Origin of the sequence: Pseudomonas putida, from assembly GCF_003228315.1 — a bacterium.
Lineage (GTDB): Bacteria > Pseudomonadota > Gammaproteobacteria > Pseudomonadales > Pseudomonadaceae > Aquipseudomonas > Aquipseudomonas putida_S.
The window spans coordinates 4,846,990-4,904,660 of record NZ_CP029693.1; the positions used below are offsets into that span (position 1 = coordinate 4,846,990).

A 57,671-nucleotide genomic window follows, 5' to 3' on the forward strand; every position below is an offset into this window, starting at 1 on the left:
GTCGCGCCTGGCCACTACGATCTATATTTTCGCGATGCATCGCAGGCCGGCTTCGGCACGCTGCACGCGCGCAACCTTACTATTGAAGCGGTCGCGGCCTTGCTCGACGCTCGCTCACGGAGCCCCCTTGATGCTTGATTACATCCGCGATGGTCAGGAGATCTATCGCAACTCCTTCGCGATCATTCGTGCCGAGGCCAACCTCGCGCGAATTCCGGCTGATCTGGAAAAACTCGCGGTGCGGGTTATTCACGCCTGCGGCATGGTCGAGGCCATCGACGGTTTGCAGTTTTCCGATGGCGCAGGCAAGGCCGGGCGCGATGCGCTGGCGGCCGGTGCGCCAATTCTGTGCGACGCGCGGATGGTCTCCGAAGGCATTACCCGCGCACGGCTTCCGGCCAACAACCCGGTCATCTGCACCCTGCGTGATGAGAGCGTGCCGGAGCTGGCCCGCGAGTTGGGCAATACCCGCTCCGCCGCTGCGCTGGAACTGTGGCGTCCGCATCTGGAAGGCAGCGTAGTGGTGATCGGCAATGCCCCGACCGCGCTGTTTTATTTGCTGGAAATGCTCGATGCCGGCGCCCCGAAACCGGCGTTGATCCTCGGTTTCCCGGTGGGTTTCGTCGGCGCTGCCGAGTCCAAGGCAGCGCTGGCGGCGGATAGCCGTGGCGTGCCTTTTGTCATCATGCAGGGTCGCCTGGGCGGAAGCGCCATGGCGGCTGCTGCGGTCAATGCCCTCGCCACGGAGATCGAATGATGCAGCAACCTGGACGTTTGATTGGCCTGGGCGTCGGCCCCGGTGATCCGGAGCTGATTACCGTCAAGGCCTTGCGCCTGCTGCGTGAGTCGCCGGTGGTGGCGTACTTCGTCGCCAAGGGTAAAAAAGGCAATGCGTTCGGCATCATCGAGGCGCACCTGCAGGACGCGCAGTCACTGCTGCCACTGGTTTACCCGGTGACCACCGAGGCGTTGCCCGCACCGCTGTCCTATGAGCAGGTGATCAGCGACTTCTACGATACCGCCAGCGAACAACTGGCCGTGCACCTGGATGCGGGCCGCGATGTGGCGGTGATCTGCGAGGGTGATCCGTTCTTTTACGGTTCCTACATGTACCTGCACGATCGGCTCGCTGAGCGCTATCAGGCCGAAGTGGTGCCCGGCGTGTGCTCGATGCTCGGTGGTGCTTCGGTTCTCGGTGCGCCGCTGGTGTATCGCAATCAGAGCCTGTCGGTGTTGTCCGGCGTACTGCCCCATGACGAACTCAAGCGCCGCCTGGCCGATGCCAATGCCGCGGTGATCATGAAGCTGGGGCGCAACTTCCCCAAGGTTCGCCAGGTGCTGGAAGAGCTGGGCTTGGCCGAGCGTGCGCTGTACGTCGAGCGAGCGACCATGGCCAATCAGAAAATCGTCCCGCTGGATGAAGTGGAGCCGATGTCGTCGCCGTATTTCTCCTTGATCATCGTTCCCGGTGAGAGGTGGCAAGGCTGATGACCCGTTCAGTTCCGGCGATAGTCATTCTCGGCAATGGCAGCCTCGCCACTGCGCGCACTATCGCGCAGTTGTACCCCGGCGCCCTGATCCATGGCCTGGACGGCCGGGTCGACGGCGTCGATCGTGTGTATCAAGAGTTCGGCGCGACCCTGCGCGAACTTTATCAACAGGACACGCCGATCATCGCCCTGTGCGCTGCGGGCATCGTGATTCGTACCCTGGCGCCGTTGCTACTGGAAAAAGGCGCGGAGCCTCCGGTGCTGGCCGTGGCAGAAGACGGCAGTGCGGTGGTGCCACTGCTGGGTGGTCTGGGGGGCGTGAACGTGATGGCGCGAGAGATCGCCGCCGGTTTGAACGTGGCCGCCGCCATTACCACCAGCGGCGAGCTGCGTTTCGGCACTTGCCTGCTCAATCCTCCCAGCGGTTATGCCCTTGCGGATCTGGAACTGGGTAAGCGTTTCGTGTCGGATTTGCTGGCCGGTGAATCGGTGCGCATCGAAGGCCCGGCGCCTTGGCTGGCGCAGGCGCAATTGCCCGAGGATGCCCAGGCGCGACTGGCAGTGCATGTCGGCCCTGAGGAAAGAGCTCCGGCGGCGAACGAATTGCTGATTTATCCGCGCAGTGTGCTGGTGGCGGTCAGCGCCGGGATCGTGGACGTGTCGAAGGCGATTCGCCAGGCATTGCATCAGGCGCAAATCGCGGTGCAATCGGTAGCGTGTTTGCTGGCGGCAGATACGGAGATGACCAGCGTCGAACTGCGTGAAGCGGCGCTTGAACTGGGCGTGCCGTTGCGCTTCACCAGTGCTGGTCAGGCAAATGTCGAGCGGGCCCGCGATGCGGTTGCTCAGCCGGTTTCCATGCTCGGTGATGAGAAAATCGCGATTGCGGTCGCCGAACAACCGTTGGACTTATCACAGATTGGCCGTCCTCGCGGACGTCTGGCGGTGGTCGGTCTTGGCCCAGGTGCTGCCGAACTGATGGTGCCGGCCGTGAAGGCCGAACTGGCTCGAGCCAATGACGTGCTGGGTTATGAAACCTATGTGCGCATGGCCGGACCGTTCCGGGATGATCAAGTGCTGCATTGCACTGACAACCGTGAAGAAATGCAGCGGGCAAGACATGCCTTTGAACTGGCGGCTCAAGGGCGCTCGGTGGTGGTGGTTTCGTCGGGAGACCCGGGCGTTTTCGCCATGGCCGCCGCTGTGCTTGAAGCGTTGCACGAGTCCAGCGATCCCGCGTGGCACAGCGTTGACCTGGAAATGCTGCCGGGCGTCTCTGCGTCACTGGCGACGGCCGCCCAGGCCGGTGCGCCGTTGGGGCATGACTTCTGTGTGATGTCGCTGTCGGACAACCTCAAACCCTGGTCGATCATTGAGACGCGCCTTGATCTGGCGGCCCGGGCTGATCTGGCCCTGGCGTTCTACAACCCGATCTCGCGTTCGCGTCCATGGCAGTTGGGGCAGGCGCTGGAAATCGTTTCCCGACACCGCGAACCCCAAACACCGGTGGTGCTGGGGCGGGACATCGGCCGGCCGGGGCAGACCCTGCAGGTCACCACCCTCGGTGAGTTGAGTGTCGATCAGGTGGACATGCGGACCATGGTCCTCATCGGGTCTTCGACGACGCGGGTGATTCCTCGTGCCGATGGTCGTCCCTGGGTTTACACGCCGCGCAGTTATGGCGACAAACTCACGCCTATCCCGTAATCAATCACTACTTATCTTTTAGAGTTGAGCCATGTCACCTGTGTTGTCAGGTGATATGGCTACACCTGCAAGTTGGTTTTGTTGTGACTACATATGCTGTATTTGGTTGAAGTTGTTGCTGCTGGTGGGTTGGAGTAGGTTTGTCGCGTTCCGGGATGGAACGCCAGTTAATCAATAAAGGGATTTATATATGGACGCTTTTGAAAGTACGGTCAGTGTCGCGCGAAGTGTTGAATTGGTAAGGGCTCGCCTGCAGAAACGCAAAGCTCAGTTGCCCGTCGGGAGTCGCGTCAGACCGTTGATGTCGGCCGCAGTAACGAGTCCGACCAGGGAGCTGGATGCCTTGGTGCTGGGCAATAGTCTGATTGGTTACGGTGACAAGATCAGCCTTGGGAATATGGCGATCATTGAAAACCTGATCACCATGTCACGGATGGAAGCCAGCTACGAAGTGCCCGGGAATTCAGATCCAAAGGCCTGGTATCACGCGTTTACCAAGTGTATGGAGGATCTTGGCTGTTTTGTAGCGGATAAAGGTTATTCCAAGTACAGCGCCACCGCGCTCAAGGTAAAAATGGATAATGTCATGGTTGATATTATTCAGGCGGCTGTCGAGGCGGCAAAAGCTGCCGTCCCGGGTGCAGCTGTACTCAGTGCGGTCACAAACTCCACGTTGGACGCACTGAAAAAAGAGCCTGAGGCGATCAACTTATTGAATGTTGAATCGAAAAGTGCGGAAGGCGTTCGACTATCAACGATTCCCATCGAGCAAATGCCCAATGGCATTATCCTGATTGCGGTAGCAGCCATCGATCATCAGGGTGGAAGCCATGAGGGCGGGCTGTTGTTCGTTGACTGGAAAACGTCCTCGCTTGATGTTTTTCACGGTAAATCGTTTATCACCTTCAACCCCGCCCGGTATGCGGAAATAAAGACGGATATCGAAGAGTACCTGGGTGTGCATCGCAAGGAAGTTTTGGTCAAACGCTTCAGTCGGCGTAAATAACATCATTCTGCAGGAGCGAGCATGCTCGCTCCTACAGTTCGTTTTGTCAGGGGACGAGGTAACCTTTGACCCCGGTAAAAATAATCTGCGCTGCAAGGGCGCATACGAACAACCCCATCAGCCGGCTGACAATCTGCAAGCCCTGATCGCCGAGAATGCGCTCGATACGGTTGGACAGATACAACACCACGCCAACCGTAAAACTGGCCAGGGCAATGCTGACAATGGCAATGAATTTATCGTCCCAATGCGGCTGACTGATGCCCATCACCAGCAAGGCACCGATGGTACCGGGGCCGACCGTCAGCGGGATGGTGAGTGGAACGATGGTCACGTCCTGCTGCACATTGTCGGTCTGCACCGCCGACTTGCCCTGAGCCATGCCCAATGCCGAGATGAACAGTACGCTGCCGGCGCCAATGCGGAAGGCGTCCACGGTGATGCCAAAGACACTGAAAATCACCCGGCCAAACAAATACAGCAGGACACTGGAGACCAGCGTGGCGATCGCCACTTTCCAGGCCAGCCGATGTTGTTCCTTGCGCGAGTAACCGCGAGTCAGGCTGATGAAGCAGGACAACACGAAGAACGGGCTGTAGAGCACCAGCATCTTCAGGTAAACACTGAACAACACGTGAAGCATGGTGCAGGCTCACTGGCGAGGGAAGTCGAGAGGGAGTCTATCAGGCGCTGCGGGGTCTGTCGGCTCAGGACGTAGGCGACGCGGTGCGGCTCTGCAGATCGCGTTGGGCAACCCAATGCTCGATCAACTCTCGCAACTGTGACAGTTCGACCGGTTTGGCCATGTGCCCGTCCATGCCGGCCTGGCGCGCGCGCTCCTTGTGCTCGGCAAGGATGTGTGCGGTCAATGCGACCACCGGAGTGCGGGTCCGTTGGTTGCCCACTTCCCAGGCGCGCAATTGCTGGGTCGCCGAGAAGCCATCGAGGATCGGCATTTCGCAGTCCATCAGCACCAGGTCATAACGTTGCGCCTTCATGGCCTGCAAGGCTTCCTCGCCATTGCTGGCGGTATCGGGTTGCAGATTGAGCTTGCCCAGCATGCCGCGGATCACCTTGGTCGAGATGCTGTTGTCTTCGGCCACCAGAATACGGAAATCGCTTGGCACCTTGACCGGCAGTGTCGCCCCGACCGCAGGTATCTGAGTGACCGCATGCCCTTTATTACGCTGGTTCAGCTCATCGGCCAAGGTGGTTTTGAGGGTGTAGCCAGCCACCGGTTTGGCGAGGATGCGTTTGATCCCCGAGTTGCGCGCGATGATCTTGCTCGGTGCATTGCTGATGCCGGTGAGCATGATCAGCAGGATGTCGTGGTTCAGGCTTGGGTCTTCCTTGATCTTGGCCGCCAGTTGCATGCCGGTCATGCCGGGCATGTTCTGGTCCAGCAGGACCACATCGAAGTAGTCGCGCAAGTGCGCCTTGGTGCGCAGCAGGGCAAGCGCCTCCTTGCCGGAAGCCACGGCGCTGACATTCAGGCCCCAGGCACTGCATTGCTGGACCAGCACTTTGCGACAGGTATCGTTGTCATCCACCACCAGCACCCGTGCGCCCTGCAACGGGCCATCGAGGTCGGACGTCGGGTGTTCGAGGCGATCGGGATCCAGTGGCAAGGTCAGCCATAGCGTGCTGCCCTGATTGCTCCCGCTCTTGATGCCGAATTCGCCGTGCATCAGGCGAATCAGTTGACGGGCGATCACCAGCCCCAGGTTGCCGCTCAGGCGGTTGGCCGAGAGAAATTGCTTGCTGTGCAGCTCGGCCTGCATCAAGGCCTCGCGCTCATCGGCGTCCATGGGTTCGCCGCTGTCCTGCACGGCGATGCGCAGGCGCGGTTTGGCGCCGAGCTCGTCAAGCGCCACGACGATCAGGACCTCGCCCTCATCGGTTTTCTTCAGCGCGTTTTCAAGCAGGCTCAAGAGGGTCTGGCGCAAGCGCGTCGGGTCACCACTGATGACTCGCGGCACCTGCGGCTGAATGAAGCTGATCAGCTCGACGTTCTGCTGTTCGGCCTTGGCGCGGAAGATGCTCAGGCAGTCCTCGATCAGCGCGTTGAGGTCGAACTGCACATCGTCGAGTTCGATCTGCCCGGATTCGAGCTTTGAAATGTCGAGGATTTCGTTGATCAGGGTGAGCAGTTCGTTGCCGGCGCTGTGGATGGTCTGGACATAGTCGCGTTGCTTGACCGACAACGGTGTGCCCAGCAGCAATTCGGTCATGCCCAGTACGCCATTCATCGGGGTACGTATTTCGTGGCTGATCTTGGCCAGGAATTCGGCCTTGGCGTTGATCTCGGCATTGCTGGCTGCCAGATCGCGGCTGACGCTGAAGCGATCTTCGGTGATTCGGCGCTGGCGCTCACTCAGGGCGATGCTCATCAGCAGGCCGCTGATGCAGATGAACGCCAGCAGGATGCTGATCAAGCCGTGGGGCTCGGTCAGGGTCAGTCCGAGCAGGGCGGGCAGAATGATCAGGGTGCCGAGATTGAATACCACCATGGCCGCAACGAACAGCCGGGCCGGACGATAGCCTTTCTGCAAATGATGGAGGCTGACAAACAGCATGGTCAGGCCCGCGAGGGCGACGAGGCCGTAGGTGATGAGGTTCAGTGGCAATGTGTTGACGAAAAGCAGCAACAGACCACAGGTCATGATCAACAGAATTTCGCCCAGCAGCAGTCTGTTCAGCGGATGCGGGCCCAAGGGGGAATAGAAGCGATAGGCGAACATCAGGCCGCAGGGTGCGGTGAGCAACAGGGCGAGATAAGCGCCAGGCGTCTGCAGGGCTTGCCAGTCGGGCAGCAGGCCGCCCGCGAGGTTCAGTAGCAGAACCGTGCTGAGCATCAGCAGCGCTACACAGGCCGCCAGCCACAAACTGCTGCGCGAGCGGCTGTAGGCGTAACGGATGAGGTTGTACAGCATCAGCATGCCGAGGCAGCCAAGCAACAGGCCATAGACCAGCGACTGGCCCTGGCTGGCGGCGGCCATCACAGCCGGTTCCAGGGACACGTAGGGTCGCAGCTGGTGCTCGGAAACCAGTCGCACGTAAACGTCGAGGGGCTTGTTGACTTGCGGCAGTGGCAGCATGAAATCGTTGCTGGGCAGTGGCCGATCGGCCTGGGGCTGTCTGTTGCCGGTATTGGATTGCTCGATCAGCTTGTCGCCGTCCAGCACATACATGTTGAGTTGCTGCAGGTCGGGCGCGAACACTTTCAGCAGTTGTTCATGCCTGCCCGGGGCAAGACGAAAACGCAACCAGAGCGCACCGCCAGGCTCGGCGGCCGTGATGCGTTCAAGGTCCGTTGGACTGAATTGATTGGTGTAACGGGCTGAACGGACATCGCTCAGTTGCAGGTCGCCCTGGTCGTCGAACAATATCGCCAGCGCACTGCCTTGGCCGGCCTGGGCCGGAAGCATGCAGAGCAGGGTCAGCAGGGTGACGGTAAAACCTATGGCAATCCTGAGCCAGCGCACGGCGAAATCCCTTCGTAGGTTGATGCCAGAATATAACTATGCGCGGCGCCGGAATAGTCAGGCAAGGGTGCGAAGCCCTTGCCCGACCGAATGAACAGCTTATTCCTGATTTTCGCCACGCTCGCGGGCAATGGCACGGTAGCCAATGTCCTTGCGATAGAAACAGCCTTCCCAATCAATGCTGGCTGCCAACTTGTATGCCTGCTGTTGAGCGGCATCAACGCTGTCACCCATGGCGGTGGCGCAAAGTACGCGACCACCGGCCGTCACCACTTGACCGTCTTTCAGTGCAGTACCGGCGTGGAACACTTTGCCTTCCAGCGCTGCTGCTGCATCCAGACCCTTGATCGCCGCGCCCTTGGCGTAGTCACCAGGATAGCCGCCGGCAGCCAGAACGATGCCGACGCTCGAGCGTGGATCCCATTGTGCCTCGACCTTGTCCAGTGCCTGTGCCAGGGCCGCTTCAACCAGCAGCACCAGGCTCGACTGCAGACGCAGCATGACCGGTTGGGTTTCAGGGTCGCCGAAACGGCAGTTGAACTCGATGACCTTTGGATTGCCCGCCTTGTCGATCATCAGGCCGGCGTACAGGAAGCCAGTGTAGACGTTCCCTTCCTCGGCCATGCCGCGAACTGTCGGCCAGATCACCTGGTCCATGACACGTTTGTGCACTTCGCTGGTCACGACCGGAGCAGGGGAGTAGGCGCCCATGCCGCCGGTGTTCGGACCGGTGTCGCCGTCGCCGACGCGCTTGTGGTCCTGGCTGGTGGCCATCGGCAGGACATTCTTGCCGTCGACCATGACGATGAAGCTCGCTTCTTCGCCGTCCAGGAACTCTTCGATCACCACGCGCGAACCGGCATCGCCGAAGGCATTGCCTGCCAGCATGTCGCGCACGGCGTCTTCGGCTTCGGCGAGGGTCATGGCGACAATCACACCTTTACCTGCGGCCAGGCCATCGGCCTTGATCACGATCGGTGCGCCTTTTTCACGCAGATAAGCCAGGGCTGGCTCGATCTCGGTGAAGTTCTGATAGTCGGCGGTCGGGATCTTGTGGCGGGCGAGGAAGTCCTTGGTGAACGCTTTCGAGCCTTCCAGCTGGGCAGCGCCAGCGGTCGGGCCGAAGCAGTCCAGGCCTCGGGAGCGGAACAGGTCGACGACGCCGGCGACCAGTGGAACTTCAGGGCCGACGATGGTCAGGGAAACGTTCTTCTCGGCGAAATCGGCCAGTTGCTCCAGGGCCAGTACGTCGATAGCGACGTTTTCGCACTTGGCTTCAATGGCGGTACCGGCGTTCCCCGGGGCCACGAACACCTTCTGTACGCGCGGATCCTGAGCCACTTTCCAGGCCAGGGCGTGTTCACGGCCACCGCTGCCAATGATCAAAACATTCATTTCAAAAACCTCGATTGTGGGAGCAAGGCTTGCCCGCGATGACGATCTCGAGGACGCCATCGCGGGCAAGCCTTGCTCCTACAGGTCTGCGCATTGCAGGCCTGATGATATTAGTGACGGAAGTGGCGCATGCCGGTGAACACCATCGCGATGCCGGCTTCGTCTGCCGCTGCAATCACTTCATTGTCACGCATCGAGCCACCCGGCTGGATCACCGCAGTGATGCCGGCCTTGGCCGCGTTGTCGATACCGTCGCGGAACGGGAAAAATGCGTCCGATGCCATGACTGCACCCTGTACTTGCAAGCCAGCGTGCTCAGCCTTGATCGCGGCAATGCGCGCCGAGTTCACACGGCTCATCTGGCCTGCGCCGACACCGATGGTCTGACGGTTCTTGGCGTAGACGATGGCGTTGGACTTGACGTACTTGGCGACTTTCCAGGCAAAGATCAGGTCGTGGATTTCCTGTTCGGTCGGTGCGCGCTTGGTCACGACTTTCAGGTCATCGGCACCGATCATGCCGATGTCGCGGCTCTGCACCAGCAGGCCACCGTTGACGCGCTTGTAGTCCCAGGCAGCGGCACGATCGGCCGACCACTCGCCGCACGCCAGCAGGCGCACGTTGGCTTTGGCCGCGACGATGGCGCGGGCTTCTTCGCTGACGCTCGGGGCAATGATCACTTCGACGAACTGACGCTCGACGATGGCCTTGGCGGTCTCGGCGTCCAGTTCGCGGTTGAAGGCGATGATGCCGCCGAAGGCCGACTCGGTGTCGGTGGCGTAGGCCAGGTCGTAGGCCTTGCGGATGCCGCCTTCGGCATCAGGGCTGACAGCCACGCCGCACGGGTTGGCGTGCTTGACGATTACACAGGCTGGCTTGACGAAGCTCTTCACGCATTCCAGCGCGGCGTCGGTGTCGGCCACATTGTTGTACGACAGTTCCTTGCCTTGCAGTTGGGTCGCGGTGGCGATGCCGACTTCGGCAGGCTTGGCTTCCACGTAGAACGCCGCGCTCTGGTGCGGGTTCTCGCCGTAGCGCATTTCCTGGGCCTTGATGAACTGAGTGTTGAAGGTGCGCGGGAATTCGCTGCGACCTTCCGTGCTCAGGGTTTCAGCGGCCTGGTTCACGGTGCCCATGTAGTTGGCGATCATGCCGTCGTAGGCGGCGGTGTGTTCGAACGCCTTGAGCATCAGGTCGAAACGCTGGGCGTAGGTGAGGCCGCCGGCCTTGAGGTTTTCCAGGACGTTGGCGTAGTCGCTGGCATTGACCACGATGGCCACGTCTTTGTGGTTCTTGGCGGCGGAACGGACCATGGTCGGGCCACCGATGTCGATGTTCTCGATGGCGGTCGGCAGGTCGCAGCCAGGTTTGCTGATGGTGGCTTCGAACGGGTAGAGGTTCACTGCTACCAGATCGATCGGCTTGATGCCGTTCTCGTTCATGATGGCGTCGTCGATACCGCGACGACCGAGGATCCCGCCGTGGATTTTCGGGTGCAGGGTTTTCACCCGGCCGTCCATCATTTCCGCGAAGCCGGTGTAATCGGCGACTTCCACTGCGGCAACGCCGTTTTCCTGCAGCAGCTTGAACGTCCCGCCGGTGGAGAGAATCTCGACGCCCAGGGCTTCAAGCTCTTTGGCGAATTCGAGGATCCCGGTCTTGTCGGAAACACTGATCAAGGCGCGGCGGATCGGCAGGCGGGTAGTCTGGTCGGTCATCTCAATTTCCATCACAAAGCAAAGGAGTCAGCAAAAAAGGCGGCCGGTTTTACGCGGGCGCCTTTCTGGTTTGATTGAATGCTTACAGCAAATCGTACTGCTTGAGTTTCTTGCGCAGCGTGCCCCGGTTGAGTCCGAGCATCTCGCTGGCCTTGGTCTGGTTGCCCTTGACGTAGTTCATTACGCACTCGAGCAGGGGAGCCTCGACTTCGGAGAGCACCAGGTTGTACACATCCGTGACGGCAGCGCCCTCAAGGTGGGCGAAATAATTGTGCAGCGCTTTCTCGACACTCCCGCGAAGGGTCTGGCCTTCTTCGCTTGGGGTATTGAGGTGCTGTTTCAAATTCACGTTGTCGCTCACGGGTGCAGTTCCACTCACTAAAGTCTCGGTCATCATCGTCATGCGGCCACCCCTTCTCCGTCCCCTGTCAGGCTCTTGTAACGTTCGGCGAAGAAGGCCTGAACGTTGGCGCATTGTGCTTCCGTATCTTCCAAACGATTGAAGTGGGCGCGAAACTCCCTGGCGCCCGGCAGGGTTGCGAGATACCAGCCCACATGCTTTCGAGCAATGCGTACGCCCATCACGTCTCCATAGAAGGCGTGCAGCGCAGCAAGATGCTCTAGCAGAATGCGTTCCACCTCGATCAGTTCCAGCGCCGGGAGCTTCTCGCCGGTACGCAGGAAATGATCGATCTCGCGAAAAATCCACGGCCGCCCCTGGGCAGCCCGGCCAATCAACAGGCCATCGACACCGGTCGCGTCGAGCACGTACCGGGCTTTTTCCGGCGAATCGATATCGCCATTGGCAAAGACCGGTATCGACACCGCCTGCTTGATCGCGGCGATGGTGTCGTACTCGGCTTCACCGGTGTACAGGTCGGCACGGGTGCGACCATGGACCGCCAGCGCCGTGATGCCTGCCTGTTCGGCGATCTTCGCCACCGTCAGGCCGTTCTTGTTGTCCCGGTCCCAGCCGGTACGGATCTTCAGGGTAACCGGCACATCGACCGCAGCCACGACGGCCTGCAGGATCTCGGTTACCAGTGCTTCATCCTTCAGCAGTGCGGAGCCGGCGGCCTTGTTGCAGACCTTCTTTGCCGGACAGCCCATGTTGATATCAATAATCTGGGCGCCCAGCTCGACGTTGGCTCGAGCCGCATCCGCCAGCATCTGCGCGTCGCCACCGGCGATCTGTACCGAGCGTGGCTCGGGATCACCTTCGTGGATCATGCGCATCCGCGATTTGCGGGTGTTCCATAAACTCATGTCGCTGGTGACCATTTCCGAGACTACTAGCCCGGCGCCCAAACGCTTGCACAGCTGACGAAAGGGCTGGTCGGTGACGCCCGCCATGGGGGCGAGAATCAAGCTGTTGTTCAGTGTGTATGGGCCGATGCGTACCGCCGACATAGGACTTCCCTGTTGTGGGGCCGGATCATGAGAGTTCGAAAAAGGGTTGGCATGATACCCGCTCTCGATGACCGGATAAAGGCTGAATTGAACAAAATCTGAACAGTTATTTTGTTATTGCCACCGGTTTGGTCCGGCCAGTGGGCGTCAGGCAGCCGTTGTCAGGACGGCATCGGTGAATCGATTCACTCGGGTGAGTGGAAGCTCAGGCTGTAGTTCACGGCCTTGGAGCCTGGGTCGAGGATGTCCAGTGCGATGTGGATCGGTGTTTGTGGTGGCATTTCCACCATGCCTTCGAGGTCGCCATTGAGGTACTCGCCGGGCTTGAAGCGACGGCTGGCGATCAAGTGGCCGTTGAGGTCGGCAAAACGCAGTTCCAGCAGCGGGAACGGCTGGGAGAAGGGCGCTCGGTTGTAAATGATCGCATCGACCACCAGTGCGCCACTGAAATCCGGGTGGCTGCGGACCACCAGGTTGCTGCTCTTGATTTTTGCGATGTCGACCTTCGATGGCACGGTGCAACCGATTTGCGGGCACAGTTGCTGGAACCATGGGCGGTACTGGTCCTGGCGCGCCAGCTCGTCGAAGTGATAGGCGACGTACTGGCCAACCAATGCACCGGCGCCCAGCAGGATCAGGATCAGCCAGAAGAGGCGACGACCCCAGGGAGAGCGGCGTTTCTGCCAGTCCAGTTGCAGCGGGTCGTCGGTCAGGTCCTGCAAGACCTCGGCGCGAACGCCCGGCTCGTTGCGTTCGCGTCGCTTGCGCAAGGGGGCGATGGAAGTCAGGTCGTCCTCGACGGCCTCGGTGGCAGTCGCTGAAAGGCGTTCGTGATGCGCTGGGGTGTTGAGCGGATCTTGCAGGCGAAGTTGCGGTAGCGGCGGTTCGTCGTCCAGCTCTACGGGCTCCAGAGAGAGCGATGGCTCAGTGCGCGAGAGAATGCTGCCCGGTTCGCTCACCGGCTCGTCGGCGTCGAGATCTTCCAGTGTGTCGAGCTTGTCGAGGTCATCAAGGTCCTCGACCGCTTGTGCCCGGTCGGTCGCCGATTCGCTGAAGAGGCTGTCGGAGGCCCAGGGTTCTTCATCGGTTTCAGCGCTGTCGCGGCGCGCGCTCAGCGTGTCTTCGCGGTGCTTGCCGAACTCGGTGATCGGCTGGATCTCCCGTTGTTCGAGTCGGGCGAGTTCTTCATCCAGATCAAGACTGTCCAGGTCCAGCTCGGTCGCGCTCCATTGCTTTTGGCTGATGGCTCGCGGCTCGGCGGGCGCCGGCGCTTCGAAATATGCCGGGGCAACAGGAGCGACGGGCTCCTTGCCTGCCTGCTCAAGCAGTTGTTTGGCAGCGTTGAACACCTGCAGGCAGGAGCCGCAGCGAACGACGCCACGAGCCACGCTCAATTGAGCATGGCTGACGCGGAAGCTGGTTTGGCAATGCGGGCACTGGGTGACGAAGCTGTCGGTCATGCGGCGATCCGGTCTATGCAGACGTTCATTCTAGCGCCGACGGCCGGTAATGCGCACCCAGCCATCGCGATTGGCAATCGGATCCAGATCGAAGTCGTTGGCGTAGGCCGCTGCGACCTCGTCACCTTGCTCGGCGAGGATGCCCGACAGGGCCAGGCGACCACCCGGCTTGACCAGGCCAGACAGTTGCGGTGCCAGGGAAACCAGCGGGCCGGCGAGAATGTTCGCCACCAGCACGTCGGCCTGAACCTGTGGCATATCCTCTGGCAGATACAGCGGGAACAGCTCTTCGGCGATGTTGTTGCGTCCGGCGTTGTCGCGGGAGGCCTCCAGGGCCTGCACGTCGATGTCGGTGCCCACTGCGTGTTTGGCGCCGAGCAGCAGGGCGGCAATGGCGAGGATGCCCGAGCCGCAACCGAAGTCGAGGACGTTGCAGTCCTCGAGGTCCTGGCCATCGAGCCATTCCAGGCACAGGGCGGTGGTCGGGTGGGTGCCGGTGCCGAACGCCAGGCCCGGATCGAGCAGCAGGTTCACTGCATCAGGCTCGGGAGCCGCGTGCCAGCTCGGTACGATCCACAGGCGCTGGCCGAAGCGCATCGGCTGGAAACCATCCATCCAGCTGCGTTCCCAGTCCTGGTCTTCGATCACTTCGCTGTGATGCTCGGGCAGCGGGCTGCCGGTCAGCAATTCCAGATGGGCCAGTACCGGGCCGGGCTCGGTGCCGCCCTCGAACAGAGCCAGCAGGTGAGTGTGCGACCACAGTGGGGTGGTGTTGAGTTCCGGCTCGAAGATCGGCTGATCTTCGGCGTCCATGAAGGTCACCGACACGGCGCCCACTTCAAGGAAAGCGTCTTCGTAGGTTTCGGCTTGTTCTGGGCTGATGGCGAGACGGACTTGCAGCCAAGGCATGGCGGGCACCTTTGAAAAATATTGATTGCAGCCTGACGGGCTGCGAGAAGCAGGCAAGTTTACGCCAGCGCGCGTAAGAAGACGACAAGGGCGATACTTTGTGGGGGCAAAGCTTGCTCGCGATGACGGTGGCATAGCCAGCATGGATGTGACTGACAAACCGCTATCGCGAGCAAGCTTTGCTCCCACAAAAGAGCGGAGGAGGGGGCATAAACAACAAAGCCGCCCGAAGGCGGCCTTGTCATGTGCCGGTAGAAGCTTAGTGCTTCTCGCCAGCCAGCTTGTGCTCGAGGTAGTGAATGTTCACGCCCCCTTTGCAGAAGCCTTCGTCGCGGGTCAGGTCGCGGTGCAGCGGGATGTTGGTCTTGATCCCGTCGACCACGATCTCGTCCAGCGCATTGCGCATGCGCGCCATGGCTTCGTCACGGGTTGCGCCGTAGGTGATCAGCTTGCCGATCAACGAGTCGTAGTTCGGCGGAACGGCATAACCACTGTACAGGTGCGAATCGACGCGAACGCCGTTACCGCCTGGGGCGTGGAAATGCTTGACCGTGCCCGGGCTCGGCATGAAGGTTTTCGGGTCTTCGGCGTTGATCCGGCATTCCAGTGCGTGACCGCGGATGACCACGTCATCCTGGGTGAACGACAGCTTGTTGCCGGCGGCGATGCTGAGCATCTCCTTGACGATGTCGATGCCGGTGACCATTTCCGAAACCGGGTGCTCCACCTGAACACGGGTGTTCATTTCGATGAAGTAGAAGCGACCGTTCTCGTACAGGAACTCGAACGTGCCGGCGCCACGGTAGCCGATGTCGATGCACGCCTTGACGCAGCGAGCGAGGACTTCCTGGCGGGCATTCTCGTCGATGCCCGGTGCCGGCGCTTCTTCGAGAACCTTCTGGTGACGACGTTGCAGCGAGCAATCGCGGTCGCCCAGATGGATGGCGTTGCCCTGGCCGTCGGACAGTACCTGGACTTCGACGTGACGCGGGTTGGTCAGGAATTTTTCCAGATAGACCATCGGGTTGCCGAACGCTGCACCCGCTTCGGAGCGGGTCAGTTTCGCCGAGGCGATCAGGTCTTCTTCCTTGTGCACCACGCGCATGCCGCGACCACCGCCGCCGCCAGCGGCCTTGATGATCACCGGATAACCGACTTCACGACCGATGCGCAGAGCGGTTTCTTCGTCTTCCGGCAGCGGGCCGTCGGAACCTGGAACAGTCGGTACGCCAGCGGCGATCATCGCGTGCTTGGCCGAAACCTTGTCGCCCATCAGGCGGATGGTTTCGGCTTTCGGACCGATGAAGGCGAAGCCGGAGTTCTCGACCTGCTCGGCGAAGTCGGCGTTTTCCGCAAGGAAGCCGTAGCCTGGGTGAATGGCGGTGGCGCCGGTCACTTCAGCGGCGGCGATGATGGCCGGGATGTGCAGGTAGGATTGCGCGGCAGAAGCCGGGCCGATGCAGACGGACTCGTCTGCCAGACCCAGGTGCATCAGCTCTTTGTCGGCCTTGGAGTAAACGGCGACGGTCTTGATGCCCATCTCTTTGCAGGCACGCAGAATCCGCAGGGCGATCTCACCGCGGTTAGCGATCAGAACTTTTTCCAACTTCGCAGTCATCAAAGGCTCTCCGCGGTTCAAACGATGGTGAACAGCGGTTGGTCGAACTCAACCGGCTGGCCATCTTCAACGAGGATGGATTCGATCACACCGCTGGTTTCAGCTTCGATGTGGTTCATCATCTTCATGGCTTCGACGATGCACAGGGTGTCGCCTTTCTTCACGGTCTGGCCGACTTCAACGAAGGCTGGCGAGGTTGGCGAAGACTTGCGATAGAAAGTACCCACCATCGGCGAACGGGCAACGGTGCCGTTCAGTGCTGGCGCGGCGGCGGCAGCAGGGGCGGCAGCGGCAGCCGGAGCGGCGGCAGGCGCGGCAGCCGGGGCAGGCATTGGAGCCGGTGCGTAGTACTGCTGAGCCGGAGTCTTGCTGTTACGGCTGATACGTACGGACTCTTCGCCTTCCTTGATCTCGAGCTCGTCGATGCCGGACTCTTCCAGCAATTCGATCAGTTTCTTAACTTTACGGATATCCATGAATCATCAACTCCCAAGGGTCGGTCAGGGGCGGTTAACTTGTTGTTCAAGTTGTTCCAGGGCGGCCTCCAGGGCCAGTCGATAACCGCTGGCGCCAAGGCCGCAGATCACTCCCACCGCTACGTCGGAGAAGTAAGAGTGATGGCGGAAAGGTTCGCGTTTGTGCACGTTGGATAAATGCACTTCGATGAATGGGATGCTCACCGCCAGCAGCGCGTCACGTAATGCGACACTTGTATGCGTAAAAGCTGCGGGATTGATCAAAATGAAGTCCACGCCTTCGCTGCGGGCGGCATGGATGCGGTCGATCAATTCGTACTCGGCGTTGCTCTGCAGGTGCATCAGGTGATGGCCGGCTTCTCGGGCGCGGCGTTCCAGGTCCTGGTTGATCTGCGCCAGCGTCGTGGCGCCATAGGTGCCCGGTTCACGGGTGCCAAGCATGTTCAGGTTGGGTCCGTGCAGAACCAGTAGCGTCGCCATCGGTTGTTCCCATGAAAGTCGGTGAGCATTTGTCAGAACCCGGCGACTATGCCGCAAAGCCTTTGTGACTGTCCAGTTCTCTGCAATAGCCAGCACGATGTCCGATGTTTGCGCGAAATATGTGACCGCTTGATTAAATCCGGTCATTCGCTCTGGCGACACGTTCGGCGAAGTCCCGGGCGTTGATCTCTCCGATCACCCGCACATCGACCCGTTCAATCCCGTCTTTGCCGAAAAACATCAGCGCCGGAGGGCCAAACAGTTTGTAGCGATCAAGCAATGCCCGTTGCTCGGAATTACTGGCGGTGATATCGAAACGAATCAGCCGATAACCCTTCAGACGTTCGACGACGATCGCGTCATCAAGCACCTGGTGTTCGATGACTTTGCAGCTGATGCACCAGTCGGCGTACCAGTCGAGCAGCAGCGGGGTGCCGGAGGCGCGGGCTTCGGCCAGAACCCGATCAAGGTCTTGCGGGGTGCTGACGGTTTGCCATGCGCTGGCGTCGGGTGCGGAGGTCTCGACCACGGCAGGGCGGGGCTGGCCGATGGGATTGAACGGATCGCTCTGGCCGCTGAATCCGCCATACCAGCAGGCCAGGGCATAAAACACCAGGAACATGCCGAGCAACTGGCCCAGGCGTTTTCTTGGCGGTTTGTAGACGAACTCCAGCGCCCCCATGAACAAACCCACGCCTGCGGCCAGCAGGCCGATCAGCAATAGGGTGACCTGGCCGGGCAACACCCGACCGAGCAAGCCGATCGCCAGCCCCAGCAGCAATACGCCAATCGCGTTTTTCACGTAGACCAGCCAGGGCCCGCTTTTCGGCAGCCACGCCGCGCCGCCCGTGGCCACCAGCAATAGCGGGGCGCCCATGCCCAGGCCCAGCATGAACAGCTTCAAGCCGCCGCCCAGGGCATCACCACTGGCGCTGATATACAGCAACGCACCGGCCAGGGGCGCCGAGACGCAGGGCGACACCAGCAGGCTGGATACCACGCCCAAGACTGCCGCACCCCACAGGGAACCGCCTTCGGTTCGACCGGCAATGCGGTCCAGTCGACTGCTGAACGCCTGTGGCAACTTGAGTTCGAAGACACCGAACATCGCCAGGGCAAACAAGGCGAAGAACATCGCGAACGGCACCAGCACCCAGGCCGATTGCAGGCGTGCCTGCAAATTGAGCTGCGCACCGAACAGGCCCATGAGGGCGCCGAGCAGGGCAAAACAGATCGCCATCGGCAGCACATAGGCCAGCGACAGGTTGAAACCGCGCCAGCCACCAACCTGTCCGCGCAGCACCACGCCGGAAAGGATCGGCAGCATCGGCAGCACGCACGGTGTAAAGGTCAGGCCCAGGCCCGCGAGGAAAAACAGCGCCAGTTCGCGCCAACCCCAATCATGCGCAGTGGGCGCGCCGTTGCCATCAATACTCAGGCGTTCGGTCTCCGGGGGATAACACAGGCCTTTGTCCGCGCAGCCCTGATAGGTCACGGCGAGGGTGAACGGGCGTTGATCGGTGCGCGGCAGTTCGACGTCGAGAATGCCGTGGTAGACCTCGACATCGCCGAAGAACTCATCGTGTTTTTGTTCGCCCTTGGGCATCTGCGCCGGGCCGAGGCTGACATCGACCGGATCGGCGCGGAACTGGAAGCGGTGGCGATAGAGGTAATAACCCTCGGTGGCGATGAAGCGCAGCTTGATCGATTGCGGCGTGCTTTCCACCAGGCTCAGTTTGAAGGCTTCGCGCACTGGCAAGAAGTCGGCGCTGTTGCTGATCGAGCCCAGGGTCGAACTGGGGCGGCTCTCCAGCAGGCCGGTGGCGGTGGCCGGCAGGGCGAGCATTAAAAGCAGCAGGCAGAGCAAGCGGCGCATGACGGTCTCGCGTATCGGGCTTGGAGGCATGATAGTCGACAGAACATGACACCACCGCCCCCGTGTAGGAGCTGCCGAAGGCTGCGATCTTTTGATCTTGCCATTAAAAAACAAAATCAAAAGATCGCAGCCTTCGGCAGCTCCTACGGGTAGACCGCTAGACGCGGAAGGCCTGAACGGCTGTATGCAATCGACCACCCAGCACCAGCAGATTCTCCCCTTGCTCACGCCCTTCGCCGATGCGCAGCAAGTTATCCCCACCCAATTGATGGATGCGCTCACTGTGATCGCGAATCTCGCTGACCGCGCCGCTTTGCTGGGCTGTGACATCGGCAATCCGCACCGCCGTGTCGGAAATGGTCTGGATCGCCCCGACGATTTTGTCCAGCGCGCCATCAGCGGCCTGGGCCTGATTGGCGGTGGCTTCGGCGTGCTCGACCTGGGCGCGCATACCTTCGACCGATTGTCGCGCCGCGGTTTGCAGGCCGGCAATCAGGGTCTGGATTTCGGCCGTGGCACCGGCGGTGCGCAGGGCCAGTGAGCGGACTTCCTCGGCGACCACGGCAAAGCCTCGACCCATTTCCCCGGCGCGCGCCGCTTCGATGGCGGCGTTCAGCGCCAGCAGGTTGGTCTGGTCGGCAATCGAGCGGATCACCGTCAGCACGCCGCCAATGGTCGCGGACTCTTCGGCCAGATGCTCGATCATCTGCGCGTTGCCCTGGACCTCACCCACCAGTGCATGCAGGCCGGTCAGGCTCTGGCCGATGACTTTCTGCCCGTGTTCCACCGCCAGTCCCGCATGGCGGCTGGCGTCGGCTGCCTGACTGGCATCGCCGGCGACTTGTTGGATCGTTGCTTCCAGTTCGCCCAGCGAGTCGCGGATCATCGCCGTGTCACCAGCCTGATGCTCGGCACCGCTGTGCAGGTCATTGCTCAGTTCCGCCAGGGTCCGGCTGCTGCCCGCGACCTGTTCGGCGTTCAGGCGGATGGTCCCTACCAGGTCCACCAGATAGGCCCGCAGGCGATTGAGCGAGGCTTCGATGTCATGCAATTCGCGGTTAGTCTTGCCCAACTGGATATCCCGGCTGAAGTCGCCCTCGGCCCAGGTCGAGAGGGCGGGGGCGAGGTTGGTCAGGGTCCGCGCCAGCTTGCGTTGCAGGGTGTCGATGAGCAGGGCGATCAGCAGGATCAGGCCGATCATCACACCTTGCATCAGGCGCACCTCGCCCTGGATTTGCCCATGCTGGGCCCGCACCACCGGCTCCAGGCCGGCGATGGCCTGTTGGACATCGGCGATTTTCAAGTGGGTCGCGGCGCTCAGATCGGCGCGTTTCTGGATCTGGTCGCGGGTGCGCGCCAGTTCCGCGGGATAGCGGGTGAGCAAGCTGTTGAGCTCGCGCTTGAAGCCCACTCCGGCGTCTTCGGCTGCGGCTTTCTCGGTGTTTTCCAGGCCCATCATCGCGGCGAAATCATCGGTGTTCGATTCGCTGCTGGCGGCCACACCCAGCAATGGCAGGGCGTCCAGTTGGCTGGCCTGGGCGCGGATGTTGCCGACTTCGCGCTCGACATCGGCCGCCAGTTCACTGCGACCGCTGCTCACCAGCTTGTCCCGGGCCAGGGACAATTTGCCCAGATGCTGGGCGGCGGCGAGCAGGGGTGTCAGGTACGCCGCGTTGCCGTTGGCGTACTGGCTGAGTTGATCGAGGCTGGCGCCCAGTTCGCGCTCGGCTTGCAGCAACAGGGCTTGCGGATCGCCGGCGAGTTTGCCGGCGGCCAGCAAGTCAGTTTTGCTGAATTCGTTCAGGTTCGACAGGCTGGGGCGCAAGGTCTCGGCCAGCGCCGGTGGCAGTTCGCCGAGTTCCTTTTGCAGGTTGTCGATGGCCTGGCTGGCGCTGCTCAGGCGCAGGGCGTCGCCGCTGGCGAGGTAGTCCTCAACGTTGCGTGCCACGTCATTCTGAAACTGCTGGGACAGGCCCAGGTAACGCTCCATTAACAGATAGGGGCGTTCGAGGGCTCTTTGCGACCACCAGAGCGTGGCGCCAAGGGCCACGCACACGGCGACTAAAAGGAGGGTGTTGAGATTGGTCAGCAACTTCAGGCGCATCGCGGGACTACCAGCGGCGAAATGGTAAGCGCCTGAATTTATTGCGATTTTGTTACACGGTTATGACGGAAGGGGTCGATTTCGATGAAAAAGTGGCACTTTGCTTTTACGCGGGCACGGCGTGCACGCGGTTGCGCCCGGCCGCCTTGGCCCGATACAGCGCCTCATCCGCCTGGCTGGCCATCAGCAGGCTGTCGGTTTCATCGCACAGTTCAACCACCCCGGCGCTGAAGGTGCACCACAGATCCTCCGGCTGTGCGGGGTAGTGGATCTCGGCAAAACGCTGGCGGATTTCATCCAGCACGTTGTGGGCCGCCTCGATGTCGGTGTCGGGCATGACGATGGCGAACTCCTCGCCACCGTAGCGGCCGATGAAGTCGGTCTTGCGCAGCCGTTGTTTCAGGAACAATGCCAGGCTCTTGATCACCCGGTCACCCATGGGGTGGCCGTGGCTGTCGTTGACCCGCTTGAAGTGATCGATGTCGAGCATGGCAAAGCTCAGCGGCTTGTTCTCGCGACGGGCGCGGAACGAGCAGTCCTCGAGCAATTGCAGAATGTGGGTGTGGTTGTACAGGCCGGTGAGGCTGTCGCGGACCATCCGCGCCTTCAGGTTGCGCGCCCGCGCCGCACGGTTGCGCACGGTGGTGATCAGGTGCCGGGGCTTGATCGGCTTGGTCAGGAAGTCGTCGCCGCCTTCGCTCATGGCATCGAGTTGCTTGTCCAGGTCGTCCTCGGCCGACAGGTAAATGATCGGCACGCTGACATAGCGGTCATTGTGGCGGATCACTTTGGCCAGCTCGGTACCGGTGCAGGCCGGCATGTACATGTCGAGGATGATCAGGTCCGGCTGGAAGTCCGCCAGCTCGGCCATGGCCTGGATCGGCTCGATCAGGGTGCAGGTGACGATCCCGGCACTATTAAGCAGGCGCTCGGTGTGCAGGGCCTGGGCGCGGGAGTCGTCGATGATCAGGACTTTATAGGGTTCGTACTGGGCGGCGCAGGTCAGGACTTCGATTTTTTCCAGCAGGCTCGACGCTTCGAGGGTGCCGGTGAGGAACTCCTGGCCACCGGCGCGCACGGCGGCCAGGCGGGTCGGGGTGTCCGTTTCATGCAGGCTGAAAAACAGCAGCGGCAACCGTTGATCCAGGCCTTCCTGGGCTTCGGCGGCCAGCTTCAGGCCGATACCGGGGCCGCTGAAGTCCACGTCCATGACAATCGCCGCCGGCAAGCGCTCGACCATCGAGGAGCGGAATGCCGAAACGCTGTCCAGGGCCTGGGCGCTGAGGCCGAAGAATTCCAGTTGCTTGGCCAGGCGCTCGGCACGGTCGTGGTCCTGCAACATGACGTAGATCGGCTTGCGCAACGGCGGCAGAAAGGTTTGATCAAGCTGATCGCCATGCCGCAGGCCGGTGCGCGACAGGCGCTGCATCAAGCGGTTGAGATCGGTGATCAGGTCGCTGTTCAGGCGCCCGCGATTGGCGTCCACAGCCTCCAGCGACAGGCTGATCTGGCGAGCCAGCTGGATGTGTTCCGGCTGTTCGAATCGCTCGGCGAACCGCAGCAGGCGCAGGTTGGCCTCGCTCAGTTCCGACAGATCATTGGTCGACCACTCGCTGCGTTGCAGGCGCTGCCATATCTCAAGTATCTGACGTGCCTGATGAATTACCCGCTGGGCAAAGTGGTGCTTGAGGCGCTCGCGGCTGGGATCTTCTGGCTCGGTCATATCCTGACTACTAGTTAGGGGGCACGCTGAGGTCGACTGGTGGCTCTATGCTAGCATCTCTTTTCAATTGCATGAGTGTCGTACGTCAATAATCTGCGTGGCGGGCGCATTCAGTTTGTGACCGATTGGTCTGTAATTGGCTGTCTATTCTTGGTAAAGGCCTGTATTTCGGGCTTCTTATGGTTTTTCCCATGGGCGCGTGACGACTCTATCCAGCATGACGAGTTGAGATATCGGCTTGAATGTATTGAGGATTTCTTGAATGAGGGGGTATAGGGGAATCCCTTAGAGGTAAATTGCCTTTCTGTAGGAGCGAGCCTGCTCGCGATGGTCGTCAACGATGACGCGGGCTGTCTGATGCCCCGTGGTGTCGGATCGTCCATCGCGAGCAGGCTCGCTCCCACAGAGGGACAGGCTTCGCCGGCGGTTACCGAGCGTGTGGTCTATTTCCATCCATCGGGAAGCTTATTTCCGACATGATCCCAACGGCGGGTGCCGGGCCAAGGCACGTTGTTGTATGGTTGTGGTCGAACCGTTGAACCCAAGAGCTTGAAAGGAAATCGCCATGCTGGACTGGAAGAACCGCGCCGGTAGCGCGCCCGAACGTGCCGCCGAACCGAAATCGGCTACCCGCAGTCACCTGGGCGGCCTGGTGTTCAGCCGGGCGCTGGCCACGCTGGTCGGTATCTACCTGCTGGTGACCATTGCCCTGGGCTGGTACTGGAGTGAGGAGCCGGCACTGTTCCCGGTTCAGCAAAACGCCCAGATGGCCGCCGAGAAGGAAGGCAAGCAGATGGTGGTCGGCTACACCACTGTTGAAACCCTCAAGACGGTTGTCGGCACCTTGCTGAACAAGCCAGGCGGCTACATTTCCAATGACCGTTTCCCCCCGGGCCTGTGGATGGATAACACGCCGAGTTGGGAATATGGCGTACTGGTCCAGGTCCGTGACCTGACCCGCGCCATGCGCAAAGACTTCGCCCGCTCGCAATCGCAGTCGGCCGAAGACGCCGATCTGGCCAAGGCCGAGCCGCGTTTCAACTTCGACAACAAAAGCTGGGTGCTGCCGTCCAGTGAGTCCGAGTACCAGGAAGGCATCAACTCCCTGAGCCGTTATCAGGCGCGTCTGTCCGATCCTAATCAGAAGACCGCGCTGTTCTATGCCCGTGCCGACAACCTGAACAACTGGCTGGGTGACGTCGGCACACGCCTGGGTTCGCTGTCGCAACGGCTGTCGGCCAGCGTCGGTCGGGTCAAGCTCAACACTGCGTTGAAGACTGAGGTCGTGGCACCGGGTGTGGCGCCGCAGGTCGATGAGGAAATCGTCGAGACCCCATGGATGCAGATCGATAACGTGTTCTACGAAGCCCGCGGCCAGGCCTGGGCCTTGTCCCATCTGCTGCGTGCCATCGAGGTCGACTTCGCCGACGTGCTGGCCAAGAAGAACGCCACCGTCAGCGTGCGCCAGATCATTCGTGAGCTGGAGGCGTCCCAGGAGCCGGTGTGGAGTCCGATGATCCTCAACGGCAGCGGTTTCGGCGTGCTGGCCAACCACTCGCTGGTCATGGCCAACTACATTTCCCGGGCCAACGCGGCGGTGATCGATTTGCGTCAACTGCTGAATCAGGGCTGAGTCATGGTCGACAGTTCCAGCGACAACCTGCGCGAGGCCGCCCATCGGGCGGCGTCCGACGCGGAGCAAATTGCCTGGGTCGACGAGCAGGACAACCTGCTCGGCGCGCTGGTGCGTTCCGAACTGCGCGAGCGCGGGCTGATCGGACGCGGTACCTACATCATGTTGTTCAACTCCGCCGGCGAGCTGTGCGTGCACCGGCGCACCCTGAGCAAGGCAATCTATCCGGGGTATTGGGACGTGGCGGCGGGCGGCATGGTGCTCGCTACCGAAACCTACGCCGAATCGGCGGCCCGGGAGCTGGAAGAGGAACTGGGGGTAAGCGGTGTCGAGTTGACCGCCCATGACCACTTTTTCTTCGAGGACACCGGCAATCGCCTGTGGTGCTCGGCGTTTTCGGCGGTGTGGGACGGCCCATTGATTCTGCAGCCGGAAGAGGTGCTGGAAGCGCGCTTTTTACCGGTGGAAGCAGTGCTGCGGGACATCCAGGAAAAGCCTTACTGCCCGGACTCTCTGGCCGCCTTGAAACGCTATCTGCGGTCTCGCGGCGAAGACGTCGCAAACACGCTATAAATTGGCGCCGATTGGCTCTTAGCAATCGGCGTTTTTGCCGTTACACTGCGCGACCTTTTCAAGCTGAACCGGTATTGCTGTTCCTGTAGGAGCGAGCATGCTCGCGATGGTCGCTAACGATGACGTGGGCTGTCTGAATGCCAACGTTGCCCCGACGTTCATCGCGAGCAGGCTCGCTCCTACAGAAAAACGCGTTTTGTCCGATGGAATTACGCGTGTTTGGAACAAGCCTTGCCGTTTCAGTAGCGCTGCCCCTGCCTGAGTGGGGCTTCGCGGTCGATAGCCATCCCAAGTGCTGCGACCAGTCTTTGTCCTCCCATAGAGGATTGCCGGTGGCCAAAAAAGCCGCATCCTTCGCCGCCCTGGGCGGCCTGGTATTTTCCACCGACGCAGGTCGTCATTGCCCGGAATGCAGTAAACCGGTGGACGCCTGCATCTGCAAACAGACCGTTATCCCTGCCGGCGACGGCATTGCTCGCGTGCGTCGCGAAAGCAAGGGCCGTGGCGGCAAGACGGTGACCACCATCACCGGCGTGCCGCTGGCTGAAGACGCGCTCAAGGAACTGGCGACCACGTTGAAGAAACGCTGTGGTACCGGTGGAGCGTTGAAAGACGGTGTCATCGAAATCCAGGGCGATCATGTCGAGCTACTCTTGGCAGAACTGATCAAGCTCGGTTTCAAGTCGAAGAAATCCGGCGGCTAGCAGCCTCTGTGAAAACCACCTGTGACTTGATCCAGTCCTGAAACCCTCAGGCCTGGCGTCGTCACCATGGTTTTCACAGAGCCTGTTCATGACCGGTTTCTAAACTCGTTGCGGTCGACGGGGTCTACTCCCTCGTTGATGAACCGTCATTTTCATTCTTTAGACTGCGCCGGCCTGATTCCAGGCGACGCACCATGACTTCTTTATAGGGGACTTCGATGTCCGTACGACGCACACGCAAAGACGATGGCAGCCAATGGACAGTTGCGGACAGCCGCAGTGTTTACGGGATTCGCCATTGGGGGGCCGGGTATTTCGCGATCAATGACGCCGGTCGCGTCGAAGTTCGTCCGAACGGTCCGAGCAGCTCGCCCATCGACCTGTTCGAGCAAGTCGACCAACTGCGCAAAAGCGGTTTGTCCTTGCCGCTGCTGGTCCGTTTTCCCGACATCCTGCAAGACCGCGTGCGTCAACTGACTGGCGCGTTCGACGCCAACATCGAGCGTCTGGAGTACCAGAGCAAGTACACGGCGCTGTACCCGATCAAGGTGAACCAGCAGGAAGCGGTGATCGAAAACATCATCGCCACGCAGAACGTTTCCATTGGCCTGGAAGCCGGTTCCAAGCCGGAATTGCTGGCGGTGCTGGCACTGGCGCCGAAGGGCGGCACCATTGTCTGCAACGGTTACAAGGACCGCGAGTTCATCCGCCTGGCGCTGATGGGCCAGAAGCTCGGCCACAACGTCTTCATCGTGATCGAGAAAGAATCCGAAGTCGGCCTGGTGATCGAAGAAGCCGCTTCGCTCAAGGTCAAGCCACAAGTCGGCCTGCGCGTGCGCCTGTCGTCCCTGGCTTCGTCGAAGTGGGCGGACACCGGTGGCGAGAAATCCAAGTTCGGTCTGTCGGCCGCGCAACTGCTGTCGGTGGTCGAGCGTTTCCGCGCGGCGGGCCTGGATCAGGGCATCCGCCTGCTGCACTTCCACATGGGTTCGCAGATCGCCAACCTGGCGGACTACCAGCACGGCTTCAAGGAAGCGATCCGTTACTACGGCGAATTGCGCAACCTCGGCCTGCCGGTGGACCACATCGACGTCGGTGGCGGCCTGGGCGTGGACTACGACGGCACGCACTCGCGTAACGCCAGTTCGATCAACTACGACATGGACGATTACGCCGGTGTCGTGGTCGGAATGCTCAAGGAGTTCTGCGACGCGCAGAGCCTGCCGCACCCGAACATCTTCTCCGAAAGCGGCCGCTCCCTGACCGCGCACCACGCGATGCTGGTGGTGCAGGTGACCGACGTCGAGAAGCACAACGACGAAGTGCCGCAGATCGAGAACAAGGACGCGCTGCCGGAAACCGTGCAGTGGCTGGTGGACCTGCTGGGTCCGACCGATATCGAGATGGTCACCGAAACCTACTGGCGCGCCACGCACTACATGAGCGATGTCGCCGCCCAGTACGCCGATGGCAAGCTGACCCTGGCCGAAAAAGCCCTGGCCGAACAATGCTACTTCGCCGTGTGCCGTCGCCTGCACAACTCGCTGAAGGCGCGCCAGCGTTCGCACCGTCAGGTGCTGGACGAACTCAACGACAAGCTGGCCGACAAGTACATCTGCAACTTCTCGGTATTCCAGAGCCTGCCGGATACCTGGGCCATCGACCAGGTCCTGCCGATCATCCCGCTGCATCGCCTCGACGAAGAGCCGATGCGCCGCGCCGTGCTGCAAGACCTGACCTGCGACTCCGACGGCAAGATCAATCAGTACGTCGACGAGCAGAGCATCGAGACCAGTCTGCCGGTGCACGCGCTGAACGAAGGTGAGGATTACCTGCTGGGTGTGTTCCTGGTCGGTGCCTACCAGGAAATCCTGGGTGACATGCACAACCTGTTTGGTGACACCGACTCGGTGAACATCTACCAGAACGCCGATGGCAGCGTTTACCACGCCGGCATCGAAACCCACGACACCATCGAAGACATGCTGCGCTACGTGCACCTGTCGCCCGAGGAGCTGATGACCCACTACCGCGACAAGTGCGCCAGTGCCCGCATCAGCGCCACCGAGCGCACGCAGTTCCTCGATGCCTTGCGCCTGGGTCTGACCCGTTCTTCTTACCTGTCTTCCTGAGGTAAGTCCTGCTCCCATCAGGTTGTCTGAAAATGTACCGAAAGCCTCGGAATTTTCAGATGACCTGGTGAGGCAATTCTCTTTTTTCCAGCGAATCGAACTACGTCCTCGGCTATTTCGGGAATTCGTCCTCTTTTCGCGTAGGTCATTTCCCAAGTTGTATTTCCCCTCTCTACTCGGCCATGCCTCTCGGCGAGAATTCCCGGCCGCCCCTCCCGTAGAGAATCGCCCATGTTCGATCCAGTCAACGAACCGCCTTTTCGTCTGGACGTAGCAGGCCTGTCCGACGCCTTCGAGGTCCTGGCTTTTACCGGAAGAGAAGCGATCAGCGAGCCCTTCGCGTTTGAAGTGGATTTGTTGATCAATGACACCACGATCGACCTCGCCAGCCTTTTATACCGTTCGGCCAGTCTGCACTTCGGGCCGGCGGGGAACAGCGTTCACGGGCAACTGCACGAACTGTTTCAGCGTGACCACCACTCGAAAGTCAGGCTTTGCCATGTGCGCCTGAGGCCGAAACTGGCGTGTTTGGCCCAACGTTTCAATCAACGCATCTTCAGCGGCCGTTCAGTGCCGCAAATCCTCGACAAGGTACTCAGGCAGCACGGGATCGCCGGCCACGAACGGCGTTTCGAATTGAGCGGTCAATACCCCCCTCGGGACTTCTGCACGCAGTACCGCGAATCCGACCTGCAGTTTCTTCAGCGCCTGTGTGCCCGGGAGCGCATTCACTACCATTTTGAACATCGGGCCGCCGGGCACTGCGTCGTGTTCTCCGATCGAAAGGGGCCGTTTCGAGTAGGGGACCTGACGCTGTTCAGGCCCGAGGATGAGCTACCGGCAGTGCGTCGTTTCGAAGTTCGACACGGTGCCGACAGCGAATACCCGCAAGCCAATGCTTACTCGGACCTGGCGACCTTGCGCAGCGGCCAGTCGATGGCGTTGTCCGGTCACCCGATTGCCGAGTGCAATCAGCAATGGCTGCTGACCCATGTGGAGCATCAGGGTCGCCAGGACCTGTCGATCCCTTACTGCAATCAGGTGCGGGCGGTGCACGGGACAGCGCCGTTTGCATCAGCCCCGAGCCCGGCGCGGCCGGCCATGCACAGTCTGCAACGGGCGTGGGTGGTGAGCGTTGACGAGCCGCAACCCGCCCGGTCGCGCCCGGTCGCGGTGCAGTTCGATTGGCTGTATGAGGGCGAGGGCGCGGCGCCAAGTCATTGCTGGTTGCCTTTGGCGTCGCCGCTTCAAGCAGCAGGTGCTGCGCCGCTGCGTGAAGGCACACCAGTGCTGGTGAGCTTTATCGACGGTGACCCGGATCAGCCGTTGATCACCGCGATCCTTCACCAGCCGGCACCGCTTGAAGAGGCGCAGCCGCCGTCAACGGAACACTGCCCGCCTGAAGCGTTGCAGGACTGGCTGCATTCGGGGCAACCATTGCTGATGTTGTGCCTGCTGCCTGGCGGGGGCAGTTTCAATGACTGTGATCAGGCGATCTGTACCTGTCGGGTAGCGATGCGGCTTGACCGGAGCGGTGCAGCGTGAGGGCGGTGTACGCGGCCGATGTGCCGCCGCGCTGGTTGCTGCTGGATGTGCCGGGCGCAGCGCAAGCGGGTGCAATGTTGAGACAACAGGTCGACCCGACTCATTGCTACCGCCTGTTCGAAGGCACCGAATGGCATGCCCTGCGTGAACAGGGGCCGGTGCTGGTCAACCTGCTCACCTGTCCAATGCTGGCTGATGCCTGCCAGCGTGATGCGCAGCACTGGCGCGGTTTGCTGCTGATCAGTGAAGCGCCTGCGTCGATGCTGCTGGCGCACCTGCGGCGCATGCTCACCGTCAGTTTCGATCTGCATCATCGAGCCTTGTTGAGCTACTACAGCCCGCAGACCGCCAGTTATTTTTTCGATGCCTGTGACGCTGTCGAGCTGAGTCGCTGGATGGGGCCGATCAAGCAGATGCGCTGGTTTGGCGGTACCTGGGCAGACCGCGCGGCGGGTTATCAGGGCTGGCAGATGTTGCTCAATCCGGGGCTGGCCGTCAGTCCCCTGGCCGTCGAAGAAACCCTCAGCCAACGGCAGCGGGAAAAGCTGCAAACCTGCCTGCTGGAGCAATATGCCTGGCACTGGAGCCGGTCCACCTCCACCGATTACGCCCGGCTCTGGACCCATTTGCAGGAGGGCCTGGCGCTGGGTTTCAGCGAACGCCCGGTGCTCGATGGCTGGTTGTGCTTGCGCCTGCGCCACCCCGATGCGGTAGCTGCGCAACCCTCGGGGCGAACCCAGCAGGAGCGGCTCGACTGTTTGCGCAACCGCTGGCAGAGCAATAAGCCTTGAGCACTGGCGATTCAGTGCACGCCCGTGAACCAGCCGTCATTGCGCCGCAGGCGCCAGGCGATGAGGCCCAGGGTCAGGCTGCGCAGCACCATGAACAGCAAAAAGGTTATCCACAGGCCATGGTTGCCAAAACCTTGCAGCACCCAGCCGAACGGCACCAGCATTGCCACCGTGAGCAGCATGCCGTTGCGCATTTCCCGGGCGCGAGTGGCGCCAATGAACAGCCCGTCCAGCAGGTAGCTCCAGACTGCGATCAGCGGCAGCGCGGCAAGATAGGGCAGGTAGATGAACGCGGTATCGCGCACGCTGGCAATGTCGGTCTGCATCTCGATGAACAGGTGCCCGGCCAGCAGGAAAAACACGGCAAATCCCAGGCTCGCCAGTAACGACCAACCGCAGGCCACTACCAGCGAGCGGCGCAGGGCATCGCGGTCGCGAGCGCCGATGGCATGCCCGCACAGGGCTTCCACGGCGTGGGCCAGGCCATCGAGGGCATGGGCGGTCAGCAGCAGGCCATTGAGCAGCAGGGCGTTGGCGGCGACGGTGGCATCACCCAGTCGCGCACCCTGCACGGTGATCAGAAAAAACACCGATTGCAGCGCCAGGCTGCGCAGGAAAATATCGCGGTTGACCGCCAGCAACGGTCGCCAGCTTTGCCACAGCCGCAACGCCGCCCAAGCGATATGGCCCGGGTAAGCTTGCAAGGCCTGGCGCGTCATCAGCAGGCCGATCAGCGCGCCGGTCCACTCGGCAATCACCGAAGCCCGGGCCGCACCCACCACCCCCCATTCCAGACCGAGGACAAACCACAGGTTCAGCGCGATGTTGACCAGGTTGGTCGTCAGCAGAATCACCAGCGGCGCGCGGGCGTTTTGCGTACCGAGGAACCAGCCCACCAGCGCATAACTGGCCAGCGCCGCCGGCAGGCCGAACAGCCGCGTATGGAAGAACTCGCGCGTCATCTGGTCCAGTTCCGCCGAAGGCTGCATGAAGTGCAGCGCCACCCCGCTCAACGGCACGCCCAGCGCACCCAGGACAATCGCCAGCCCCACGGCCAGCAACAGCCCCTGCAACAAAATCTGCCGCAACGCCGCGCCGTCCCCGCGCCCGGCAGCCTGGGCGGCAAAACCGGTGGTGCCCATGCGCAGAAAACCCACCGCCCAGGCCAGAAAGGTATAGAGACTGGCCCCGACCGCGACGGCACCGAGTTGATGGGCATGGGGCAAATGACCGATGACAGTGCTGTCGACCAGCGCCACCAGCGGCACGGAAATATTGGAAAGAATCATCGGCGCCGCCAGCGCCCAGACCCGACGATGGGTAGGACGGTCGCGCCAGTCGGCAATCAGGTTGGACATGCGGGCTCCTTGAGGAGCGGGCATTGTAGCTGCGAACTCAAGCTACAAAACAATGAGATCACTGTAGGAGCGAGCCTGCTCGCGATAGCGGTATGTCAGCCAATAGCGATGATGGATGTGATGCCGCCATCGCGAGCAGGCTCGCTCCTACAGGGGATTTGTGGCGCTAGTGCATGATCCAGCTCAGCAGCCACAACCCCAACATCAACCAGATCAGCCCCATGATGATCGACGCATTCATGAACGCGCGGATGGCTGACCAGAGCAGCACCAGGCCGAGGATCAGCACGGCGATGCTGATGATCGAGGTGTCCATGCCCAGCGCCCGGGACAGGCCGTCGACAAAGTTGCTGCTGGCACGGCTGACCATCTGGAACAGGCCGCTGAGGGCGTCAACGATGAAGCGGATGACGGTGCCGAGCGCCTGGCCGAGCCATTCGAAAAAACCTTCTACCTGCATGGAATGAGTGTCCTGATGAATTCGAGTGTTGGGCCATTGAGCACGGTGGTGAGACCCCCACAAGCATAGAAGGTTGCGCAGAACCTGTAGGAGCGGGCCTGCTCGCGATAGCGGTGGGTCAGGAGAATACAGGTTGCCTGTTACTCACCCATCGCGAGCAGGCTCGCTCCCACAAAAGCACCCACAAAAAAACAACGCCAGCCGTTCAATCTTTGTCACTTGCCATCCCCCGCCATCCCCCCGAAGCTATACGCCTTCAGGAGAGCCCGATGAACCTTGTTGAACTGACCGAACGCCTGCACGCCATCCGTGACCGCAATGACTGGCGGCAATTTCACAGCCCGAAAAACCTGGCCATGGCCGCCAGTGTCGAAATGGCCGAGCTGGTGGAGATTTTCCAGTGGCTGACCGAAGACCAGTCCAAACAGTTGCCTGCCGAGAAGCTCGCCCATGCCGGGCAGGAGATCGGCGATATCGTGCTCTATCTATTGCTGCTGTGCAGTGAGTTGGGCCTGGACATGAATGAAGTGGTACGCAGCAAGCTGGCCGACAGCGAACGGAGGTTCAGCTGATGAGCGACCGTCATTTCGATCAACTGGCGACGCGTTTCGCGGAAAAAATCTACGGCGGCGCCAAAGGCGCGATTCGACTGGCCGTGCTGCAGGCCGACCTCGCCGAAGCCCTGCCGGATCGCCCGCTGCGGGTGCTGGATATTGGCGCGGGTCTTGGCCATATGTCGTTGTGGCTGGCCGAGCGTGGGCATCAGGTGACACTGGCCGAGCCGGCCGAACCGATGCTCGAAGGCGCCCGCCAGCGCTTCGCCGAAGCCGGGCAAACCGCAACTTTCATCCAGGCACCCTGGCAGGCGCTGCTCGGCCAGCTCAACGAACCTTACGATCTGGTGCTGTGCCACGCCGTGCTGGAATGGCTGGCCGAACCCCACGCGATCCTGCCGGTGTTGCATCAACTGACCAAGCCCGGTGGCTGGTTATCGCTGGCGTTCTACAACCGCGATGCGCTGGTGTATCGCAACTTGCTCAAGGGCCACTTCCGCAAGCTGCGCAAGAACGACATGGCGGGTGAAAAACAGAGCCTGACCCCGCAGCAGCCACTTGATCCACGGGAGCTGGCGGCGCAACTTGAAGGTCTGTGGCAGGTCGAAATACAGAGCGGGGTGCGGGTTTTTCACGATTACATGCCCGTGGAATTCCAGGCGCGCGCCGAGTTGCTGGACTTGCTCGAAATGGAGCTGGCGCACCGCCGCCACCCAAGCTTTGCCGGGCTTGGGCGTTACTTGCACTGGATCTGTCGGCCGGTCTGATCGGAGTTTGAAATGAAGAGTCGTTCAGGGTTGCTGCTGATCTGCCTGGGACTGGCTGCCTGCGAGGGCACCAACCCGTACGTGGCGTCCTCCAACCCGATTCCCCCGGCGCCGCCGCAGGCCGCCACCACCTTCGACCGCAGCGCTTATCCGGCTGCGCCGCGAGATTACGGGCGCTATCGCAGCTGGGCGTGGCTCGATGGTCACCTGCCGCCGGGCACCAGTTGGGCGGACTCGGAGCAGGTTGCCGAAGCCGTCAGCAATGCCCTCGATCAACGGGGGTTGCGCCCACTGCATGACAATCACCCGGCCGATCTGTTTGTCAGCGCCGACCTGCGCCTGGAAACCCGCCTGCGTCAGGTTCAGGACGACTATGGCGCTTATGGCTATAGCGGTTACAACGGCTATGGTCCCGGCTACGGCATGTACGGCTCGGTGCCGGTCGTGCGCACCTATTCGGAGCAGGTTGTGGTGGTGCACGTGAACTTGTTCGACGCAAAAAGCGGTCAGCCGGTGTGGAGTGCCAGCGCCGAAACCGGTCATCGCGGTACCCAGAGTCAGCAAGTGGACGCCATTCGGGAGGCTGTGGAAAAGGCAATGTCGGCGTATCCTCCCAGTTAGCTTCTTGTAGATAAGAAGCATTTCGCTGGTTCATGTCTTCATCCGGAGAATCATCATGTTCCGCCGTTTCGCTTTACTGGTCGTGGCAGCGCTGCTCAGTGCCTGCGCCGCCAACCAGGTCAATCACGACTACGATGCCAGCCGCGACTTCGCCGCCTATCGTAGCTGGAGCTGGAAAGAACCCGCCCTGCAATACCGCCCCGACGACCCCCGGATCAAGAGCGACCTGACCGAGCAGCGCGTGCGCCAGGCGGTGACCGAACAATTGGACCAGCGTGGACTGCGTCCAGCCGCTGCGGGCGCCAAGGGCGACCTGAATGTGCAGACGTATCTGATTGTCGAGGATCGCCAGCAGCAGGTGACGACCAACTACGGCGGCGGTTGGGGCAATCCCTGGAATGGCTACTGGGGCGCGCCGATGTACAACGAAACCCGCAACATCACTTATAAAGTGGCGACCATCCAGATCGATCTGCTCGATGCCAGGGATGGGAAACTGGTGTGGCGTGGCAGTGACGAGCAGATCATGAGCCGCACACCAAATCCTTCGGATCGCAGCACGGCGATACACGATACGGTGGCCCGCATCCTGGCCAACTATCCACCTCACGGATAGCCACCACCTCCCCCTGTAGGAGCGAGCCTGCTCGCGATGGACGTCAACGATAACGCGCCCTGTCTGAATGAACGCGTTGTCCATGCGACCATCGCGAGCAGGCTCGCTGCTACAGGGGGAGATTTTTTTGCTGGCTGAAATGGCAAGTTGCCAGCAACCCCTCCCACCCTTGACTACACTGCATCACACCCATGGAGGCAGTGCTCGGCAGTGAGCCGGACAAGGAGTGCACGATGTCGCCCCGCACGCAGTTTCGCGGCCCGACCCGGCAACGAGGGGCGATCGGCCTGATGGCAGCCGGGACCCTGGTGCTGGCGTTAGGGTTCACCCTGCTGGCGGTCGACTCCGGCAGGCTGTACATGGAAAAACGCAGCTTGCAGCGCATCGCCGATGTGGCCGCGCTGGAGGCCGTCAGCCGCAATGGAGACTGCCAGTCCCCAAACTTCAGCGCTGCCGGCTATGCCCTGGAAAGCGCCACCCGCAACGGCTACAAGGCCGCCGATGGCATGACCCTGAACACGGCCTGCGGTTCGTTGCAGACCGGGGCTAACAACCTGCGGGCCTTTGTGGTCGACGCCAGCAAAACCGAAGCGATTCGCGTGGTCGTGACCCATACCGTCGCCACCAGCATTGCCGCGGGCATCCAGGCGCTCTTGAGCCCGGGCCCGGCCAGCCTGACCACGCAACTGTCAGCCACGGCTGTCAGCGCGCCGGCCATCCTGCCGCCACTGGCCAGTCTGACCATCGGCAGCACGGCGCTGGTGGTCGACGCCAGCAAATCCGCCACCCTCAATTTGCTGCTGGGGCAGATGCTCGGCGGCAGCCTCAACTTGAGCATCGCTGGCTGGCAAGGGCTGGTGGATACGCAGATCAACCTCCTGGGCTACCTCAACCAACTGGCCCTGGACGTGCACGTCACCGCCGGCGACTACAACCAATTGCTGAGCAAGAACATCGCCCTGAGCCAACTGCTGGATACGGCGATCACCGTGCTGCAGGCCGGCGGCCCGACCGCCAGCGTCGCGGTCAGCGGCCTGACCGGTCTCAAGGCAGCGGCAGGCAGCACCTCGATTGTCCTGGGCCAGTTGCTGCAATTGCAGACCGGCACGGCGTCATCGGGGCTCAATACCAATCTGCAGGTGTTCCAGTTGGTCGAAGCCTTCGTGCAGTTGGCCAATACCAAGAACGCGGCCATCGCCAACATCCCCCTGAACATCCCGGGCCTGGCCAATGGCGTGGTCAAAGTCAAAGTCATCGAGCCGCCGCAGTTGTCGGCCATCGGCAACCCGGCCCTGATCAACGGCCAGCTCAATGACCCTAACCGGATCTTCGTGCGCACCGCTCAAGTGCGTACGGTGCTGTCGCTCAACCTGCCGCCGCTGGCCACGATCAGTGGTCTGCTCAACGCCCTGACCAGCAACACGCTGGTGGGCGGCCTTACCGATACCTTGAACAATGTGCTGCACCTGAACATCGCCGGTGCCTTGAACTCGGTTTTCTGCACCATAGGCGGAACCTGCCAGCGCACCGACCTGAAAATCCTTCCCACGTCTTCCATCGATGTGGTGCTGGAAGTGGCCAGCGCCGACAGCCATGTCACGGCCTACAGCTGCGCCAGCGACGCCACCAAGACCCTGACCACCCAGACCAACACCTCTCTGGTCAAACTCAAGGTCGGCAAGATCGATACCGCGAACGCGTTTTCCTCGTCGGCCGACGTCACCGTGCAGCCGCTGGCGCTGATCGATGTCGGTGTGATCACCTGCACCATTCCGTTTCTGGGACTCGGCTCACCCACCTGCGATCCCGCGACCCGCAAACCGTTCTACGGCGGAGGGCTGGGGGTGAAGATCGACACCTCGATCGCCAGCACGCAAAGCTCCCACGTCTACAACCAGCCACCGGAAATCAAGAAGCCGCCGTTGTACTACAGCCTCGGCACGCAGGGTATCGTCAACAGCCTGAAAACGACCTTGAGTGGCGTTCAAGTGCAAGCCTACAAGCCCACCGGCTCAAGCTTGCTGGGGGATTTGCTGGTCGTCACCGGGGGCACTCTCAATGAAGTCAACAGCACATTGGGCAACACGCTCCAGTTGCTGGTCAGCCCGCTGGTCGACCCCATTCTCGACGGGCTACTCGCCAACCTCGGCATCACCCTGAACAAAGTCGATGTCGGCGCCAACCTGAGCTGCAAGCCGCCGGGCCGGCCAACGCTGGCGATCTAATCGGTCGGCACAATCGGCAGTTCAATGCAGAACTGCGCGCCGTCGGTGGAGTTGCGCACGCTGAGTTTGCCGCCCATGTTCTCGACGATGCCGTAACTCACCGACAGCCCCAACCCGGTGCCGACCCCCACCGGTTTGGTGGTGAAAAACGGCTCGAAAATCCGCTCCAGCAAACGCGGGTCGATGCCGCCGCCGTTGTCCTCGACCCACAGCCGCACCGACTGCTGGTCCCGTTCGGCATGCACTGAAATCCACGGCTCGAACGCCGAGTCTTTCTGGCACTTGCCCAGCAGCGCATCCCGGGCGTTGACCATCAGGTTGATCAGCACCTGCTCCAGCTGATCGACGTACCCCAGCACTTGCACCTCGAATCCGGGCTCGCTGACCCGCAGCTCAACGCCCTTGCCACGCATGCCGTCGGCCAGCAGCGACAAGGTGCCTTCGATGGCCTGGGCGGGGTTGAACGGATGCTGCTCGATTTCCGAGCGCCGGCCGAAGACCCGCATGTGATCCACCACCCGCGCCGCGCGCTGCACCTGGGCGTCGATGCGCTTGAGCTTGTCGGTCAGGTAGTCGATTTGCGCCTCACCTTTTTCCAGGCGCTTGAGCACATTGACGATGGCCATGCGCATCACGTTCAGCGGCTGGTTGATTTCGTGGGCCAGGCCGGTGGCCATCTCGCCGAGGGTGGCCATTTTCGCGCTTTGGGTGAGCTGCATCTGCGAGCGCCGCACTTCGGTGTTGTCGCGGCCCACGGCCTGAATCTCCAGTAAACGGCCTTGCGGGTCGAACACCCCGCGATCCGACCAGACCCACCAGGCATGTTCGCGGCCGGGCAATTGCAAGTTGATCTCGGCGGTGCTGACCGGGGCCTGCGGGCTCAACTGGCCCACGCGGCGGATGAACTCCTCGCGCTGCTCCGCGGACATCCAGCTGCCCAGGTTGATTCCCGGCAGTTGCTCCGGCGAGCACTCCAGATAAGTCGCCAGCGGCTGGTTGCCGAACGTCAGCGTCAGGTCCGGGCGGTAGCGGCAGATCATCGCCGGCGAGTCTTCCACCAGAATCCTGTAACGCTCCTCGCTCTGTTTGACCCGCTCGGCAGCCAGGGTCGCCTCGGTGACATCCAGCCACAGCCCCACGGCCTCGACCGGTAGACCCAGGTCGTCACGCAGCAGCTTGGCTTCATCGAGCAGCCAGTGATCCTCGCCACGGCAGTCGCGCAGACGATAGCGGGCGCTCACCGAGCCCTCGCGCAGCAACTGGCGGGTGCGCTCGAAATAGCGGTCGCGGTCATCGGGATGCAGGCGTTCGATCAGCGCCGCGCCGCTGCAATCTTCGAGCGTCCAGCCGAGCAGCGGCGTCAGGCTGTCGCTGAAAAACGTCGGCTCCAGCGCACCTTCGACATAGCGCTGCACGTAAATCACGGCGGGGGAGCGGGCGATCAGATTGTCCAGTCGGGCATGGGCGGCGGCGGCCTGTTGTTCCTGATTCTTGATGTCGCTGATGTCGAGCATGAAACCGACCAGGCGGCGGTTTTTACCGATGCCCAGGGCCTGGCCCTGCAAGCGATACCAGTCCGGTGGCGCGCCGGTGTCGGGGTGATACAGGCGCACGCACAGCAGCAGCGGTGTGCCGTCGTCCTGCAGGGCTTGCAGGCGGCTGCGCAGTTCTTCGCGGTCGGCGGGGTGCACCTGTTCCAGCCAGTCGGTCAAGGGCAGGCGTGCGCTGCCAAGGTTCAGGGTCGTTGCCAGTGACGGCGCCAATTGCACCTGGGCACTGTCGCTGAACACTTCCCACCAACCCGTGCCGAGCAGGGCTTGCAGCGATTCAAGGCGCTCCAGTTGCAGATGGTGCCGGTGTTCGCGCAAGCGCCCCAGCACGGGACCGGCCAGCGCGGCGGCAAATTGCAGCCAGTCGCGCTCGCTGACGTCCGGTGCCCGTTGTTGCACGCTGAAGCTCCCTAACAGCAACCACGCCGCCACGCCTTGGGCATCGTGGTATGGCACGACAAAACCCTCGGTATTGCCGAAGGTGTCTTGCAGGCGCGGGTGTTGCAGCAGGTTCGGCTGCTGGGGTGCCGAGCCGTTGAGACTGTCGAGGGCGGTGCCCAGACGCTGGCCGTTTTGCCACAGCTGGGGCGCATCAGGGCCGGTGTAGTGCTGGTGAATCTGCCAGGCCTGTTCCTCTTCATCGAGCAAGGCGAGGGCGATGCACGGGATGTGAAAGTGCTGGGCCAGGCATTGCAGTTGCTCGCCCAGCACCTCGGGCAAACGCGAAACGCTGCACAGGCGCAACTGCTCGCCGATTTGCAGCGCGAGCAGTTGGCATTGCTCGCGCTGGCGCGATTGCCGGCGTTCCTGCAACAGATCGCCGATGTCCAGCAACTGCAGGAGCCAGGCATCGTTCAGGGGTTGCACCCAGCCCCGCAGATGCAGGGGTTGGCCAGCGAGGCTATAGAAATCCAGATCGAGCAGTTGCCCCTGCCAGTCCGCAGGTGATCCTTCCAGCGCAAGGCTGTTGTGGGGCAAGAGATAGTCGAGCAGGTGCGGCGCCTGGGCACCAGGTGTCAGTTGCGCCAACAGATGCCTTAGCGGGCCGGTCAGGTGCAGCACCCCACCTTGCGCGTCCAGATGCATCTGCAGGCCGACACTGCGTACGGCCGGTGGCTCCAGAGCGTGCGGCGGCGGTGGCGGATGGCGGTTGAGCAAACGCCCGAAGAGTTTGTCTCCGGCACTCAAAATTGCAGGCTCGAACTGGCGTTGAGCGTGGCCGGCAAATTCGGCACCGGGCCGATGCCCGGCAGGTTCAGGAACGGAATGACCGCACTCAATTTACTGGTGGGGTAACTGATGCTGACCTTCAGCACGCCGGCCGTGTAGGTGGTGGTCACGTCGGTGTCGGTATCGAAATTGAACCCGGCGGGAATCCACGCCAGTTGCCGTTTCAACTCGTCCTTGGCCACGGTCTTCAGTGCGGTGTCGTATCCGGGGGTGGCCGGGTCCAGGGCAACGCTGCGGCGCACGGCTTCGGCGGTGGATTGATTGAACGATTGCATCAGCAGCAGCGGCAGGCTGTAGGTGACGATCGCGTAGAACACACCGAAAAAGATGACAAACACCAAGGCAAATTCAATCGCGGCGGCGCCTTTTTGCTTGCGGGGGAGGCTGGTTTTCATGAGTGCGTCTACCCTGACTGTCACTGCGTAATATCAGCATAGAATCATTCAGCCAAAAGGGACGTTTTTTACCGGATGCAGAGCATTGTCTTGTTGATCTGGCTGACGCTGTGTGCCGCGCAGGACGCCCGGCAGCGCCACATCGCCAATGGCCTGACCCTGGGTGTCGGCGCGCTGGCACTGGCCTGGCTGCTGTGGAGCGGCAACACGTGGCTGGGCGCGACCGCCGCACAGGGTGGTTGGGCGGCGCTGCTGGCGCTGGCCTTCACCTTGCCCGGCTATGCCTTGGGTCGGCTGGGCGCCGGGGATGTGAAACTTCTGACAGCCCTGGGTCTTGCGACCGACGGTCGGTATGTATTAGGCGTGTTTATCGGCGCCGGCGTGGCCAGTGTGCTGTGGTTGCTGATAGCGCCAAGAGTCTGGCTGCATGCAGGTCAATGGCTTAGAGAGCGTCTGCTCTATTTGCAGCCTGGACTGTCAAATAAACAACCCTTCGCACCCTTTCTGCTGGTGGGTTTTTTGCTGACCCTGGCCTGGATCCGTTAGTTGTAGAGCGCCCGGAGTGGGTCTACTTTCAAGAAGAGTTGTACAACCAGGGCTTTGGGTAGAGGAACGGTCAGTGTCTGGCCAGGCAGGGAGTTGCACGTGAACAAGCTTACCTCCGCAGTAAAAATCATGGTTGTGGACGATGAGTCATCGATCGTCGAATCCATTTGCGAATTTCTTGAGGACAACGGTTACCGGGCTGTTCCTTGTGATTCCAGTCAAAAAGCCATTGCACTGTTCAACGAAGATCCGGCCATTGGCCTGGTGCTGTGCGATTTGCACATGCCCAGGATGGACGGCATCCAGCTGGTTCAGGAGCTGCAACGGCTGAGCGGCAAACACCGGGCGTTCGAGGCGATCATGCTGACCGGGCGCGCAGACAAACAGGATGTGATCAAGGCGCTGCGCGCAGGCTTCGCCGATTACTTCCAGAAACCCGTCGACCCCACTGAATTGCTGGAAGGCTTGCAGCGCCAGGAAGCGGCCTTGCAGGAGCGCAACAAGGCGATGCAATTGGGGCATCTGAATCAGAAGCTGCAATACCTGTCCGAGTCGATCGATGATCTTTACCAGGATCTGGACAAGGTCCGGCGTTCGCCATCCTCGTCGGATGCGGGTGACGCTGAAGTCAGCGATGCCGATCGGGTCGAGATCCCGACGATTTTTCATCAGCTCTCGCCACGGCAGTTGGAGGTGGCGCGGCTGGTGGGCAAGGGGCAGACCAATTACCAGATTGCCTGTGAGCTGGGGATTACCGAGAACACGGTGAAGCTTTATGTGTCGCAGGTGTTGCGGTTGACCCATATGCATAATCGGACGCAGTTGGCGTTGGCGTTGTCGCCCAGCAGTTCCGGGTTGCGGCAGCGCGTAACGGCCCACTGATTCCTGTGGGAGCGAGCTTGCTCGCGATGGCTTTTTGATTGTGTACATATCCGTTGCTGCGGTAACGGCCGCTTATGGTTTCGCCCTTACGGCGAGTCACTTTTTTCAAACGCCAAAAAAGTAACCAAAAACGCTTGCCCCAGCGTCCGGCCCCTCGCTGGGGCTCGGCGTTCCTTCGCTCCGGCATTCATCCGGGGGCATCGCCTCCGGTTTGCTTCGCTGCACCTCCTCTCGATGTGTGCGGCTGCGCCGCACGGCGCTACGCGCCTGACCCCCGGATGAACGCCTCCACTCAGCCTCCCGACGGGGCGGGTGAATCAAGATCAAAAGCTTGCAGGCGAGCTAACGCTCGGCCTGTTGAGTGGTGAGGAGCGGAGCGGGTGTTCGCGATTTGCTCTTGCTCTTGTAGGAGCAAGGCTTGCCCGCGATGAGGGATTGCCATTCAGAGCTTCACCATCTGACCCACCGCCATCGCGAGCAGGCTCGCTCCTACAGGGTTGCATGCTGATCACAAAATTTGCCAACACCACCATTCACTGTAGGAGCGAGCCTGCTCGCGATGGCGGCCTGTCAGGCGAAGACGATTATTGGCTGGATACTCCTGATCCACCTCTATTGCCCCGACCCACTGTCCACCTTGCCCCCTTCATACTGATCAAAAAACGGCGGGATCTCATGTTGATAGCTCTTCAGCCAGCGCTGCATCGCCAGCTCCCGTTCCGTAGCGGTGGCGGTTTGCAGGGTGGGGGAGGCGGCGGTGTTGCTGCGTTGCAGTTGCAGCCAGTCTTCGGTTTCCCGCTGTTGCGGCGAGGACGGGCCGGCGTCGAGGGCGTGGCTGGTGAGCGGCAGAGCCAGCAGGGTGAGGCAGCAGAGGGTGATGCAACTGAGGGGGGTGGCTTTCATCGGTGGGCTCCCTACTGAAGGGCCGGGTTGGTCACGGCGGCGACTTGTGCGGTGGCGGCCGGGGTGGCCCTGGCCGGGGACTTGAGTTTTTCCGCGCGGGCCTGGGCTTCGGTGACCTGGGCCGGGCTCAGGCCGACGCGGCTGACCAGTTCGGCGGCACGGCTCCAGTCGTCCTGATAGATCAGCAGCGTCACCAGATTCAGCGCGGCCAGCGAGTCGCTCTGCTTGAGTTCCATGGAGGTGAGGAATTCGAAGCGGGCGTCTTCCAGGCGCAATTGATTGAGGTACACCACGCCCAGGTCGTTGCGGATTTTTTCGTCGGTGGGCGCCAGGCGTGCGGCGCGCTGCAAGTGGGCCTGAGCCTGGCCGTTGTCCCCGCGAGCCGCGGCGAGTTGGCCCAGGCCGTGTTCGGCTTCGGCGGCCATGCAGCCGCCGAGCAGGCTGCGGTACAAGGGTTCGGCTTCGCTGCGGCCCAACAGGCGATAGACTTTGGCCTTGCGCAGGCGCACGTCGGCCATGTTGTCCGGCAGGTTTTCCAGGTTGGCCAGGCTGGCGTGCAGTTTGCCGTCGCGAACCATGTCGTCGGCGAGGTTCAGCACCAGTTGTTGGTCGGAGCCCAATTTACCGCAACTGGCCGAACTGGTCAGGGCGCTCCAGGGTGTCTGGCCGTTGCTCGCGCAGCCGCCCAGCATCAGCAGACTCAAACCGGCTATCAGTGCTTTCATCTAATTCCCTCTAGGAAGCAAAGGCCCGGGCCAGGGCGGTAAAGCCCGGGCCGGCCAGTACGATCAACAACGCCGGGAAGAGGAACAGCATCATCACGACGGACATTTTCGCGGACATCTTGGAGATGTATTCCTGCAGGCGCGTCATGCGCCGGTCATCGAGCAATTGCTTGAGCGACAGCAGCGATTTCATGGCGCCGCCGCCCTGATGCAGCAATTGCTGAAGGATCACGCAGGTGTCGGTGAACTCATCCACCGCCATCAAGCGGCTGGCCTTGTGCAGTTCTTCACCCAGCTCCAGGCCTGAGTCGACCCGCGCCAGCACCAGGCGCAATTCATGGGTCAGGATCGGCAGCAGTTGTTTGCCATCGTTGCTCAAGACCCGCAGGGATTGCTCCACGGCCATGCCCGATTCGAACAGGATGCGCAGCAGCGGAATGAAGGTGGAAACCTCGATCGCCAGCTGCTTTTGACGATAGTGCGCCGCCATCGCCAGCAGGCGTTTGGGCAACAGATAGCCGATGCCGACCGCGAAGGTCGGGGCAATCCAGTGGTTGTGGATCTGTGGAAAAAACAGTGCCTGGACCAACAGGCTCAGGACCAGAGCCGCGAACGGCGCGCCCACCTGGAAGGCGGCGAAATACGCGCGTTTGCGCGCCGTGCGCCAGCCCAGGCAGTTGAGCAGCGTCTGGGTTTCGTTATCCAGGCTGGCGGTGCGCTGGCCAACCCGGCTGGCGCCCAGCGCATGCAGCCACTGGCTGAAGCGGGCTTCGCTCGGCGCTTTTCCGTCCAGGCGCTGCACCACCTGGCGGGCCCGCCGGCGTAATTCGAACACCACGCTGACCAACAGCAGGGACGCGGTCAGAAACAGCAGTGAGCTCAGCAGCATCGACGGGTTCATAGGCTTCGCAACATCCGCCACAGCGCCAGACAACCGAACACCTGCAAGCCGAGGGCGCTCATCAGCATCATTTGCCCCGAGCCGTCGTTCCACATACTCATCAGGTATTTCGGATTGGTGATCAGAAAGTAACCAGCGACGGACACCGGCAACAGCGCCAGCACGGTTGCCGTGACCCGGGTTTCACCGGTCATGGCGCGCAACTGGCGAGCCGCCTGTTCGCGCTCGCGAATCATCTTCATCAGGTTGTCCAGCAGCTCACTGGCGTTGCCGCCGTAGCGATGATTGACCTTCAAACCAAGGGCAAACAGTCGCAATTCGTCCTTGTCGTACAGCTCGGCCAGGTCAGCCGTGGCATCCGGCAGGCTCACGCCCAGCTGTACGCTGCGCTGCACCCGGCCCATGGCATCCTTGAGCGGATCGTCGGCGGCGTTGATGGCACTGAGTACCGCATCGGCCAGGGTGCGGCCGGATTTCAGGCTGCGCACGGTGTGATCGAGCAGCGGCGGCAGTTGTTCGATCATGCGCCGCAGCCTGTGCTGATACCGCCATTGCACATACATTCGCACCAGGACAGGCGGCAGCAGGGCCAGGATCAGCAAGCCCAGCCAGCCGCCCAGCATCAAGCCGAGCAGGGCACCGACCCCCCACAGCGTGAGCCACAACCCCAGACGCTCCGTGGGCCGACCCAGACCCGCCCGCAGGAAGGCGCGCTCCAGCGCTACCCAGGAGGTTTTCTGTGTGACAGGTTCCGGTTGCCCCCGGGTCAGACGCTCCAGTGCGCGTTCGGTGCCGGGCTGACGCAGTCCGCGTTGAAACAGGCGCCACGCCAGCCCGAGCAGTGCCAGGCAAACGAGTAACAGCAGCAACGGTATGAGCATGCCGTGGCCTTCAATACGTCGTGGGAGAAAACGCCGAATCCCGGCGCAGCTTGTCACCGGCGGGATTGATCGCCTCGCGCAGGAAACCGAAGCCGCTGTGCCGATCGAAACGAAACAGGGTGTTGGTGACATACACGTCCTCGCGCACGCCGATCACCTCCACCACTTCGCTGACGCAGCGGCGGCCGTCGGGCAGGCGCGTGAGCTGGATCACCACGTCCAGCGCCGCGCAGATCATCTGACGCAATGTCCGCTCGGCGATGCTGCGCCCCGTCAGGCCGACCAGGGTTTCCAGGCGCAGCAACGCGTCCTGGGCGTTGTTGGCGTGCACCGTGCTCATGGAACCGTCGTGGCCGGTGTTCATCGCGGTCAATACATCCACCACTTCAACGCCACGAATCTCGCCGAGGATGATCCGGTCCGGGCGCATCCGCAGGGCGTTGCGGATCAGGTCGCTGGCCTTGACCTCGCCATGGCCTTCGGCATTCGGCGGGCGGGTTTCCAGGCGCACGACATGGGGGTGGCCCAGTTGCAGTTCGGCCACGTCTTCGATGGTCACCAGGCGTTCGTGGGGGTTGATCAACTGGCTGAGAATGTTCAGCAAGGTGGTCTTGCCGGTACCGGTGCCGCCGCTGATCAGGATGTTGCAGCGCTTGCCCACCGCGTCCTGAAGGAACTCATAGATCGACTGGTCGATGGTTTGCATCGCCATCAGGTCGGTGCTTTTGAGCATGTCCTGGCGGAATTTTCGGATCGACAGGCAGGGGCCATCGAGGGCGATTGGCGGAATGATCGCGTTGACCCGGCTGCCGTCGGGCAGGCGCGCATCGACCATCGGCGACGACTCATCGAGCCGGCGCCCCAGTGGCGCGAGAATGCGCTGGATCACCCGTTCGACGTGGTGGGAATCGATGAAGCGCAAATCGCTCTGATGCAGCAGGCCGTCGCGTTCGATGAACACCCGGTGCGGGCCGTTGACCAGAATCTCGGTCACCGCCGGGTCGCGCAACAGCACCTCCAGCGGACCGAAGCCGGTGAGTTCGTCGACGAGTTCTTCGGCCAGCCGCTCCATCTCGTAGCGGGAAATCGCCAGGTGCAGGCGGGCAATGTACTCGGCGACCTTGTCGATGACGAACTGCGACAGCACCTGCCGCGAGCCCTCCAGCAGGTTTTTGCCGGACTCCTCGATGGCGTCGATGATGTAGCGGTGCAACACCAGCTTCAGGCCTTCATGGTCGGTGTTGCCGGCCACCCCGCGCTGGGGGCCGCCGAAGAGTTTTTCAGCGCTCATTGGGCACCTCGCAAGCGACTGAACCAGGACTTGGGTTTGGCCAGGTTTTCCGAGCGTTTGGCCAGGCGTTCGCCGAGGGTGCGCAAACTTTGGGTCAGCACTTCCCGGGGCGCCAGTTCGAACAGGGTGATGCCCTGGTTCTTGGCGTTCAGGCGCACCTCGGGGCTGTAGGCGAGGGTGGCGATGACTTCCATGCCGAAGCTCTTGCTCAGGGCGTCGGCGTCCGGCGCGACGGCGCGCAAGTAACGATCAACCAGCAATTTGGCGTGGTCGAGCTTCATGCCCTTTTCCCGCCACAGGTTGAGCACCGCGAGGTTGCGCCGGCAGTCGATCACGTTCTGGTCGGTGTACCACAGCAGCTTGTCGCAATGGCTGACGAAGGTGCGCAGGGCTTCGCTGTCGGGTTGGCCGGTGAGGTTCACCACGATGTGCTGGAAGTGCTGGCGCAGGGCGCTGAGCAGCATGTAGAGCTCGGCAGCGCTGGTGTGGTCCAGCGGCTCGTCGTTGCTGGCGTAGGCGAGGATGCGCAGGCCGACTTCGCAGCGGGTGAAGGCGCTGTCGATCAGGGTCGAGTCGAGGCGGCGCACGTGGCGCAGCGCATCACTGAAGTAGAACGAACTCTCAAGGCCGAGCAGGGCCAGGCTGTCACCGCGCGGCAGCCCCAGATCCAGCAGCAGGGTTTGCTGGCCGCTCTTCTGTACGACCTGTGCCATGTGGTTGGTGAGCAGCGCGCCATCGGCATTGCTCTGCACCCCGTACAGCACCGTCAGGCCGCCAAGCTGGGTGTTCGGTGCCACCGGCGGCAGGCGTTTGCCCAGGCGTCGCACCAGGCCGGCGACCTCACTGGAACGCGAACCATAGGCGACGAAATCCCTGGCGCCGGCGCGCATGGCATTGAGCACGAGCTGGTTGTCCATGCCGTCTCCCAGGGCGACGATGGCGAGTGTCGGCTTGGCTTCCAGCGCGCCTTCGATCAGCGCGCACTGGGCCACCAGATGTTCACGATCAAGGCCGACGAACACCAGGCTGGCGAATGTCACGTCCACCAGCGCCAGCAGTTCGTCGAGGCTGTCGCCGGGGGCGCTGACCACTTGTCCCATCGGCGCGAGGGCGCCTTGCAGCCATTCAAGGTCGGTGCTGTTGCGCGTCATCGCGAGGAAGGTCTGGCTCAGGCTCTGGCTCATTGCGATAACCCGCTGCGTTTGTCGAGGTCGCCGTTTTCGAGGAAGTACATCCGGTACCAGTTGGGGTCGTAGTTGCGCAGGTTTTCACCCGGCAACGACGGCAACTGTGCGTTGACCGCCAGCGGCTGGACCAGGTGCGGGGTCACGATCATCAGCAGTTCGCGTTCTTCGCGGTTGATCGATGAGCTGCGGAAAAACGCGCCGAGGATCGGGATGTCGCCAAGGCCGGGAAACTTGTTCACCTGCGAGGTGTTTTGCGTGCTGATCAAGCCGCTGATGACGAAGCTCTCACCATCGGCCAGGGAAATGCTGGTGTCGGTGCGACGAATGGTGAACGCCGGTACGGTGGTGCCGCCAATGGTGACGGCGTTGGTGTAATCCAGTTCGCTGACTTCCGGCGCGACCTTGATCGCAATGTGATCGTTGCTGACCACCGTTGGCGTGAGCGTCAGGCGGATGCCGAATTCCTTGTATTCGATGGAGTAGCTGTTGCTGTTGGCACTGGGGATCGGGATGGGGATCTCACCGCCGGCGAGGAAGCTGGCGCTCTGTCCGCTCAAGGCCACCAGGCTCGGGCGCGCCAGGGTGTAGGCAAAGCCGCTGCCCTCCATGGCATTGATGATCGCCAGGAAGTTACCGCCGCCGGCGACGATGTTGTACATGTCGTTGGCCAGGGGAATGCTCGGCACGGCGATGCGCGGATCGAGGTCGCGCAGCGGCAGCACCCGTGGCGTCACGGCGGTATTGGGCACGGTGCCGGGCGAGCCGAACAGGAAGTTCGAGGTCTTGCCGTAGATCGAGGTGCTGGCTTCCTTGAGTTTGGTGCGACTGACTTCGACGAAGCGGATGTCGGTCTGCACCTGCGAGGGCAGCGCTACGTCATCGGAAGGCAAGCGTGTGGCGGTGGTCATGGCCGCCGTCGCGCGGCCCTTCACAAACACCATGCTTTGGCGCGGCGTGCTGGCGCAGGACGTCCAGACCATCAGGCTGGTGGCCCCGGACGCCATGCCGGTGAGCAGGAAAGCCTGATTGCCGTTGACCCGCACGTCGGCGATTTTCGGGTCGCCCACGGCGATCCGGGTAATCGCCACCGGCGACTGGACTTCCTGTTGCAGTCCTTCGCCGACTTCCATCACGGCCGGCATCGCATTTAGCGCGGCGCAATTGCCGCTTGCCGCCAGGGCTGCCGTCATCGGCATGCCGCTGATCAAGGTGGCCCAGATCAAACCGTTGAACAACGGCGTAAAACGTCTGCGCATCAAAGGGCATCCTTGCTCGATTCAGGGGGTCTTTTGCGTGATTTCATTGCCGCGAATGACTTCCACGCCCGCTCTGCGCGCGGGAGTGGAAGCGCCAATGGCGACGACATTTTTCGGCGGCGGGGTCAGGGCCAGTTCGTTGAACTGGATCAGTTCACGGTCGGCGTTGGCCAGGTTGGCCGCCGAATCGCTTTCACCGGCCCAATAGCGGGCCAGGCGTTTTTCTTCGGCGCTGCGCACGGCCAGGCGCAACACCCCGGCTTGCGCGGCGAGCATCAGGCGGCTGAGCAAGGGTTCGGGCACGGCGAGCAGCACGGTGCGGGCGGCGGCGCGTTGCTGTTGCTGGCGCAGTTTGTCGTCGTTGCTGAGAGCCGGGCTGACCGGTTGGCCGTCATTGGTCAGGCCCATCTGCTCGCCCACACCCAGGACGCGCAAGGCGGGAATCACCAACTGGGACGAGGCCTGGGGATTGTTGGTCTCCATGCGCAGAAACAGCAGCACATCGACGTAATCCCCCGGCGACAATTGCCCGCCGGCGTTGACCACTTCATCCACGGCTACGGCCAGTGCGCGCTCATCGGGGCGGATCATCCGCGCCAGGCTGCCGCCGGCTTCGAAGCTGTCGTCACTGAGCCAGCTGCCGGCGCTCAAGGCGCGCCAGGGTGTGCGGCCAATGGCTTGATCGAGGCGGGTCAGGCTGCCGGCGGGGACGGTACGGAGTTTTTCCAGGGCCACGTCGTCGGCGGTGATTGGCGTAAAAGGGGCAACGTCACGCTGCAATACCACCACCGGATGGCGGGTGGCGTCTTCGGCCTGTGGCACGGGTGCCTGAGGTTGGGCGGGAGATGGCGAGTCAGTGATTTGCACAATGGGGGCGGGGGCAGGTTGGCGGCTCAGCGTCAGCCCCCAGTAACCGGCAATGACAGCGCCCACCAGTGACAGTCCGGCAAGGCTCAGAATGATACGGCTGTTCATGACGGCTCTCCCTTTCCCGCTGCTCTAAAAACTCGTTTATCCAACGAGACAACTTCGCAATCAGGCAGCTATGAACGTGAAACTATTTCGCTATTTGACCGTAGCGCAGCTAGAGCAAAACGCCATTACGAAACAAAGGAAAAAGCAGTAAATGCAAATGATTACGACGAAAGGAGCGGTTTTTTGGCGCCAACTAAACGACTAATACTTTGTGATTAATGCGTTGTTACAGTTGTAGGGGCGAGGAATGCCGACAATGCTGATGCTGGCATAGGGAAATCATGTTGCGCACATGCAACACCCGAGTGCTCCAGGAGATCGGTCATGTCTATTTCCAAAGTGGTTCAGAAGGTCAAATCGGAACTCATTTTTGCTTATTGCAGAAAGTTGGCCAGGGATACCGAGGGCGCTTCGGGTATCGAATACGCCATTGTCGCGGCGATGGTGGCGGTGGTGATCGTCGGATTTACTACGGATATTTCGAAAGGTGTTTCTGATACGTTTACCGCGATCAAAAATGGCATGACGAAACCTTGAAGCGTCGCTCTCATGTGCTATTGCTGAAGGCGGGTACTAATGTCAGTGCTTACTTTTTTGCCGGTGTCATCTATGAGTTCTCCCGTGCTTCCCCGCCAACAACTGCTTCTGGTCGATGACGAGGAAGACGCCCTGATCGAGTTGGCGGAGCTGCTGGAGGGGGAGGGCTTCAATGTCTTTACCGCGACTTCGGTGAAACTGGCGCTGCATCATCTGACCCGTCATCCGGACATTGCGCTGGTCATCACTGACCTGCGCATGCCGGAGGAGAGTGGCATGTCGCTGATCAAGCGGTTGCGCGAGCACACCTCGCGTCAGCATCTGCCGGTGATCGTGACGTCCGGCCATGCGGATATGGAGGATGTGAGCGACATGTTGCGCTTGCAGGTGCTGGATCTGTTTCGCAAGCCGATTTATCACGTGAGGTTGTTGGAGACGCTGAATAATCTGTTTCCCTTGCCTAATGTGCGGGTGAAGGGGTCATGATTTTTTGGTTGGGGACATATCCATTTCTTCGGTAGCGGCCACTTATTGTTTCGACCTGACGGTCGACTCCCTTTGGCAAACGCCCCAAAGGAAGCAAAGGTCTCGCCCCGGCGTCCGGCCCCTCGCCAAGGCTCGGCGTTCCTTCGCTCCGGCATTCATCCGGGGGCATCGCCTCCGGTTTGCTTCGCTGCACCTCCTCTCGATGTGTGCTGCTTCGCCGCACGGCGCTACGCGCCTACCCCCCGGATAAACGCCTCCACTCAGCCTCCCGAAGGGGCGGGTGAATCAAGATCAAAAGCGGCAGGCGAGCTAACGCTCGGCCTGTTGAGTGGTGAGGAGCGGAGCGGGTGCACCCCGTCGCCTGTAGGAGCAAGGCTTGCCCGCGATGGTGTCCTGAAACCCAACCTCACTCTTGCAGATGAACCAGATCCTGTGGGAGCTGGCTTGCCAGCGAAGGCGGCCTGACAGCCGACCAATGTCTTCCAGATGTACCCCACCCCCCCTGTAGGAGCGAGCCTGCTCGCGATGGTCGTCAACGATAACGCTGGCTTCCTGATACCCCGCGGTGTCCCGTCGTCCATCGCGAGCAGGCTCGCTCCTACAGGAGACCGCGATCTGCCTTTGCTTTGGCTTTTGATCTTGATTTTGATCTGCCCCGTCGGAAGGCCGAGTGGAGGTGTTCATCCGGGGGTAAGGCGCGCAGCGCCGTGCGACGTAGTCGCACACATCGAGAGGAGGTGCAGCGTAGCAAACCGGAGGCGATGTCCCCGGATGAATACCGGAGCGAGGGAATGCCGAGCCCAGGCGAGGCACCGTACGTCAGGGGATAAAAGCGCTTGGTTACTTGGCGCTTTTCCAAGTAACCCGCCGTAAGGGCGGAACCATAAGCAGCCATCACCCAGGAAACGGATAGGTACCCAATCAACAACACACACGCCAGCTGTAGGAGCGAGCCTGCTCGCGATGGTCGTCAACGATAACGTTGGAAGCCTGACACCCCGCAGTGTCCCGTCGTCCATCGCGAGCAGGCTCGCTCCTACAGTTGATAGCTGAAGCTGATGCTGTACCGCGCCCTGCGATTGAAAGTATCCAGCGCTACTTCCGACATCGGCTTGGCCGCCTCCAGCGCGATGTTGTAGTACCTGGCGTCGCCAAACCTCAGCCCCACCGCCGCCGATGACATGTCGTTGCCTTGCACCGGCAGTGTGTTGAACCAGGTTTTGGCGCGGTCCAGCACCACGTAGGGTTGCAGGATGCGCACCCAGTTACCCTCGCGATTGAAGCTGTAGTTCACCTCGTAGGCCGCGCCCCAGCCTTTGTCGCCGGAGGCCTGGTCGTCGGGGTAGCCGCGGCCGAAGTTCTGGCCGCCGAATACCGCGCGTTCGCTGTCGGGCAGGGTGTCGTCGCTCCAGTAGAACGCGGCGGACAGGACGCCTTGCCAGTTGTCGAAGAACTTGTCGCTTTGCACCCCCGACAAGCGCAGCCGGAAGAAGTCCAGGTCGAGGGTGGTGTTGTTGGTGTTGGCGCCCATGCCATCGATGCCCTGGTACAGCCCGCCGCTGAGGATGCGCAGTTGCCGGGTGTCGGCCTTGCGCCAGTCGCTTTCGAACGCCAGCGCGCGGATGTCGGTGCGCTGTTCGACACTGACGGGGAAGCCCACCACCTTGTAGCGGGTCTTGTCGTCGACCGCATAGAGGCGCGCGCCGGCACTCAGTTGTTGGTTGGGCGAGGCGATCAGCGGATGGCTGAAGCCGATGGAGTAGCGATCGTTTTCCCGATGCGGTTCCAGTTCCAGGCCGTTGTCCAGGCGCACATTGGAAGCCAGGTCGGCGCGGTAGCGAGAGGCGGACAGGAGCAGTTGCGTGCCCTCGGTGTTGAGGAACTGGTTGTAGTCCAGGCGGTAGTAATGTTCGTGATCGTCGCCCGGTGGGAACAGGCCGCTGAGGGTCAGCTGTTCACCCATGGCGGTCTGGGAATTGCTGCTCACGCCGAGCAAAGCCTGGGTACCGTTACGGTTGTCTTCGGTGGTGCTCAGGGTGCTGGTGAAGGGTTTGCGGCTGGCCTGGGCGATCAGGTGGGTGGCGCCGTCGGTGGTGCCCGGTGGCGGTACCTGGGCTTGCAGGGTGACGCCGGGGATGCGGCTCATCAGGGTGGTGTAGCGTTCGAAGGTCTTGCGGGTCAGCGGCCGTTCCGCCTGGAGTTTGGCCACCAGCTTATCCAGCAGGGCCTTGACCCGGCCGACGTCGCCCTGCAGTTGGTAGTCCTTGATGTAACCCTCCACCAACACCACGCGCGCCACGCCGTTATCGAAAGTTTGCTGCGGCAGGAAGGCGTAGGACAGCAGGTAGCCATCCTGTTGATAGCGGCGGGTGATGTTGCGGGTCGCTTCGATCAGCTCGGCGAGGCTGGTCTCGTGGCCCAGCAAGGGTTGATAAAGCGCGGCGAGTTCCTTGAGCGGGTAGATCGTGCCGCCTTCGATCTGCACGGTGTTGATGTGCACCTTGGTGCCCATCATCAACGGCTCCTGTGGTGCGCCGGGTTCGGGCACTTGCAGTGGCGCGGCGGTCGGGCGGTACGCATCCGCAGGCAGGTTCGGCACCGGCAGGTTGCGGATGGTTTCGTTGCTGTTGAGGAAGCTGGGCAAGGTATCGGCGAGGAGGGTGGAACTGAGGGAGAACGACAACAAGAAAGCCATGACGCGCATAAGACACTCCCTGTTCAATTCGCTGTAGCGCCTGGATCTCCGTGATCCAAAGAAAAGGCGGAAGACTTGGCAACATCTTCCGCCCTCAACCAAGCGTAGGCCCTGTAGTCAGGGCCGTCCAAGACGGCCCGGTGCAAGTCAGCGTCTGTTGCCTCCCAGGGCGCCGGTGAGTCCGCCGACGACACCGCCCAGCCCACCTGTCGCGCCGGTGCCCGTGGTGCTGCCGTTGACGAGTCCGCCGACCGCGCCGACGGTGCCCCCCACGGTGGTCACGGTATTACCAAGGGCCGTGACCACCGGGTTGGCATTACTGCCCGCTATCGCAGTGCCGAGGTTGGCCACTGCTCCTCCTGTCTGGTTGGTGAGACTGGCGACCGGGGCACCGAGACCGGTGGCGGCGCCAACGTTTTGCGTCAGGCCGGTCACCGCTGTCGTGACCGGATTGACCGCGGCGCCGACGTTGGTCCCCAGCGTGGCCAATGCTGCGGTTGGGGCGGTATTGGCCACGCCGCTGCCGCCCAGAGCTGTACCCACACTGGCAACCAGATTGCCGCCGGCCACGCCGTTCACACCCGCTGCACTGACCACGCCATTGCTGTTGCCGATGTTCAGGCCGTTGCCGACGTTGACCACCGCGCCGCCGACGGTTTCCAGCAGGCCGCCGGCGCCGGGTGCACCGGTGCCCGAGCCTGTGCCGTTGGCCACCAGCCCGCCGGCCTTGCCGACGGCAGTGCCGGTGTTGCTCAGGGCACCGCCCACGGTGTTGGTCAGGGCATTGCCGTTGCCGGCGGCGGTGACGTTGTTGCCCACGCCATTGACGGTATCGCCGACCTGTTTCACCACGCCCTTGAGCGGATCGCCGAGCCCGGTGGTGCTGCCGATCTTGTCGGTGGTGCTTTCGACAATGGCGATCACCGGCACCAGTTTGCTGCCCACTTCCTGTGTGACATTGCCCAGGGGACCTGTGGTGGTGGCTGTGCTCAGGGTATCGCCGAGCATGGTGACTTTTTCGCCGACGCCATCGAGTACCGGGGCGACCCGGGTGACGACACCGCCCACCACCGGAACGCTGCTGGTGGCCGTGGCCAGTTTGCCGCTGACATCCGACACGCCGTTGCCGACATCCTGCACCACGCCGCCGACCGAAGACGCCGTGACACCCAATCCATTGGGGACGCTGTCGATTTTGCCCAATCCATTGGCCACGCCATCGCCCAGGGTGCTGACCACATTGCCCGTGGTGTTGGCCACGCTTTGCACGACACCGCCAGCAACGGGCACCGAACTCAGCGAATCGCCGATCTGCCCGACACCCGTGCCGACGCCGCCGACGGTATTGCCGACATCCTGCACCAACGTGGTGGTTACCAATGGCGCTGCGCCTGGATTGGTCGGGTTGGTGGGGTCGGTTGGGTTGGTTGGATTCGTCGGATCGGTCGGGTTGGTGGGGTTGGTCGGCGTGGTGGTGCCGCCACCGCCTGTGCCAGCGGTACCGTCAGTACCCCCTGTTCCGCCTGTTCCGGTGCCTGTACCGCCTGTACCTGTCGTACCACCAGCGCCCGCTGTACCGGCATCCGATGAAGAACCGGCCGGGCTGCTGTGATGACCGCCACCGCCACTGCTGCAACCGGCCAGACCGAGAGAAAGCGCGAGCGCCAATGCGATTGCCGATTTGCTCCACACCTGTGTGTTCATGGCTGTGAATCCTTGCACCTGTACCAACGCCGTTGAAATCGATGGCTGATCGGTTCTGTCGCCGGTCATGTCTTCGTCCGTGCTCACATGACAGTCCCGTGGGCGGCGCTGCGCCATTATCGAATTGGTATTAATGCGATGGGCCGCGCGTTCAGGTGGGGAGAAAACTGTGTTGAATCAATGGGTCAGCGAGGGGCGGGAAAGGCATGGGTACTTAAGTGATATACACAATTGATCGGGGGGCTCCCCCTGTAGGAGCGAGCCTGCTCGCGATGAACCCGAGAACGCCGCGGGGTATCAGGCAGCCAGCGTTATCGTTGACGACCATCGCGAGCAGGCTCGCTCCTACAGGGTTTTCAAGACGTCAGGCCAGCGGGCGCCAACTTCCGATCATGTGCTCCAGATCGCCATTGCCGATCAACTGCAATTCCCCGCTCGACCCTGCCGCACTGGCCAACAGCGCCACCTCGCCGGGCAGGCGCACCGGCTTCTTGAACTGCACCAGGATCTCGTAGTTCGCCGTGGGCAAATGCTCCTCCAGCGCCGCCAGCGTGCGGGCCTTGTTCCACAGCCCATGGGCGATGGCCGCCGGAAAACCGAACAGCTTCGCGCTGGCCGCGCTGAGGTGAATCGGGTTGTAGTCCCCGGAGACTTTTGCATAGCGCCGGCCGATGTCCGCGGGCGCCTTCCATTGTGCGACCTGGGTCAGCGGCAACGTAGCAGCCAGCAATTCTTCCACAGGCTCACCGTCGAGCTTGACCCCGCGACACAGCATTTGGCTCTGCGCTTCCCACAAGGTGCCGAGCTGGTCGTCCAAGGCCGTCAGCACGTCGAAGGTCGCGCCCTTGGCATGGGGTTGCAGGTTCTGCACGCACACACTGATTCGCGCCCGATGCAGGCCGCCCATGGGCCGTAGTACGCGGATGCGATTGCTCAGGTGAATCAGCCCCAGCAGTGGGAACGGAAACGCCTTGGCCGTGAGCAACTGCATCTGCAACGCGAAGGCGAGTATGTGTGGATAAGTCGGCGGCAGCAGGCTGTTGTCAGCAAAGCCGCAGACCTTGCGATAGGCCGCCAGGCGTTCGGGGTCGATGTCCACCCAGCAGCGAAAACCTGTGTCGGGCAGGGTGGTGCCGGTGATTTTTCGTCGCGTCGCGGCCTTTGCATAAAGCGCCGGCAAGCCGGGTTCGCGATCGAGCAGGTGCCAGTCAGTGCTCATGTCTAGGCCCCCAGAACGCTTTGCCCGCACACACGCAAGGCCTGTCCGGTGAACGCACCCGTGCCGGGTTGCGCCAGCCACGCCACGGCTTCGGCCACGTCCTGCGGCAAGCCACCCTGGCCCAGGGAACTCATGCGCCGACCGGCTTCGCGCAGGCCGAAGGGGACCCGGGCTGTCATCTGGGTCTCGATGAAACCGGGCGCCACCGCATTAATGCTGATACCCCGTTCCTGCAACGAGGGCGCCCAGGCCTGGGCCAGGCCGATCAGCCCGGCCTTGCTCGCCGCGTAGTTGGTTTGCCCGCGATTGCCGGCGATGCCGCTGATCGAGGCCAGCAGAATCACCCGGGCGTTGTCGCGCAGCGTGCCGCTGTCGAGCAGCGCTTTAGTCAGCACTTGCGGTGCATTGAGGTTGACCGCGAGCACCGCGTCCCAGAAATCCGGAGTCATGTTGGCCAGGGTTTTATCCCGGGTGATGCCGGCGTTGTGCACCACGATATCGACGCCGTCGGGCAGGTGTTCGATCAGTTGGGTGGCGGCATCTTCGGCGCAGATGTCCAGGGTGATGCTGCGCCCGCCCAGACGTGCGGCGAGGGCGTCGAGATCGTTTTTCGCCGGGGGCACGTCAAGCAGGATCACCTCGGCGCCATCCCGGGCCAGGGTCTCGGCAATGGCGGCGCCAATGCCTCGGGCCGCACCGGTGACCAGCGCCTTTCGCCCGGCCAATGGGCGAGTCCAGTCGCTGACCTGGGTGTCGCAGGCCTTGAGGCGAATCACTTGCCCGGAAACGAAGGCGCTTTTGGGCGAGAGGAAAAACCGCAGCGGACCTTCGAGCTGGCCTTCGGCACCTTCACCGACGTAGATCAATTGCAGGGTGCCGCCGCTGCGCAGTTCCTTGGCCAGCGAGCGGCTGAACCCTTCGAGGGCGCGTTGAGCGCTGGCGGCGAACGGATCGCTCAGGGTCTGCGGGTCGCGTCCCAGAATCACCAGATGGGCGCAAGGCTCGAGGTTTTTCATCAGCGGCTGGAAGAACTCGCGCAGTTGCTTGAGCTGATCGGTTTGCAGCAGATCGCTGGCATCGAATACCACGGCCTTGAGTTTCGGGCCGTGCCCGGGAATCCATTGCGTCGCCATCGAAGGCTCGGTGCCGTAGCCGTAGATCGCATCGGTCAGGCGGTTGGCAAAGGCGCTGACGTGCTGCGCCAGTGGCCCGCCACCAATCAGCAGCGCGCCCTCGATCGGCCGCAGCCGACCGGCCTGCCAGCGTTCCAGACGCACAGGTGTTGGCAGGCCCAGGGCCCCGACCAGGCGATGGCCGAGGGAGGAGTTGGCGAATTCGATATAGCGATCAGACATGGAACGCGCTCCGCAAGCTGGGGTTCAAAGTGTGGACCATGATTGGCAATCAGTCGTTCGATCCATGAGATAGGGCCTACGCTTGATCACAGCAGATTAGTTTGTCCCGCAATTTTC

49 protein-coding genes and 1 pseudogene (1 of these 50 running past the window's edge) are annotated in these 57,671 nt (G+C 61.9%); 20 read left to right on the forward strand and 30 right to left on the reverse strand.

The window, feature by feature from the left end; translation table 11 throughout:
• The 5 genes from cobG to DKY63_RS22695 all read left to right on the forward strand — a co-directional run.
• Positions 1 to 138, forward strand: partial view of a precorrin-3B synthase gene (gene cobG, locus DKY63_RS22675; RefSeq protein ID WP_110966142.1) — the end only. 1,185 nt of this gene lie to the left of the window's left edge; 138 of the gene's 1,323 nt are visible here — the last part of the coding sequence; its start codon lies off the left edge, out of view; it ends in the stop codon at positions 136 to 138.
• On the forward strand, positions 131 to 757 hold the full coding sequence (locus DKY63_RS22680; RefSeq protein ID WP_110966143.1) for a precorrin-8X methylmutase: 627 nt from the start codon (positions 131 to 133) through the stop codon (positions 755 to 757). Before cobG ends, DKY63_RS22680 begins: the two co-directional genes overlap by 8 nt.
• Positions 757 to 1,488, forward strand: coding sequence for a precorrin-2 C(20)-methyltransferase (locus tag DKY63_RS22685; RefSeq protein WP_110967963.1), 732 nt, complete (start codon positions 757 to 759; stop codon positions 1,486 to 1,488). Before DKY63_RS22680 ends, DKY63_RS22685 begins: the two co-directional genes overlap by 1 nt.
• The gene (cobJ, locus tag DKY63_RS22690; protein WP_110966144.1) at positions 1,488 to 3,197 is read left to right on the forward strand and encodes a precorrin-3B C(17)-methyltransferase; all 1,710 of its coding nucleotides are present in this window, start codon (positions 1,488 to 1,490) and stop codon (positions 3,195 to 3,197) included. The genes DKY63_RS22685 and cobJ overlap by 1 nt, the downstream gene beginning before the upstream one ends.
• Positions 3,198 to 3,387: 190 nt before the next feature.
• Positions 3,388 to 4,203 (forward strand): hypothetical protein, encoded by an 816-nt coding sequence (locus tag DKY63_RS22695; protein ID WP_204354255.1) that lies wholly within the window; start codon positions 3,388 to 3,390, stop codon positions 4,201 to 4,203.
• A gap of 46 nt (positions 4,204 to 4,249) precedes the next feature.
• Here the strand turns inward: DKY63_RS22695 and DKY63_RS22700 are convergent, their stop codons facing one another.
• The 14 genes and pseudogenes from DKY63_RS22700 to gcbA all read right to left on the reverse strand — a co-directional run bounded on the left by DKY63_RS22700 (position 4,250) and on the right by gcbA (position 22,857).
• On the reverse strand, positions 4,250 to 4,846 hold the full coding sequence (locus DKY63_RS22700) for a MarC family protein (RefSeq protein ID WP_110966145.1): 597 nt from the start codon (positions 4,844 to 4,846) through the stop codon (positions 4,250 to 4,252).
• 64 nt (positions 4,847 to 4,910) lie between these two features.
• Positions 4,911 to 7,688: a hybrid sensor histidine kinase/response regulator gene (locus DKY63_RS22705; RefSeq protein ID WP_110966146.1), complete on the reverse strand. Its 2,778-nt coding sequence runs from the start codon at positions 7,686 to 7,688 to the stop codon at positions 4,911 to 4,913.
• A gap of 99 nt (positions 7,689 to 7,787) precedes the next feature.
• Complete coding sequence (gene purD, locus DKY63_RS22710; RefSeq protein WP_110966147.1) at positions 7,788 to 9,083, reverse strand: phosphoribosylamine--glycine ligase; 1,296 nt, start codon at positions 9,081 to 9,083, stop codon at positions 7,788 to 7,790.
• Between the two features lie 110 nt (positions 9,084 to 9,193).
• A complete protein-coding gene (gene purH, locus DKY63_RS22715; protein ID WP_110966148.1) occupies positions 9,194 to 10,801 on the reverse strand; it encodes a bifunctional phosphoribosylaminoimidazolecarboxamide formyltransferase/IMP cyclohydrolase in 1,608 nt (535 codons plus the stop codon).
• 82 nt (positions 10,802 to 10,883) lie between these two features.
• Positions 10,884 to 11,204, reverse strand: a complete 321-nt coding sequence (fis, locus tag DKY63_RS22720) for a DNA-binding transcriptional regulator Fis (protein ID WP_046819701.1) — start codon at positions 11,202 to 11,204, stop codon at positions 10,884 to 10,886.
• Positions 11,201 to 12,211 (reverse strand): tRNA dihydrouridine synthase DusB, encoded by a 1,011-nt coding sequence (dusB, locus tag DKY63_RS22725; protein ID WP_110966149.1) that lies wholly within the window; start codon positions 12,209 to 12,211, stop codon positions 11,201 to 11,203. Before dusB ends, fis begins: the two co-directional genes overlap by 4 nt.
• A 185-nt stretch (positions 12,212 to 12,396) precedes the next feature.
• Positions 12,397 to 13,671 (reverse strand): DUF3426 domain-containing protein, encoded by a 1,275-nt coding sequence (locus DKY63_RS22735; RefSeq protein ID WP_110966151.1) that lies wholly within the window; start codon positions 13,669 to 13,671, stop codon positions 12,397 to 12,399.
• A gap of 30 nt (positions 13,672 to 13,701) precedes the next feature.
• Entirely contained in the window at positions 13,702 to 14,580 is an 879-nt protein-coding gene (gene prmA / locus DKY63_RS22740) for a 50S ribosomal protein L11 methyltransferase (protein ID WP_110966152.1), read from the reverse strand.
• 259 nt (positions 14,581 to 14,839) lie between these two features.
• Positions 14,840 to 16,198, reverse strand: coding sequence for an acetyl-CoA carboxylase biotin carboxylase subunit (gene accC, locus DKY63_RS22745; RefSeq protein ID WP_110966153.1), 1,359 nt, complete (start codon positions 16,196 to 16,198; stop codon positions 14,840 to 14,842).
• A 17-nt stretch (positions 16,199 to 16,215) separates the two neighbouring features.
• On the reverse strand, positions 16,216 to 16,674 hold the full coding sequence (gene accB / locus DKY63_RS22750) for an acetyl-CoA carboxylase biotin carboxyl carrier protein (RefSeq protein WP_110966154.1): 459 nt from the start codon (positions 16,672 to 16,674) through the stop codon (positions 16,216 to 16,218).
• 24 nt (positions 16,675 to 16,698) lie between these two features.
• Entirely contained in the window at positions 16,699 to 17,154 is a 456-nt protein-coding gene (gene aroQ, locus DKY63_RS22755; protein ID WP_110966155.1) for a type II 3-dehydroquinate dehydratase, read from the reverse strand.
• A gap of 133 nt (positions 17,155 to 17,287) precedes the next feature.
• Positions 17,288 to 19,030 carry a protein-disulfide reductase DsbD gene (locus tag DKY63_RS22760; RefSeq protein ID WP_110966156.1) on the reverse strand — a complete coding sequence of 581 codons (1,743 nt, stop codon included), beginning with the start codon at positions 19,028 to 19,030 and terminating at the stop codon, positions 17,288 to 17,290.
• A gap of 157 nt (positions 19,031 to 19,187) precedes the next feature.
• Positions 19,188 to 19,694: pseudogene (locus tag DKY63_RS33160) on the reverse strand (methyl-accepting chemotaxis protein); the annotation flags it as partial.
• 1,546 nt (positions 19,695 to 21,240) lie between these two features.
• The gene (gcbA, locus tag DKY63_RS22775) at positions 21,241 to 22,857 is read right to left on the reverse strand and encodes a diguanylate cyclase GcbA (protein WP_110966158.1); all 1,617 of its coding nucleotides are present in this window, start codon (positions 22,855 to 22,857) and stop codon (positions 21,241 to 21,243) included.
• A 565-nt stretch (positions 22,858 to 23,422) separates the two neighbouring features.
• Here gcbA and DKY63_RS22780 point away from each other — a divergent pair.
• From DKY63_RS22780 to DKY63_RS22805, 6 genes are all read left to right on the forward strand, one after another.
• Positions 23,423 to 24,490, forward strand: a complete 1,068-nt coding sequence (locus DKY63_RS22780) for a DUF2333 family protein (RefSeq protein ID WP_110966159.1) — start codon at positions 23,423 to 23,425, stop codon at positions 24,488 to 24,490.
• Positions 24,491 to 24,493: 3 nt separating this feature from the next.
• Complete coding sequence (locus tag DKY63_RS22785) at positions 24,494 to 25,063, forward strand: NUDIX hydrolase (protein ID WP_110966160.1); 570 nt, start codon at positions 24,494 to 24,496, stop codon at positions 25,061 to 25,063.
• 332 nt (positions 25,064 to 25,395) lie between these two features.
• Entirely contained in the window at positions 25,396 to 25,767 is a 372-nt protein-coding gene (locus DKY63_RS22790) for a translation initiation factor Sui1 (RefSeq protein WP_110966161.1), read from the forward strand.
• Between the two features lie 218 nt (positions 25,768 to 25,985).
• Positions 25,986 to 27,899: an arginine decarboxylase gene (speA, locus tag DKY63_RS22795; protein ID WP_110966162.1), complete on the forward strand. Its 1,914-nt coding sequence runs from the start codon at positions 25,986 to 25,988 to the stop codon at positions 27,897 to 27,899.
• A 231-nt stretch (positions 27,900 to 28,130) separates the two neighbouring features.
• Positions 28,131 to 29,444 carry a type VI secretion system Vgr family protein gene (locus tag DKY63_RS22800; protein ID WP_110966163.1) on the forward strand — a complete coding sequence of 438 codons (1,314 nt, stop codon included), beginning with the start codon at positions 28,131 to 28,133 and terminating at the stop codon, positions 29,442 to 29,444.
• Positions 29,441 to 30,235, forward strand: a complete 795-nt coding sequence (locus DKY63_RS22805) for a DUF4123 domain-containing protein (RefSeq protein ID WP_110966164.1) — start codon at positions 29,441 to 29,443, stop codon at positions 30,233 to 30,235. The genes DKY63_RS22800 and DKY63_RS22805 overlap by 4 nt, the downstream gene beginning before the upstream one ends.
• Before the next feature lie 11 nt (positions 30,236 to 30,246).
• On the opposite strand, the gene DKY63_RS22810 is transcribed toward DKY63_RS22805, so the two are convergent.
• A complete protein-coding gene (locus tag DKY63_RS22810; protein ID WP_110966165.1) occupies positions 30,247 to 31,593 on the reverse strand; it encodes an MATE family efflux transporter in 1,347 nt (448 codons plus the stop codon).
• 166 nt (positions 31,594 to 31,759) lie between these two features.
• Positions 31,760 to 32,053 (reverse strand): hypothetical protein, encoded by a 294-nt coding sequence (locus DKY63_RS22815; protein WP_110966166.1) that lies wholly within the window; start codon positions 32,051 to 32,053, stop codon positions 31,760 to 31,762.
• A gap of 269 nt (positions 32,054 to 32,322) precedes the next feature.
• Here DKY63_RS22815 and DKY63_RS22820 point away from each other — a divergent pair, with 269 nt between their 5' ends.
• From DKY63_RS22820 to DKY63_RS22840, 5 genes are all read left to right on the forward strand, one after another.
• The gene (locus tag DKY63_RS22820) at positions 32,323 to 32,625 is read left to right on the forward strand and encodes a MazG-like family protein (protein WP_110966167.1); all 303 of its coding nucleotides are present in this window, start codon (positions 32,323 to 32,325) and stop codon (positions 32,623 to 32,625) included.
• Positions 32,625 to 33,374 carry a methyltransferase domain-containing protein gene (locus DKY63_RS22825; RefSeq protein WP_110966168.1) on the forward strand — a complete coding sequence of 250 codons (750 nt, stop codon included), beginning with the start codon at positions 32,625 to 32,627 and terminating at the stop codon, positions 33,372 to 33,374. The genes DKY63_RS22820 and DKY63_RS22825 overlap by 1 nt, the downstream gene beginning before the upstream one ends.
• Positions 33,375 to 33,386: 12 nt before the next feature.
• Positions 33,387 to 33,995: a DUF4136 domain-containing protein gene (locus DKY63_RS22830; RefSeq protein WP_110966169.1), complete on the forward strand. Its 609-nt coding sequence runs from the start codon at positions 33,387 to 33,389 to the stop codon at positions 33,993 to 33,995.
• Positions 33,996 to 34,050: 55 nt separating this feature from the next.
• Entirely contained in the window at positions 34,051 to 34,611 is a 561-nt protein-coding gene (locus tag DKY63_RS22835; protein ID WP_110966170.1) for a DUF4136 domain-containing protein, read from the forward strand.
• 233 nt (positions 34,612 to 34,844) lie between these two features.
• Complete coding sequence (locus DKY63_RS22840) at positions 34,845 to 36,836, forward strand: pilus assembly protein TadG-related protein (protein WP_110966171.1); 1,992 nt, start codon at positions 34,845 to 34,847, stop codon at positions 36,834 to 36,836.
• On the opposite strand, the gene DKY63_RS22845 is transcribed toward DKY63_RS22840, so the two are convergent.
• On the reverse strand, positions 36,833 to 39,574 hold the full coding sequence (locus DKY63_RS22845; RefSeq protein ID WP_110966172.1) for a PAS domain-containing sensor histidine kinase: 2,742 nt from the start codon (positions 39,572 to 39,574) through the stop codon (positions 36,833 to 36,835). The genes DKY63_RS22840 and DKY63_RS22845 overlap by 4 nt on opposite strands.
• Positions 39,571 to 40,011, reverse strand: coding sequence for a TadE/TadG family type IV pilus assembly protein (locus DKY63_RS22850; protein ID WP_110966173.1), 441 nt, complete (start codon positions 40,009 to 40,011; stop codon positions 39,571 to 39,573). The genes DKY63_RS22845 and DKY63_RS22850 overlap by 4 nt, the downstream gene beginning before the upstream one ends.
• 75 nt (positions 40,012 to 40,086) lie before the next feature.
• On the opposite strand from DKY63_RS22850, the gene DKY63_RS22855 reads away from it, so the two are divergent.
• Together DKY63_RS22855 and DKY63_RS22860 are read left to right on the forward strand one after the other, a co-directional pair.
• On the forward strand, positions 40,087 to 40,557 hold the full coding sequence (locus tag DKY63_RS22855; RefSeq protein WP_110966174.1) for a prepilin peptidase: 471 nt from the start codon (positions 40,087 to 40,089) through the stop codon (positions 40,555 to 40,557).
• 99 nt (positions 40,558 to 40,656) lie between these two features.
• Positions 40,657 to 41,439: a response regulator transcription factor gene (locus DKY63_RS22860; protein ID WP_110966175.1), complete on the forward strand. Its 783-nt coding sequence runs from the start codon at positions 40,657 to 40,659 to the stop codon at positions 41,437 to 41,439.
• 612 nt (positions 41,440 to 42,051) lie between these two features.
• Here the strand turns inward: DKY63_RS22860 and DKY63_RS22865 are convergent.
• Genes DKY63_RS22865 through cpaB form a run of 8 tightly spaced genes read right to left on the reverse strand, consistent with a single transcriptional unit; the run spans position 42,052 to position 49,558 of the window.
• The gene (locus DKY63_RS22865) at positions 42,052 to 42,342 is read right to left on the reverse strand and encodes a DUF3613 domain-containing protein (protein ID WP_110966176.1); all 291 of its coding nucleotides are present in this window, start codon (positions 42,340 to 42,342) and stop codon (positions 42,052 to 42,054) included.
• An 11-nt stretch (positions 42,343 to 42,353) separates the two neighbouring features.
• Positions 42,354 to 43,067: a tetratricopeptide repeat protein gene (locus tag DKY63_RS22870; protein ID WP_110966177.1), complete on the reverse strand. Its 714-nt coding sequence runs from the start codon at positions 43,065 to 43,067 to the stop codon at positions 42,354 to 42,356.
• A 10-nt stretch (positions 43,068 to 43,077) separates the two neighbouring features.
• Positions 43,078 to 43,968, reverse strand: a complete 891-nt coding sequence (locus DKY63_RS22875; RefSeq protein WP_110966178.1) for a type II secretion system F family protein — start codon at positions 43,966 to 43,968, stop codon at positions 43,078 to 43,080.
• The gene (locus tag DKY63_RS22880; protein ID WP_110966179.1) at positions 43,965 to 44,849 is read right to left on the reverse strand and encodes a type II secretion system F family protein; all 885 of its coding nucleotides are present in this window, start codon (positions 44,847 to 44,849) and stop codon (positions 43,965 to 43,967) included. The genes DKY63_RS22875 and DKY63_RS22880 overlap by 4 nt, the downstream gene beginning before the upstream one ends.
• A gap of 10 nt (positions 44,850 to 44,859) precedes the next feature.
• Positions 44,860 to 46,140, reverse strand: a complete 1,281-nt coding sequence (locus DKY63_RS22885) for a CpaF family protein (RefSeq protein WP_110966180.1) — start codon at positions 46,138 to 46,140, stop codon at positions 44,860 to 44,862.
• Positions 46,137 to 47,324: an AAA family ATPase gene (locus DKY63_RS22890; protein WP_110966181.1), complete on the reverse strand. Its 1,188-nt coding sequence runs from the start codon at positions 47,322 to 47,324 to the stop codon at positions 46,137 to 46,139. Before DKY63_RS22890 ends, DKY63_RS22885 begins: the two co-directional genes overlap by 4 nt.
• Positions 47,321 to 48,583 (reverse strand): type II and III secretion system protein family protein, encoded by a 1,263-nt coding sequence (locus tag DKY63_RS22895; RefSeq protein ID WP_110966182.1) that lies wholly within the window; start codon positions 48,581 to 48,583, stop codon positions 47,321 to 47,323. The genes DKY63_RS22890 and DKY63_RS22895 overlap by 4 nt, the downstream gene beginning before the upstream one ends.
• 21 nt (positions 48,584 to 48,604) lie before the next feature.
• Positions 48,605 to 49,558, reverse strand: coding sequence for a Flp pilus assembly protein CpaB (cpaB, locus tag DKY63_RS22900; protein WP_110966183.1), 954 nt, complete (start codon positions 49,556 to 49,558; stop codon positions 48,605 to 48,607).
• A gap of 324 nt (positions 49,559 to 49,882) precedes the next feature.
• On the opposite strand from cpaB, the gene DKY63_RS22905 reads away from it, so the two are divergent.
• Positions 49,883 to 50,095, forward strand: a complete 213-nt coding sequence (locus DKY63_RS22905) for a Flp family type IVb pilin (RefSeq protein ID WP_110966184.1) — start codon at positions 49,883 to 49,885, stop codon at positions 50,093 to 50,095.
• Between the two features lie 72 nt (positions 50,096 to 50,167).
• Positions 50,168 to 50,581, forward strand: a complete 414-nt coding sequence (locus DKY63_RS22910) for a response regulator (protein ID WP_110966185.1) — start codon at positions 50,168 to 50,170, stop codon at positions 50,579 to 50,581.
• A gap of 1,036 nt (positions 50,582 to 51,617) precedes the next feature.
• Here DKY63_RS22910 and DKY63_RS22920 read toward each other — a convergent pair.
• The 4 genes from DKY63_RS22920 to DKY63_RS22935 all read right to left on the reverse strand — a co-directional run bounded on the left by DKY63_RS22920 (position 51,618) and on the right by DKY63_RS22935 (position 57,554).
• The gene (locus tag DKY63_RS22920; protein WP_110966186.1) at positions 51,618 to 53,285 is read right to left on the reverse strand and encodes a ShlB/FhaC/HecB family hemolysin secretion/activation protein; all 1,668 of its coding nucleotides are present in this window, start codon (positions 53,283 to 53,285) and stop codon (positions 51,618 to 51,620) included.
• A gap of 138 nt (positions 53,286 to 53,423) precedes the next feature.
• Positions 53,424 to 54,980, reverse strand: coding sequence for a collagen-like triple helix repeat-containing protein (locus DKY63_RS22925; RefSeq protein WP_110966187.1), 1,557 nt, complete (start codon positions 54,978 to 54,980; stop codon positions 53,424 to 53,426).
• 364 nt (positions 54,981 to 55,344) lie between these two features.
• On the reverse strand, positions 55,345 to 56,199 hold the full coding sequence (locus DKY63_RS22930) for a MaoC family dehydratase (protein ID WP_110966188.1): 855 nt from the start codon (positions 56,197 to 56,199) through the stop codon (positions 55,345 to 55,347).
• Between the two features lie 2 nt (positions 56,200 to 56,201).
• Entirely contained in the window at positions 56,202 to 57,554 is a 1,353-nt protein-coding gene (locus tag DKY63_RS22935) for a 3-oxoacyl-ACP reductase (protein ID WP_110966189.1), read from the reverse strand.
• Between the last annotated feature and the right edge of the window lie 117 nt (positions 57,555 to 57,671).

Coding starts and splice junctions, on each gene's coding strand:
- DKY63_RS22680 (WP_110966143.1), top strand. CDS start 131: ATGCTTGATTACATCCGCGATGGTCAGGAGATCTATCGCAACTCCTTC.
- DKY63_RS22685 (WP_110967963.1), top strand. CDS start 757: ATGCAGCAACCTGGACGTTTGATTGGCCTGGGCGTCGGCCCCGGTGAT.
- cobJ (WP_110966144.1), top strand. CDS start 1,488: ATGACCCGTTCAGTTCCGGCGATAGTCATTCTCGGCAATGGCAGCCTC.
- DKY63_RS22695 (WP_204354255.1), top strand. CDS start 3,388: ATGGACGCTTTTGAAAGTACGGTCAGTGTCGCGCGAAGTGTTGAATTG.
- DKY63_RS22700 (WP_110966145.1), bottom strand. CDS start 4,846: ATGCTTCACGTGTTGTTCAGTGTTTACCTGAAGATGCTGGTGCTCTAC.
- purD (WP_110966147.1), bottom strand. CDS start 9,083: ATGAATGTTTTGATCATTGGCAGCGGTGGCCGTGAACACGCCCTGGCC.
- purH (WP_110966148.1), bottom strand. CDS start 10,801: ATGACCGACCAGACTACCCGCCTGCCGATCCGCCGCGCCTTGATCAGT.
- fis (WP_046819701.1), bottom strand. CDS start 11,204: ATGACGATGATGACCGAGACTTTAGTGAGTGGAACTGCACCCGTGAGC.
- dusB (WP_110966149.1), bottom strand. CDS start 12,211: ATGTCGGCGGTACGCATCGGCCCATACACACTGAACAACAGCTTGATT.
- DKY63_RS22735 (WP_110966151.1), bottom strand. CDS start 13,671: ATGACCGACAGCTTCGTCACCCAGTGCCCGCATTGCCAAACCAGCTTC.
- prmA (WP_110966152.1), bottom strand. CDS start 14,580: ATGCCTTGGCTGCAAGTCCGTCTCGCCATCAGCCCAGAACAAGCCGAA.
- accC (WP_110966153.1), bottom strand. CDS start 16,198: ATGACTGCGAAGTTGGAAAAAGTTCTGATCGCTAACCGCGGTGAGATC.
- accB (WP_110966154.1), bottom strand. CDS start 16,674: ATGGATATCCGTAAAGTTAAGAAACTGATCGAATTGCTGGAAGAGTCC.
- aroQ (WP_110966155.1), bottom strand. CDS start 17,154: ATGGCGACGCTACTGGTTCTGCACGGACCCAACCTGAACATGCTTGGC.
- DKY63_RS22760 (WP_110966156.1), bottom strand. CDS start 19,030: ATGCGCCGCTTGCTCTGCCTGCTGCTTTTAATGCTCGCCCTGCCGGCC.
- gcbA (WP_110966158.1), bottom strand. CDS start 22,857: ATGACCGAGCCAGAAGATCCCAGCCGCGAGCGCCTCAAGCACCACTTT.
- DKY63_RS22780 (WP_110966159.1), top strand. CDS start 23,423: ATGCTGGACTGGAAGAACCGCGCCGGTAGCGCGCCCGAACGTGCCGCC.
- DKY63_RS22785 (WP_110966160.1), top strand. CDS start 24,494: ATGGTCGACAGTTCCAGCGACAACCTGCGCGAGGCCGCCCATCGGGCG.
- speA (WP_110966162.1), top strand. CDS start 25,986: ATGTCCGTACGACGCACACGCAAAGACGATGGCAGCCAATGGACAGTT.
- DKY63_RS22800 (WP_110966163.1), top strand. CDS start 28,131: ATGTTCGATCCAGTCAACGAACCGCCTTTTCGTCTGGACGTAGCAGGC.
- DKY63_RS22810 (WP_110966165.1), bottom strand. CDS start 31,593: ATGTCCAACCTGATTGCCGACTGGCGCGACCGTCCTACCCATCGTCGG.
- DKY63_RS22815 (WP_110966166.1), bottom strand. CDS start 32,053: ATGCAGGTAGAAGGTTTTTTCGAATGGCTCGGCCAGGCGCTCGGCACC.
- DKY63_RS22820 (WP_110966167.1), top strand. CDS start 32,323: ATGAACCTTGTTGAACTGACCGAACGCCTGCACGCCATCCGTGACCGC.
- DKY63_RS22825 (WP_110966168.1), top strand. CDS start 32,625: ATGAGCGACCGTCATTTCGATCAACTGGCGACGCGTTTCGCGGAAAAA.
- DKY63_RS22830 (WP_110966169.1), top strand. CDS start 33,387: ATGAAGAGTCGTTCAGGGTTGCTGCTGATCTGCCTGGGACTGGCTGCC.
- DKY63_RS22835 (WP_110966170.1), top strand. CDS start 34,051: ATGTTCCGCCGTTTCGCTTTACTGGTCGTGGCAGCGCTGCTCAGTGCC.
- DKY63_RS22840 (WP_110966171.1), top strand. CDS start 34,845: ATGTCGCCCCGCACGCAGTTTCGCGGCCCGACCCGGCAACGAGGGGCG.
- DKY63_RS22850 (WP_110966173.1), bottom strand. CDS start 40,011: ATGAAAACCAGCCTCCCCCGCAAGCAAAAAGGCGCCGCCGCGATTGAA.
- DKY63_RS22855 (WP_110966174.1), top strand. CDS start 40,087: ATGCAGAGCATTGTCTTGTTGATCTGGCTGACGCTGTGTGCCGCGCAG.
- DKY63_RS22865 (WP_110966176.1), bottom strand. CDS start 42,342: ATGAAAGCCACCCCCCTCAGTTGCATCACCCTCTGCTGCCTCACCCTG.
- DKY63_RS22870 (WP_110966177.1), bottom strand. CDS start 43,067: ATGAAAGCACTGATAGCCGGTTTGAGTCTGCTGATGCTGGGCGGCTGC.
- DKY63_RS22875 (WP_110966178.1), bottom strand. CDS start 43,968: ATGAACCCGTCGATGCTGCTGAGCTCACTGCTGTTTCTGACCGCGTCC.
- DKY63_RS22880 (WP_110966179.1), bottom strand. CDS start 44,849: ATGCTCATACCGTTGCTGCTGTTACTCGTTTGCCTGGCACTGCTCGGG.
- DKY63_RS22885 (WP_110966180.1), bottom strand. CDS start 46,140: ATGAGCGCTGAAAAACTCTTCGGCGGCCCCCAGCGCGGGGTGGCCGGC.
- DKY63_RS22890 (WP_110966181.1), bottom strand. CDS start 47,324: ATGAGCCAGAGCCTGAGCCAGACCTTCCTCGCGATGACGCGCAACAGC.
- DKY63_RS22895 (WP_110966182.1), bottom strand. CDS start 48,583: ATGCGCAGACGTTTTACGCCGTTGTTCAACGGTTTGATCTGGGCCACC.
- cpaB (WP_110966183.1), bottom strand. CDS start 49,558: ATGAACAGCCGTATCATTCTGAGCCTTGCCGGACTGTCACTGGTGGGC.
- DKY63_RS22905 (WP_110966184.1), top strand. CDS start 49,883: ATGTCTATTTCCAAAGTGGTTCAGAAGGTCAAATCGGAACTCATTTTT.
- DKY63_RS22910 (WP_110966185.1), top strand. CDS start 50,168: ATGAGTTCTCCCGTGCTTCCCCGCCAACAACTGCTTCTGGTCGATGAC.
- DKY63_RS22920 (WP_110966186.1), bottom strand. CDS start 53,285: ATGCGCGTCATGGCTTTCTTGTTGTCGTTCTCCCTCAGTTCCACCCTC.
- DKY63_RS22925 (WP_110966187.1), bottom strand. CDS start 54,980: ATGAACACACAGGTGTGGAGCAAATCGGCAATCGCATTGGCGCTCGCG.
- DKY63_RS22930 (WP_110966188.1), bottom strand. CDS start 56,199: ATGAGCACTGACTGGCACCTGCTCGATCGCGAACCCGGCTTGCCGGCG.
- DKY63_RS22935 (WP_110966189.1), bottom strand. CDS start 57,554: ATGTCTGATCGCTATATCGAATTCGCCAACTCCTCCCTCGGCCATCGC.